The organism is Paenibacillus phytohabitans, from assembly GCF_013141775.1.
In the GTDB taxonomy this organism is placed as follows: domain Bacteria; phylum Bacillota; class Bacilli; order Paenibacillales; family Paenibacillaceae; genus Paenibacillus_AQ; species Paenibacillus_AQ phytohabitans.
The window spans coordinates 1-57671 of the sequence record NZ_WHOB01000068.1; the positions used below are offsets into that span (position 1 = coordinate 1).

46 protein-coding genes (1 of these 46 running past the window's edge) are annotated in these 57671 nt (G+C 53.4%); 10 read left to right on the forward strand and 36 right to left on the reverse strand.

Annotated elements, in window-relative coordinates; all coding sequences use genetic code 11:
• Positions 1–449 precede the first annotated feature (449 nt).
• Positions 450–905: a DinB family protein gene (locus GC101_RS22655; protein WP_171719123.1), complete on the forward strand. Its 456-nt coding sequence runs from the start codon at positions 450–452 to the stop codon at positions 903–905.
• A 279-nt stretch (positions 906–1184) separates the two neighbouring features.
• Here the strand turns inward: GC101_RS22655 and pgmB are convergent, their stop codons facing one another.
• From pgmB to GC101_RS22680, 5 genes are all read right to left on the reverse strand, one after another.
• A complete protein-coding gene (pgmB, locus tag GC101_RS22660; protein ID WP_343049810.1) occupies positions 1185–4307 on the reverse strand; it encodes a beta-phosphoglucomutase in 3123 nt (1040 codons plus the stop codon).
• A 26-nt stretch (positions 4308–4333) separates the two neighbouring features.
• On the reverse strand, positions 4334–5425 hold the full coding sequence (locus GC101_RS22665) for a carbohydrate ABC transporter permease (protein ID WP_039304866.1): 1092 nt from the start codon (positions 5423–5425) through the stop codon (positions 4334–4336).
• On the reverse strand, positions 5425–6540 hold the full coding sequence (locus GC101_RS22670) for a carbohydrate ABC transporter permease (protein WP_171719124.1): 1116 nt from the start codon (positions 6538–6540) through the stop codon (positions 5425–5427). The genes GC101_RS22665 and GC101_RS22670 overlap by 1 nt, the downstream gene beginning before the upstream one ends.
• A 239-nt stretch (positions 6541–6779) precedes the next feature.
• Positions 6780–8210 carry an ABC transporter substrate-binding protein gene (locus tag GC101_RS22675; protein WP_171719125.1) on the reverse strand — a complete coding sequence of 477 codons (1431 nt, stop codon included), beginning with the start codon at positions 8208–8210 and terminating at the stop codon, positions 6780–6782.
• A 435-nt stretch (positions 8211–8645) separates the two neighbouring features.
• Positions 8646–9650 (reverse strand): LacI family DNA-binding transcriptional regulator, encoded by a 1005-nt coding sequence (locus GC101_RS22680; RefSeq protein ID WP_171719126.1) that lies wholly within the window; start codon positions 9648–9650, stop codon positions 8646–8648.
• Positions 9651–10518: 868 nt separating this feature from the next.
• Between GC101_RS22680 and GC101_RS22685 the strand changes: the two genes are divergently transcribed.
• The 5 genes from GC101_RS22685 to pepT all read left to right on the forward strand — a co-directional run bounded on the left by GC101_RS22685 (position 10519) and on the right by pepT (position 15814).
• Positions 10519–10677: a hypothetical protein gene (locus GC101_RS22685; protein WP_160311834.1), complete on the forward strand. Its 159-nt coding sequence runs from the start codon at positions 10519–10521 to the stop codon at positions 10675–10677.
• A gap of 525 nt (positions 10678–11202) precedes the next feature.
• Positions 11203–12219 carry an LLM class flavin-dependent oxidoreductase gene (locus GC101_RS22690; protein ID WP_171719127.1) on the forward strand — a complete coding sequence of 339 codons (1017 nt, stop codon included), beginning with the start codon at positions 11203–11205 and terminating at the stop codon, positions 12217–12219.
• 546 nt (positions 12220–12765) lie between these two features.
• Positions 12766–13797: a hypothetical protein gene (locus tag GC101_RS22695; RefSeq protein ID WP_171719128.1), complete on the forward strand. Its 1032-nt coding sequence runs from the start codon at positions 12766–12768 to the stop codon at positions 13795–13797.
• Between the two features lie 28 nt (positions 13798–13825).
• Complete coding sequence (locus tag GC101_RS22700; protein ID WP_171719129.1) at positions 13826–14485, forward strand: class D sortase; 660 nt, start codon at positions 13826–13828, stop codon at positions 14483–14485.
• A gap of 96 nt (positions 14486–14581) precedes the next feature.
• Positions 14582–15814, forward strand: a complete 1233-nt coding sequence (gene pepT / locus GC101_RS22705; protein ID WP_171719130.1) for a peptidase T — start codon at positions 14582–14584, stop codon at positions 15812–15814.
• Between the two features lie 45 nt (positions 15815–15859).
• On the opposite strand, the gene GC101_RS22710 is transcribed toward pepT, so the two are convergent.
• The 8 genes from GC101_RS22710 to GC101_RS22745 form a co-directional block, all read right to left on the reverse strand.
• A complete protein-coding gene (locus GC101_RS22710) occupies positions 15860–16267 on the reverse strand; it encodes a winged helix-turn-helix transcriptional regulator (RefSeq protein ID WP_246354474.1) in 408 nt (135 codons plus the stop codon).
• 216 nt (positions 16268–16483) lie between these two features.
• Entirely contained in the window at positions 16484–17617 is a 1134-nt protein-coding gene (locus tag GC101_RS22715) for an NADH-dependent flavin oxidoreductase (protein WP_425497157.1), read from the reverse strand.
• Between the two features lie 45 nt (positions 17618–17662).
• Entirely contained in the window at positions 17663–18046 is a 384-nt protein-coding gene (locus tag GC101_RS22720; protein WP_042140377.1) for a winged helix-turn-helix transcriptional regulator, read from the reverse strand.
• Positions 18047–18202: 156 nt separating this feature from the next.
• Entirely contained in the window at positions 18203–19597 is a 1395-nt protein-coding gene (locus tag GC101_RS22725; protein ID WP_171719133.1) for an ABC transporter substrate-binding protein, read from the reverse strand.
• A gap of 91 nt (positions 19598–19688) precedes the next feature.
• Entirely contained in the window at positions 19689–21350 is a 1662-nt protein-coding gene (locus GC101_RS22730; RefSeq protein ID WP_171719134.1) for a response regulator, read from the reverse strand.
• Positions 21325–23088 carry a cache domain-containing sensor histidine kinase gene (locus GC101_RS22735; protein ID WP_171719135.1) on the reverse strand — a complete coding sequence of 588 codons (1764 nt, stop codon included), beginning with the start codon at positions 23086–23088 and terminating at the stop codon, positions 21325–21327. Before GC101_RS22735 ends, GC101_RS22730 begins: the two co-directional genes overlap by 26 nt.
• 60 nt (positions 23089–23148) lie before the next feature.
• Entirely contained in the window at positions 23149–24012 is an 864-nt protein-coding gene (locus tag GC101_RS22740) for a carbohydrate ABC transporter permease (protein WP_171719222.1), read from the reverse strand.
• Between the two features lie 45 nt (positions 24013–24057).
• A complete protein-coding gene (locus GC101_RS22745; protein WP_042140380.1) occupies positions 24058–24954 on the reverse strand; it encodes a carbohydrate ABC transporter permease in 897 nt (298 codons plus the stop codon).
• A 293-nt stretch (positions 24955–25247) separates the two neighbouring features.
• Here GC101_RS22745 and GC101_RS22750 point away from each other — a divergent pair, with 293 nt between their 5' ends.
• Positions 25248–27809, forward strand: a complete 2562-nt coding sequence (locus GC101_RS22750; RefSeq protein WP_246354476.1) for a heparinase II/III domain-containing protein — start codon at positions 25248–25250, stop codon at positions 27807–27809.
• Between the two features lie 265 nt (positions 27810–28074).
• Positions 28075–28395, forward strand: a complete 321-nt coding sequence (locus GC101_RS22755; protein WP_039304833.1) for a cupin domain-containing protein — start codon at positions 28075–28077, stop codon at positions 28393–28395.
• A 167-nt stretch (positions 28396–28562) separates the two neighbouring features.
• Here the strand turns inward: GC101_RS22755 and hxlB are convergent, their stop codons facing one another.
• The gene (gene hxlB, locus GC101_RS22760) at positions 28563–29120 is read right to left on the reverse strand and encodes a 6-phospho-3-hexuloisomerase (protein WP_171719137.1); all 558 of its coding nucleotides are present in this window, start codon (positions 29118–29120) and stop codon (positions 28563–28565) included.
• Between the two features lie 6 nt (positions 29121–29126).
• Complete coding sequence (hxlA, locus tag GC101_RS22765; RefSeq protein ID WP_042140384.1) at positions 29127–29759, reverse strand: 3-hexulose-6-phosphate synthase; 633 nt, start codon at positions 29757–29759, stop codon at positions 29127–29129.
• Positions 29760–30047: 288 nt separating this feature from the next.
• On the opposite strand from hxlA, the gene GC101_RS22770 reads away from it, so the two are divergent.
• Complete coding sequence (locus GC101_RS22770) at positions 30048–31427, forward strand: MATE family efflux transporter (RefSeq protein ID WP_076243606.1); 1380 nt, start codon at positions 30048–30050, stop codon at positions 31425–31427.
• 141 nt (positions 31428–31568) lie between these two features.
• Here the strand turns inward: GC101_RS22770 and GC101_RS22775 are convergent, their stop codons facing one another.
• The 11 genes from GC101_RS22775 to GC101_RS22825 all read right to left on the reverse strand — a co-directional run bounded on the left by GC101_RS22775 (position 31569) and on the right by GC101_RS22825 (position 43164).
• Entirely contained in the window at positions 31569–32894 is a 1326-nt protein-coding gene (locus tag GC101_RS22775; RefSeq protein WP_216626720.1) for an extracellular solute-binding protein, read from the reverse strand.
• A 112-nt stretch (positions 32895–33006) separates the two neighbouring features.
• Positions 33007–33807 (reverse strand): response regulator transcription factor, encoded by an 801-nt coding sequence (locus GC101_RS22780; RefSeq protein WP_039304820.1) that lies wholly within the window; start codon positions 33805–33807, stop codon positions 33007–33009.
• Positions 33791–35566: a cache domain-containing sensor histidine kinase gene (locus GC101_RS22785; protein WP_171719138.1), complete on the reverse strand. Its 1776-nt coding sequence runs from the start codon at positions 35564–35566 to the stop codon at positions 33791–33793. The genes GC101_RS22780 and GC101_RS22785 overlap by 17 nt, the downstream gene beginning before the upstream one ends.
• Positions 35567–35721: 155 nt before the next feature.
• Positions 35722–35970 carry a hypothetical protein gene (locus tag GC101_RS22790; RefSeq protein ID WP_171719139.1) on the reverse strand — a complete coding sequence of 83 codons (249 nt, stop codon included), beginning with the start codon at positions 35968–35970 and terminating at the stop codon, positions 35722–35724.
• A gap of 207 nt (positions 35971–36177) precedes the next feature.
• Complete coding sequence (locus GC101_RS22795; protein ID WP_039304815.1) at positions 36178–36408, reverse strand: cold-shock protein; 231 nt, start codon at positions 36406–36408, stop codon at positions 36178–36180.
• 197 nt (positions 36409–36605) lie between these two features.
• The gene (locus GC101_RS22800; RefSeq protein WP_019914790.1) at positions 36606–36806 is read right to left on the reverse strand and encodes a cold-shock protein; all 201 of its coding nucleotides are present in this window, start codon (positions 36804–36806) and stop codon (positions 36606–36608) included.
• A gap of 280 nt (positions 36807–37086) precedes the next feature.
• Complete coding sequence (locus GC101_RS22805) at positions 37087–37365, reverse strand: hypothetical protein (RefSeq protein ID WP_042140389.1); 279 nt, start codon at positions 37363–37365, stop codon at positions 37087–37089.
• 69 nt (positions 37366–37434) lie between these two features.
• Entirely contained in the window at positions 37435–38547 is a 1113-nt protein-coding gene (locus GC101_RS22810; RefSeq protein ID WP_171719140.1) for an MBL fold metallo-hydrolase, read from the reverse strand.
• A gap of 24 nt (positions 38548–38571) precedes the next feature.
• Positions 38572–39291 (reverse strand): HAD family hydrolase, encoded by a 720-nt coding sequence (locus GC101_RS22815; protein WP_171719141.1) that lies wholly within the window; start codon positions 39289–39291, stop codon positions 38572–38574.
• 17 nt (positions 39292–39308) lie between these two features.
• On the reverse strand, positions 39309–40628 hold the full coding sequence (locus GC101_RS22820) for a hypothetical protein (protein ID WP_171719142.1): 1320 nt from the start codon (positions 40626–40628) through the stop codon (positions 39309–39311).
• Positions 40594–43164 carry a DUF2339 domain-containing protein gene (locus GC101_RS22825; protein WP_171719143.1) on the reverse strand — a complete coding sequence of 857 codons (2571 nt, stop codon included), beginning with the start codon at positions 43162–43164 and terminating at the stop codon, positions 40594–40596. Before GC101_RS22825 ends, GC101_RS22820 begins: the two co-directional genes overlap by 35 nt.
• 147 nt (positions 43165–43311) lie before the next feature.
• Here GC101_RS22825 and GC101_RS22830 point away from each other — a divergent pair, with 147 nt between their 5' ends.
• Entirely contained in the window at positions 43312–44349 is a 1038-nt protein-coding gene (locus GC101_RS22830; protein WP_171719144.1) for a copper amine oxidase N-terminal domain-containing protein, read from the forward strand.
• 330 nt (positions 44350–44679) lie between these two features.
• Here GC101_RS22830 and GC101_RS22835 read toward each other — a convergent pair whose 3' ends face one another.
• From GC101_RS22835 to GC101_RS22880, 10 genes are all read right to left on the reverse strand, one after another.
• Positions 44680–46254: a sensor domain-containing diguanylate cyclase gene (locus GC101_RS22835; RefSeq protein ID WP_171719145.1), complete on the reverse strand. Its 1575-nt coding sequence runs from the start codon at positions 46252–46254 to the stop codon at positions 44680–44682.
• Between the two features lie 477 nt (positions 46255–46731).
• Complete coding sequence (locus GC101_RS22840) at positions 46732–46980, reverse strand: type B 50S ribosomal protein L31 (protein WP_039304788.1); 249 nt, start codon at positions 46978–46980, stop codon at positions 46732–46734.
• A 241-nt stretch (positions 46981–47221) separates the two neighbouring features.
• Complete coding sequence (locus tag GC101_RS22845) at positions 47222–48010, reverse strand: SDR family oxidoreductase (RefSeq protein WP_171719146.1); 789 nt, start codon at positions 48008–48010, stop codon at positions 47222–47224.
• 49 nt (positions 48011–48059) lie between these two features.
• A complete protein-coding gene (locus GC101_RS22850) occupies positions 48060–48914 on the reverse strand; it encodes a diguanylate cyclase domain-containing protein (RefSeq protein ID WP_042140397.1) in 855 nt (284 codons plus the stop codon).
• The gene (locus GC101_RS22855) at positions 48904–51000 is read right to left on the reverse strand and encodes a cellulose biosynthesis cyclic di-GMP-binding regulatory protein BcsB (protein ID WP_171719147.1); all 2097 of its coding nucleotides are present in this window, start codon (positions 50998–51000) and stop codon (positions 48904–48906) included. The genes GC101_RS22850 and GC101_RS22855 overlap by 11 nt, the downstream gene beginning before the upstream one ends.
• Before the next feature lie 43 nt (positions 51001–51043).
• Positions 51044–52294: a glycosyltransferase family 2 protein gene (locus GC101_RS22860; RefSeq protein WP_076243612.1), complete on the reverse strand. Its 1251-nt coding sequence runs from the start codon at positions 52292–52294 to the stop codon at positions 51044–51046.
• Between the two features lie 37 nt (positions 52295–52331).
• Entirely contained in the window at positions 52332–53882 is a 1551-nt protein-coding gene (locus GC101_RS22865) for a hypothetical protein (protein ID WP_171719148.1), read from the reverse strand.
• Positions 53879–55426, reverse strand: coding sequence for a glycan biosynthesis hexose transferase WsfD (gene wsfD, locus GC101_RS22870; RefSeq protein WP_171719149.1), 1548 nt, complete (start codon positions 55424–55426; stop codon positions 53879–53881). Before wsfD ends, GC101_RS22865 begins: the two co-directional genes overlap by 4 nt.
• Before the next feature lie 24 nt (positions 55427–55450).
• Positions 55451–56608: a glycosyl hydrolase family 8 gene (locus GC101_RS22875; protein ID WP_246354466.1), complete on the reverse strand. Its 1158-nt coding sequence runs from the start codon at positions 56606–56608 to the stop codon at positions 55451–55453.
• Between the two features lie 184 nt (positions 56609–56792).
• Positions 56793–57671, reverse strand: partial view of a potassium channel family protein gene (locus GC101_RS22880; protein ID WP_171719150.1) — the 3' portion only. The gene runs 138 nt beyond the window's last position; 879 of the gene's 1017 nt are visible here — the last part of the coding sequence; its start codon lies off the right edge, out of view — the gene reads right to left on this strand; its stop codon occupies positions 56793–56795.

Sequence of the window (57671 nt, forward strand, 5' to 3'; positions counted from 1 at the left end):
GTTGTGGCTGTGGTAACTACAACTTTAGGGGGAACCGATTTGTTTGTGAAGGGTTATTTTTCCATATCTACTCATGTCAGGTTTGGTGCAAGTGTACTGCACTTTCGGCGGGATTAGAGGGATTTATCCCTTTCTTTTCCCCTTTCCGCCCACTTTCGGCGGGGATTAGAGGGATTTATCCCCTTCATTTCCCCATTCCACCCGCTTCCGGCGGGATTAGTGGGATTTATCCCTTTCTTTTACTCCTTCCGCTGACATCCGGCGGGATTAGTGGGATTTATCCCTTTCTTTTACTCTTTCCGCCCACTTCCGGCGGGTTCAGAGAAATACAGCAATAGTTTCTCAATAGTTTCTATATAGTCTCTATATAGTCTCTATATTTGAATTCAGGGATAGACTCCTGATCCTATCCTATTCACACTTTATAATTGAGAGGCAGGGATGGTTCGATGCTAACGCCTACGATTGCTGAGCTGCAGCTGCTGCTGGCGGCAGTACCCGCTGCGTATAACCGTTTCACTCCAGAGGAAGCCGCCGCACCGCGTCCGGGAGGCAAATGGTCCTGTTTGCAACTACTTGGACATTTATGCGATTCGGCGATCAACAATCTCACCCGGTTTATCAAGGTCCAGTACGAACCGCAGCCCCTGCAGCTGGCTTATTATGACCAGAATGAATGGATGTCTGCCCAGCAGTATGCCTCGGCTCCGCATGAAGAAGTGCTGACCCTATGGATCAGCCTGAATCAGTCGGTCCTGCGCGCAGTTTCACGCCTGTCTGCTGAGCAGCTGGCACTCCTCTTCCTGCGGAATGATGGCACTACGGTCACCCTGCAATGGCTGGTTGAGGACTACGTGGATCACATGAAGCATCACTTGCGGCAAATGCTCCCGGACCAGGACTGAGATAGCCCAGCGAAAAATAACCCTAACCAGTAAGAAGTAGCTTTGCCGTCCTTTAATAAGGACGGTCCATTCCAGCGGGAAATAGAAGGAGAAGTAATCGTGTGTACCTTATACATTCTTGAATTTCAACAAAGACGCCCGTGTTCCCCCACCTACTGAGGAGAACACGGGCGTCTAATATCTCACTTAAATGCAAAGCGGAGCACTACAGCATACTACGCCCCCTTTTCTTGCCGTACTTCCATCCTTTCCACCACCGCAGCCAAGCCTATCTGCCACTTATCTCGCGCACAGCTCCAGCAGCTTCCCGGCATCCAGCGCCGAGGTAGACGGCAGCAGCAGGTCAGCCGCGCCCAGCTGCGCCGCGCTGCCAATGCCTACGGCCTTCATGCCCGCCGCCTTGATCGCGGCGACCCCTGCGGCCGCATCCTCCACGCCGATGCAGTTGCCCGGCGCGGCCCCAAGCAGCTCCGCCGCCTTGAGGAAGATCTCCGGGTCGGGCTTGCCCTTCCGGAGCGCAGCCGGGTCGGCGACCGCCTGGAACCAATGGGCTGCGCCGAGGCGCTCCAGAATCTGCGGCGCATTTAGGCTGGCCGAGGCCAGCCCTGCAGAGATCCCCCGCTCACGCAGGGAATCCAGCAGCTCAGGAATCCCCGGCAGCAGGTCAGCCGGGGTGATACGGCCGATCATCCCCTTGTAATGATCGTTCTTCTTCTCCGCCAGCCGGAGCTTCTCGGCTTCAGGCAGCAGCGCAAGTCCGCTGCCCGTAAGCATGATCTCCAGCGATTCCATCCGGCTGACCCCTTTCAGCCGTTCATTCTTCTCGCGGCTGAAGGGAATACCCAGCTCATCGGCGAGTGCCTGCCAGGCCAGATAATGATATTCAGCTGAATCGGTAATGACGCCGTCCAGATCGAAGATTACCGCCTGAAGCCGGCCCGCAAGCGAAATCTTCACCGGCTCCTGCGGAAGCAGCTGCAGCAGCTGATCCTTATGCCGGATCTTAAGACCCGTGCCGGCCAGCAGCGTATATACGGCATCCTCACGATCAACGAATATATCCAGGAGCTGCCCGCGCACGGTGATCTTGAAGCGGTAGCTCTCCCACTGCTCCGGCAGGGCCGGATCAAAGCTCAGCTGACCTTCATACAGCCGCAACCCTCCAAAACCGTTCACGATCGACATCCACGAGCCGGCCATCGCTGCCATATGCAGCCCGTCCTTGACGTTGCGGTTAATGTCATCAAGATCCATCCGCACGGTGCGGTCGAAGTAGGCATATGCCCCGGTTAAATCGCCGATCTCAGCAGACATGATGCTGTGAATACAAGGCGACAAGGAGGAGTCGTGGGTGGTAAGCGGCTCATAATAATGATAGTTGCGGATTTTATCCGCCAGGCTGAACTTGTTCCCGAGCAGGAACATAGCCATCACGAGATCCGCCTGTTTCAGCACCTGGTGGCGGTAGATTACCAGCGGATGATAATTCAGCAGCAGCGGATATTTATCAGCCGGGGTGTTCTCGAAATCCCATTTCTGCTTCGTCAGAAACGTATCATCCTGGGCATAAATGCCAAGATTATCGTCAAAAGGAATGAACATCCTTCCGGCGGCTTCCCTCCAGCCCTCAGCTTCTTCCATGGATAACCCTATGGCCCGCCGCAGGCGCTCATAGTCAGCAGGATATTCCTCCTGCAGAAGCAGGGCGGTCTCATAGGCATACATGAATTGGTCCTGAACCATGAGATTGGTGTAGGCATTGTTATTCACAATCGCCGTATATTCGTCCGGTCCAGTCACAGCATCAATGCAGAAGGCACCTCCGCGCGCGGGGTTGTAGTGACCGAGATCGGCCCAGAAGCGCGAGGTCTCAAACAGAATCTCTGCCCCTTGGGCAACCAGAAATTCCGTGTCGCCCGTTGCCAGCACGTATTGCTTCAGCCCGTAGGCAATATCGGCATTGATATGGGCCTGGGCGGTCCCGGCAGGGAAGTAGGCGGAGTTCTCCTCGCCGTCAATTGTCCGCCATGGATACAGCGCCCCCTTCTGGGACATGACCGCCGCACGCTCCCGCGCCTTGCCGAGCGTAGCATAGCGGAATTCCAGCAGTGCCCGGCTGACTTCAGGCTGGGTGAAGGTGAAGAACGGCAGCATGTACATTTCCGTATCCCAGAAATAATGGCCTTCATAGCCTTCTCCGGTTAAGCCTTTGGCTCCGATATTGGTCGCGCCGTCCCGGCCTGCCGATTGCAGCAGCTGAAAAGCATTAAAGCGAATACCCTGCTGCAGCGCCGGGTCGCCCTTGATTTCCACATCCGTATGCGCCCAGAAGGTATCCAGATATTCCTGCTGCTCCCCGGCCAGACCGGTGAATCCAAGCTCTCCGGCCATCTCCAGCACCCTGTCACTCCGGCCCTGCAGCTCCTCCTCCACGTAATCCTTGGAGGTGTGATAGGTTATATATTTGGTGAGTCTTACGGTCTCACTGCTGCGCACCGCTGCGGCATAACACACGGATATCCGCTGTCCGATCAGCTGGTGGCTCATCTCGCGGCCGGACTTTGCCTGCAGCGCATGGCTGACTGCAGTCAGCAGCGCAAACCGCGTATGCCGTGTCCGCTGCTTCATCCACAGCTTGCGGGCAGCAGCATCGTAGCCGGTATCCTCCAGCAGCAGGCTGGGCTCGGCACTGCCTGCGCCCAGCCGCGGATCATCCGTGGCCTCCGGCCGCCGGATCTCGCCGTCCACGGCAGATTCAAACTTCAGCGTGCCGGAGAAGTTCAGCGCGGTCACTGCATAGTCGATTGCGGCCAGATGCTTGTGCGCAAGCGACACCATCCGGCGGATCTCCAGCAGCACCCGGTGGCCGGCAGGAGATTCCCACTCCACCTCCCGGTGCAGAATACCGCTCTGCATATCAAGCCGGCGCTCATACCGGTGCACCTTCCCTTGGTCCAGCCGGAAATCATGTCCTTCAATACTTAGTTCGATCAGACGCGCATCAGTCACATTCAGCATCGCCTGATTCCGGGAAGGGAACCCGAAGGCCCCTTCGGGATAGACAATCGGCTCCGAATCATAGAATCCGTTCAGATAGTTCCCGGCTACGGAAGTGCCCGCCTTGCCATGGTAGCCTTCCTCGAAATTACCGCGCATACCGATATATCCGTTGCCGAGCGCGAATACGCTCTCGCTCCGCTGATTATACTCATCCTCGTAGTGTTCCTCACCGAGACTCCACTCGCGGTAAGGATATAATGCCGGCGGATGTTCATAGGGCTTCATCTTCATCTCTATATTCTCCTCCTGATTGCGAATTTCTTCTGACCGCCGCATCGGATCTCCGGGGGACAGACCTCCGCTCTTTACATTGCCGCCGGAAATGGCGGTACTCCTGTACACCCGGCACCTGCTGCTGAGCGAAGGGCTCAGCCTTTCACCGAACCTCCCATCAGACCTCTGACGAAATACTTTTGCAGCAGGAAGAAGATTGCCAGCGGCATCAGCATTGAGATAAATGCAGCCGAAGTCAGCAAATGCCAGTCATTGCCGCGTGAGCCGACCAGATCGGCGATCTTCATGGACATCACCTGCACCGACGGCTGGTTGCCGATGAAGATCAGCGATACCAGATAATCATTCCATACCCAGAGGAACTGGAAGATTCCGATGGAGGCGAGCGCAGGGACAGAGAGCGGCAGAATCAGTCTGCTGAAAATGGTAAAGTGGCTGGCGCCGTCAATGAAGGCCGATTCAAACAGATCCTTCGGCAGCTGGCTGATGAAGTTATACATGAAGTACGTAACCAGCGGCAGGCCGAAGGCCGTGTGCGCCAGCCAGATTCCGAGATAACTGCCGTTGAGCCCCAGCGACGTATAATCCTTCAGTACCGGAATTAGCGCAACCTGTATCGGAATGACCAGCATCGCGATAATGATGACGAACAGTGTTTTGCGTCCAGGGAAGCGTAACCAGGCGAAGGCGTATGCGGCAAAAGAGGCGATCAGCACCGGAATCACCGTAGCCGGTACGGCAATCGTCAGCGTATTCCAGAACGCCTGCGATAAACCGCTGCCCTTCTGCACCGTCTCACTGCCATCGGCTTCCTTAAGCTTGTATTCCTTGCCGGACAGTACATTCTTATAATTATCAAGCGTCAGGTCAGGCGTAGTCTTCCAGCCCTGCTCCTGCATATTGACCGTGCGCGCTCTGCGGTTCTCCCAGATCAGGCGGCTGTCATCCGCCTTCACGCCCGCCTTGAGCTGATCATCACTGTAGGTTTTGCCGTTCACCTCAATCGGCTGCCGCAGATCGACATCCTTGGACAGCTGCAGCGTTTCGCCGGCCTTCCATTCCTGATGGGGGAAGACCTTCCACCAGCCGGTATGCAGAATATCCGCAGCCGGACGGAAGGAGGAAGCAAAGAGCCCGAACGTCGGCAGAATCCAGATGAAGCAGATGACGCCCAGTATCAGGTTAACAACGGTTTTGCTGCTTTTTCTTTTCTTTTTGCCGACCATTAGAATCCCCCCTGCTTGCGGAACTGACGCAGATTAATAAGAATAACAGGCAATACCGCGATCAGGAGTACGATAGCCAGTGTTGAGCCGTAACCGAAGTTGCGGTACATGAAGAATTGCCGGTAGAACTGTGTCGCTACTACTTCTGTATCGTATTGACCTCCCGTCATCACCATGACGACGTCAAATATTTTCAATGTAAAGACAATAATGGTTGTGGTTACCGTCAGAATGGTCGAGGAGATAAACGGAATCATGATACCGAAAAAAATCTTCACCTCACCGGCGCCATCCACCCGTGCGGCTTCCAGAATATCGTCAGGAACACCTTTGATCGCTGCAGAGAAGATGACCATGGCAAACCCCGTCTGCATCCAGATCAGGATAATAATGAGGAAGAAATTATTCCAGGGCTGCAGCATACTCGTCCAGGCCTGCGGTTCGCCGCCGAAATAGGTTACGATCGCATTCAGCAGTCCGATCTGCTCATCGCCCGGCTGATAATAATAGACAAACTTCCAGATCACGCCTGCGGCAACAAAGGATATGGCCATCGGCATGAAAATAATCGATTTGGCGATACGTTCATAACTGCTGCGGTCGGCAAGGATGGCAATGAGCAGCCCGAAGCATACACAGGCCAGCGTCCCCACAAACACCCAGAGCAGATTGTTGCGCAGTGCGGTTGCCATCAGATGGTCGCTGAAGATTGCAGCATAGTTGCTGAGTCCGACGAACTTCTCCGAAGAAGCATTGAAGAAGCTTAAGTACAGGGTCCGCAGCGCAGGCAGGATTAGCAGCCAGCCGAGAATAATAACCGCGGGTCCGACGAATACGTAGGGCAGCACTTTCCTGCGGATACGGTCGGGATATTGCTCAACCGCCCAGGTCAGAGTGTAATAGATCAGATATACACCCAGTACGCCCCACAGCACGGCAAGCACCGCAGTTAGCAGCGGATTAAGCGTAGAATCGCGGAAAAACAAGAAGATCAGCCCGTTGATCACAATGTTAGCGAGCAGCACCCCCAGCGATAAAAGCACCGCCCGGCCGCTGATTCTCTGCTTGGCCTGCGTACCTGGGGCACTGGCCTCCGGCTTTATTTGTGCATCCATATCAGTTCCTCCTAATAAGTTTTGCGCAGCAAAACTCTCTACATAAGCATTCTTTAACAAGTGGAAACGGCTTTGCCGTCCTTATAAGGACGGTATCGTTTCAGCGAGAAATAGAAGGATAAATTATGGTGTGAAACATATAAATTCTTATATTTCAAGAAAAAGAGGGGCAGGATTCATCACTGCTGCCCTGCCCCTCTTCATCAATTGCGTCCCCCTAAGTCCCGCTCACACGCTCCTTAGTTGTTCCAGCCGGACTGGATCTGCTCCAGCGCCTGATCCAGAGTAGCCGTTCCGCTCACATAGTCAGTCATGCCCTTCCAGAACGTGCCTGCACCCACCTTGCCCGGCATCAGGTCAGAGCCGTCAAACCGCAGGGTTGAAGCATCCTGCACCAGCTGCGCCATCCGGCGGTCCGATTCGGACTGGTACCAGTCCAGCGGGGCATCATTCATTGGCGCCACTACGCCGCCGGATTGTACCCAGCTCTTGATCGATTCACCGGTAGTGAAGAATTCCATGACTGCACGTACTTCAGGACGGTCATTGAACATCGCGTAGATATCGCCTGCTACAAGAACCGGCTTGCCGTATTGCTCATCAATCGGCGGGAGGTAGAACCAGTCATAATCTACATCAACCTTGGCGGTTTCCGGGAAGAAGCTCGTAATGAAGTTCCCCATCAGGTTGAACCAGGCTTTGGGAGGATTCTCGAACATTGGTTTCGGAGCATCCCCGAAAGCCGTGGTTACGATGGATTTAGCGCCGCCGTATACATAATCCTTGTTCAGCCAGATTTTGGACATCACATCTACTGCATTCTTCACTTCAGGAGAAGTGAACGGCAGTTCTCCAGCTACCCACTTGTCATAGTTCTCAGGAGTTGTGGTACGCAGCATAATGTTCTCTACCCAGTCGGTGGCTGCCCAGCCGGTAGCCGCGCCGCTCTCAATACCGATAGCCCAGGCAGGATCACCGTCTTTGGCAATTTGCTCTGTCAGCGCCATCATCTCATCCCAAGTCTGCGGAACCGTGTATCCGGCATCATCGAATTGCTTCTTCGGATACCAGACCAGACTCTTCACATTGCTGCGGTTCCAGATCCCGGCCATAATCTTGCCGTCTTTACCGTCCATGGTGGACATATCCAGCCAGCTCTTATTGTAATTGGCTGTCAGCTTCTCCTGATCCAGCACCCCGGTCAGATCGACTACCTTTCCGGTCTTCGCAATGGAAGCCAGGAGGCCCGGCTGCGGGAAGTCAGCGATATCCGGAGCATTGCCGCCGTCGACACGGATATTAATCGTAGCTTCGAATTCCTTGGAGCCTTCATATTGAATATCAATGCCGGTTTTTTCTTCAAACTCTTTGATGCTGCTCTCAAATTTCACCTGGTCGGCGTCCACAAACGGGCCGAACATCGTTACCTTAGTCCCTTTATATTCACCTTTCATCGCTAAGTCCAGCGGGCTGCCGTCAGCTGTAGCCTCCGCATTATTTGTCGATTCCTGGTTGTTATCTGCTGCTGTTGCTGCTGGAGCTTCTGTTGCCGCCGGGGCTGCCGTCGGTGCCGCATTATTGTTATTCCCGCCGCATCCGCTGAGCATCATGGTGAAGGATAAACACAGCACCATAGCGAGTGACAGTTTACGTCCTGGAGCTTTCTTCATTGTTTCATACATCCCCTTTAATTGTTTTTAGAGACTGCATTAGGTCAGCTTAATTCCCGGAATGGCTACCGGCTGAGCACTGTATCACCTCCTTGCAAAGCTTTTCAGAGTATGATAATTTGTACAGTTTAATGTCAGAGATTCCTGAGTCAGCAACATCGATATAGCGCTTACATTTACATAATATCACATACTGAATGCGTTTCCAATACTGTAAATTCATCTTTTCCTGCGTTTTATTCTTAATTTGTGATATTCCTGCACATGTCTACCTCTGGAAACCGTATTTCTAGCGGATTTCCGTGTAAACTAACCATATTAACTTACATTAATCTGCTGAACCCCTGTGAAAAGCTTTTCAAATTTAGATAAAGAGACCGCTCTGCCCCTCCACAACCCAGGCAGCAGCGCTTCAATCCTGCCCGCAAGCAGGTTTCATTTCTCACGCGAGGATTCTCTTACAACCAGCTTATGCTCCATCTTTTCTTTCATGACAGCCACAGAGCCGGTCGTTAATAACTCATGCAGCTTCTCCGCAGCCCGGTAACCCAGCTGATAAATCGGCTGTGCGATCGTTGTCAGCTTCGGAATGAACATGCCGGACATCCGCAGATTGTCGAAACCGATTACCGACACCTGACCCGGCACCAGAATATTGCGGTCCTTCAGATAAGAGATCGTTCCCATGGCGAACTCATCGGCTACACAGAATACAGCAGTCAGCTCCGGATAGTCACTGAACAGCTCATGCGATGCCTGATACGCCTGTTCAAAGCGGTGATTGGCGTATTTGACCTTCTCCACATTGCGTTCCAGACCGAATTCCTTGAGCGCTCTGACGAATCCGGCAACACGCGGCGGCCCGGACACCGAGTTATCATGATTGAAGCCGATCATTCCGATCTCCTGGTGACCCAGCTCAATCAGGAATTTCACCGCATCATACGCTGCCTTCTCATCATCGACCTCCACCGAAGCCACCTCATACTCATCGGAATGGGAAGAGACCAGCACGAACGGAATTCTGCAGCCTACCAGCTTCTCATAATACTCCGGGTACAGCACATCACTGGCGAACACGACTCCGTCCACCTGCTTCTCATGGAAGGTATCGATATAAGACAGCGTCCGCTCCTTGTCACGGTCTGTATTGCAGATCATCAGACTGTAGCCGAGCTTAATGCAGGCATCCTGCATCCCCCGGATCACCCCTGCGAAATACAGGTTCTCAATATCGGGAATAAGCAGGCCCAGTGTAAAAGATTTCTTGTAAATCAAACCGCGCGCAAACGCATTAGGCTGATACTTCAGCGCTTCTATGGCTTCCATCACCCGGCTGCGTTTACTCTCAACTACCGTGTCCGGCGCATTCATTACACGGGAAACCGTGCTGATGGATACACCGGCCATCTTGGCTACATCTCTGATTGTTGGCTTCATAGCTCTGACTTCCTTTTTATAAAGATAAGAGTTTATATGCTTACGCAATAAATGTTCCTTATCTTTCTCGCTGAAACGGATACCTGAGCCGATATGTACTATCGCTGCTCCGGAGGCATCGGCTTTCCTGAAGCACAGCGTAGCCGTTTCTATTTAGAAAAGCTTTTCAAAGCGATTATAGCAAGGCTCCCGTAAATTGGCAAGATCTTTGTTATGCGCTTACATTAAACTTCACATGGGAGGCTTTTCTGATGATTAATTCCCGTTATGCTGTTCACCGGTTGCGGATTATGCCTGTTTGGCTATTGGACAACGCCCATTTTTTAATCACTCCCGTCCATCTGAAAAGCTTCTCAATTCACTGCTGTCCCTTACTCCCTAACTCTGAAGAACATATGTAGCTATAGCACATTAATCGCTGTACCTATATGGAGTGAACTTATGTATATGGATCTAACTTGCTGAACAACGCCTGCTTATCTGTTGAGAGTAGCGAGTGTGGAATGCCGCACCGCAATGAGTGTTCGCTTTAGTCGCACAAAATGCAGTTAGATAAACCGCACTTAAGACAACAACCATTCAAATTACCGGTCAGTCACTGCGGAACTGGCGGAGCACGTCAATGCCTTACATGATTCTCCGGCGGCAGAGTGGAGACTTCTGCGGTAGAGTGGAGACTTCTTAGGAAGCACTTAAGCTACTTTAGCTACTTTAGCTACTTTAGCTACTTTAGACACTGCAGAACTGCAGACACTGTAGACGCTACAGACACTGCAGAACTGCAGACACTTTAGACACTGCAGACATAAATGTTGTACGTTTTACAACTTTGATTGATGGATAGCCAGGTGATCGGGCGTATTGTTGTATGAAATACAACAATAATCCTGCTGAGCCGCTTGAACAAGGTGAAATGTTGCCTTTTGTACAACAATTTTGGATTAGGACCGATAGGAGAGGAGAAATGTTGTATTTGGTGCAGGATTTTTTAATAAGTTACTGGATCTCTGCCACGGAGGCGGATTAAATCGGGAGATTCCTGTGTCAACGGTAGCCGCCTAGAAGTTCAAATAATCACAGAATAAAGGCTTAGTTAGGATTGGTTTTATGTTGGAACTTATGTTGGAGTTTATGTTGGAGTTTTATGGTGAAATCTTGAGTTCAGTCTAGACAATGCTTAGGATAAGGGGCCGTCGCAGCCAGCCTGCAGATCAAGCAATGAGCCCGGTGCTGATCCGGTACTAATCCGTTACTGATCCGGAAGAATACCGGATCAAACGATATAGATTCTTCATCTGCAATATCCTTTCATCCGTAATATCCCTTCATCCGTAATATCCCTTCATCTGCAATATCCCTCCATCCGTAATATCCCTCCATCTGCAAATCCCTCCATCCGTAATATCCCTCCATCCGTAATATCCCCTCTTCCTCCACACCGCTTACTTAAAGTGTGTAAATAATATTATTTCATGTTATAATTGGCGGGTAGATCAATCTATAGCTGCAAATACTGCTTACTGATGCTGAAGCATCTATTATAGGAGGGATTATGGTGAAGCAATTGCACGACATTCCGTTCTCCGTGCTGGATTTAGCCCCTATTCGCGAGGGCGGAACAGCGGCGGATTCATTTCATAACACACTTGATTTAGCACGTCATGCCGAAGAATGGGGATACCACCGTTACTGGCTGGCGGAGCATCATAATATGCCCGGCATTGCCAGCTCTGCCACGTCCCTTGTGATTGGACATGTAGCTGGAGGAACCAAGCGTATCCGCGTAGGCTCGGGAGGCATCATGCTCTCCAACCATGCACCGCTTGTTATCGCCGAGCAGTTCGGCACGCTGGAGTCCTTATATCCCGGACGCATCGATCTTGGCCTCGGCCGGGCCCCCGGCTCCGACCAGGCGGCTGCCAGAGCGCTGCGCCGTGGTCTTGGCAGCGACGGCAGCGAATTCCCCGAGCAGCTCAGCGAGCTCCGGGCTTATTTCGACGCTAACGGGGCGGGCGGCCGCCCGCTAGGTGTACGCGCCGTTCCCGGCGAAGGACTGAATATTCCGATCTGGCTGCTTGGCTCCAGCGGCTTCAGTGCCCAGCTTGCGGGCCAGCTCGGTCTGCCGTTTGCTTTTGCCAGCCACTTTGCACCGGATTACCTGCTGCCGGCACTGCATTTGTACCGCAGCAGCTTCAAGCCTTCCGCTGTGCTCGATAAGCCCCATGTCATGATCGGACTGGGAATAACCGCCGCAGATACGGTGGAGGAAGCGCGCAGACTGGCTACCTCACAGCAGCAGCAATTCCTGAATATCATCCGCGGCCGTACCGGCAAGCTCCAGCCTCCGGTGGACAGCCTGGATGGAATCTGGACACCGCAGGAGAAAGCCATGCTGCTAAGCAAACAACAATATTCCATTGCCGGCGATCCTTCGCTAATCAAAGAACGGCTGCTGGAGATTCTCGAGGAGACGGCTGCCGACGAGTGGATTATTGCATCACAGATTTATGATCACTCCGCACGCCTGCACTCTTATAAGCTGGTATCCGAGCTGCTGCAGGAGCAATAAACCGATACCGCCCATCAAATACCCGGCCCATTTAACTACACACGGAGAGATCCGTGCCTGTAGCTTAAATGGGCTATTTGTATGCAAGAAACACCGCTAGTCTCTTCATTTACAGATTAACAATGATCCGTTCTCTATAAAATACTACGTATTTAGTAATATACGGAGAAATAATGAGTGAACAGCAGTAAACTGTAGAAAACAAATTATAATGTGAATTAAACCTCCATTTATACCTCATTTAGACCGATTTCAATGTTTTTATTTATCTTTAAATTTGATTATACTGTAGTTATTCGTTATAACGAACAAATGCATAATTGCATTCTTCGGGTTCGTTCTATCGGGTACTATCGACCTGTTTCGTAGTGGTTCTATATAAAACCACTTTATTCGACATAACATGCGTAATAAGCATGAATTGCGGCGAATCATGGCTGGAAACTGCAGAATTAGGCGGTTATAGGCTAGGAAATACGGGTTGTAAGCGGACGAGTGAACTAGAAATAGAGTAAAGATGACTTCCCAGAAGAGAGGGGCGGGAATGTGAAAAAGAGCTATCGCGCGTCCTTGCTAGGCGCTTATATTCTAGTTGTTCTGGCTGGTGTCGTATGGCATGCCGGAGGGGCCAGCGCCGAGGACACGATTAAGCTGACCGTGAATTCGCATACGACCAGCACTGCGACCATGAACAACATGCAGCCGGGAGATACTATGGCTTCAGACTATACGGTGATCAACGACGGAAATGACCCGTTTGATTATTCTGTAGACTTCAAATTCCTCTCCGGGGACGCAGAATTGTACAAAATCCTGCAAATGACCCTGCAAAAAGAGGGAGTAATCATCTATACAGGGGTAATGAGCGAGGCAGAAGGCCGGGTGACTATCGGCTCGCTTGAGGGCGCTGCGCAAGAGGCCATCCAGATGGATGTGTTATTCCCGCCTGAAGCCGGCAATGAATTTCAGGGGAAGACGGTGAGCGTAGCCTTTGAATTCACCGCCACGGCAGATCCTGCGCCGACAGCTGAGCCAACAGCAACGCCGATACCGACTGCTACACCAGACCCTACAGCTGAGCCTACGGCAACGCCAGTACCGACTGCGACACCAGACCCTACAGTTGGGCCTACGGGAGAACCGACTGCTACGGCAACGCCGGAATCCACAATCGGACCAGGCAGCACACCAACAGCAACACCGGCTCCGACGGATCTGCCATCCAGCAGCACGGCACCTGCCCTAACGCCATCTCCTTCACCAACCGCTGCGGCAACACCGGCAGTTGATGAGGTAGCTGTAAGTGAAGCACCGGTACCGCTGGGCGGCGGGGATAACAATGGAGGCAGCGGCCCGTCTGCTACACCAGACGCCGGAGCTGTCACCGCCGGCAGTACACCAGCGCCTTCACCGGATAACGGGGTAACCCTTACCGATGACGAGCTTCCGCTCGCCGGACCGGATGAGGACGGCAAGCTGCCGGATACTGCTGAACCTTGGTACAATCTGATTCTGGCCAGCATGGCCGTAGCCATCATTAGCTTGATCGCCATCCGCAAGCTGGGATCGAAGAAATAATATTACACAGAAGGCTGGAGGAGAGAGTATGAAGAAGCATTCCGGTATATCCTTAGCCGTGAAGCTGATCTTCATACTCTCTTTATGCGTTATGCTGTATTCGGCTGTACAGATCTTCAAAGCGCCTGCAGAAGCCAGGGAAGCCCTGCAAACCTGGGAGAAAAAGAGGGAGGAAGCCCAGCTCCCCGTGGCAACAGAGGAAGAAACTCCGCTGCCTGACGGTATGATCAGCACCCCAGCAGAACAAGGCGGCGTCAACCCCGCATATACGGAGGGGGAGGTGATTGGAGAGATCTATTTTCCAAAGCTGGACAAACGCGTGGCTATTCTGGAGGGGACGGGACGGACAGCCCTAAAAAAAGGGGCAGGGCATGACGAAGGGAGTGCAGCCATAGGCTCCCCCGGCAACAGCGTACTGGCAGGACATCGCGACACAGTGTTCCGGAGCCTTGGGGATCTGGAGGTGTCCGATATCATTGAACTCGAAACGGCGGAGGGGAAGTTCACCTATGAGATCACAGGGAGCAGGATTGTAGACGCAGAAGCACGGGGAGCGATTAAGCCAAGCGAAGAAGCTGTCCTTACCCTGATCACCTGTTATCCCTTCTCCTACGTTGGTTCAGCTCCTGACCGCTATCTGCTCTCGGCCAGGCTGATTGCAAGCAAGCCGCTGGTACGGCAGCCGTAAGCAGACATTTCTCTCTTCGGAAGTCCGCACGGGGATGAGACCTCTGGCGGATCGTGATAATATAGACATACGAAGATGAAGAGGAGATGACCTGAATTGAAACAAGAGCTGATCAAGCGTTTTATTTCTTATGCTGAAATGGATACCCAATCGAATGAGGACAGCGAGACCTGCCCTTCCACACCCGGCCAAATGGTGCTTGCCCATAAGCTGGTAGAGGAGCTGCAGGAGATCGGGATGACGGAAGTCACAGTGGACGAGCACGGGTATGTTATGGCTTCACTGCCGGCGAACACGGACAAGGATGTTCCGGTAATCGGCTTCCTGGCCCATTTGGATACGGCGACTGATTTCACCGGCACGGATGTGAAGCCGCAGATTGTCGAGAACTATGACGGGAACGATATTGTGCTAAATGAGGCGCTTAACATTGTTCTGACTACGAAGAGCTTCCCGGAGCTGAGCGGCTACAAGGGGCATACCCTGATTACCACCGACGGCACTACCCTGCTGGGGGCAGATAACAAGGCTGGTATTGCGGAGATCGTTACGGCGATGGTGTATCTGCTCGCGCATCCGGAGATCAAACACGGTAAGATCAGAGTTGCTTTTACCCCGGATGAAGAAATCGGACGCGGCCCGCATAAGTTCGACGTTGCAGCATTCGGCGCTTCCTATGCCTATACCGTTGATGGCGGCCCGCTCGGAGAGCTGGAGTATGAGAGCTTCAATGCCGCTGCCGCCAAAATCAGCTTCCATGGGGTCAACGTACATCCCGGTACGGCCAAGGGTAAGATGATCCACTCTTCCAAAATCGCCATGGCCTTCCATCTCCGGCTTCCTGCCGGTGAAGCGCCTGAATTCACGGATGGATATGAAGGCTTTTACCACCTGATCTCCATGCAGGGTAACGCTGAGCACAGCAAGCTGCAGTATATCATCCGTGACTTTGACCGCGAGAATTTCGAGAACCGCAAAGCCCATATCGCCGCCATTGTGGATGAATTCAAATCTACTTACGGAGCAGACAATGTAGTGCTGGAGATGAATGACCAGTATTATAATATGCGTGAAAAAATCGAGCCGGTGCGCCACATCGTTGATATCGCCCGGGAAGCGATGGAGGGTCTGGGAATAGCGCCGGTGATCCGCCCGATCCGCGGAGGGACTGACGGCTCACAGCTGTCCTACATGGGCCTGCCGACACCGAATATCTTCACCGGCGGCGAGAATTTCCACGGCAAATTCGAATACGCCTCTGTAGACGTAATGCTGAAGGCTGTTCAGGTTATCGTAGAGATTGCCCGTCTGGCTGAGCAAAAAGCTTAACGCCTCCTGCATAGCACAAATACCCCCGGATAAAGCGCATCCCGCTTATCCGGGGGTATTTGTGCTGCGCGGAGCTGCTTCCACGGAGTCTTCTCCGGCCCGGCCCCCGGCAGGCTGCAGCTCAGGTTCATTCTGGGCCAGCACTTCCCTGTATCCTTCGCCCCAATGTTTGATACTAAGCAGGCCGGATTCCAGGCCCCGGGCCCATTCGGTCAGAGAATACTCTACCTTCTGGGGCACCTGCGGGTACACCTCACGATGAACCAGACCGTCACGCTCCAGCTCCCGCAGCTGCATGGCCAGCATCCGCTGGGTAATTCCCGGACATAATCTGCGCAGTTCATTGAACCGCTTTGTACCGCTGATTAGATGGTAGAGCAGGACTCCTTTCCATTTACCGCCGATGACCTCAAGCGTCCGCTGAAAAGAATCCATTTCTTCATCATGCCTCATCTCTTCCGCATCGCCGGAACTATCGTTTCTCCCCTGTACATTCATATCTGCAAACTCCTCATTGTAGGATGTTCCGTTAATTAATACGATTGTATCATATATAGATTTCCACGTTTATGCCAATATGGCAAAAAACCTCTGGAAGCCTTAAATATAGGCACCCAGAGGTCATCAATAGTTACAGACACAGGACAGACACCCTCCTGCTGCCTGCTATTACTGCTTCACCGGCAGCCAGCCCGGCGTATGAATCAGTGCATTCCAGAGCGGGTCCGGGATTACAAGCTCAGCTTGGGCGGCAGGGTCCAGCTCAGTCTTAATCTCAGCTGCACGCCCTTCGGCAACCTTCTGAACCCAGTCCGGATCAATTAGGAGCGGACGGCCCAGAGCGACCAGGCTGATCCCGCTGTCCAGACCCTTCAGGGCATCAGCAGCGGTATAGAGCGAGCCTACTCCAATTACCGGAGCCTTGCCTCCGACGCGGTCTACAATCTGCTCGATCCGCGGACGGCTGTCCTCGGTACCCCGGCGCGGCAGCGACCACAGCTCCATCAGGGAAGCATGCAGATAATCAAGCCCTTCCCCTGTCAGTGCATCGATTAGCGCAAAGGTATCGGCCATCGTAATTCCCGGTGTTTCCGGCTCTTCAGGCGAGAAGCGGTACCCCACAAGGAATTCCCCTTGTGCATGCTGCTTCACCGCATCCTTGACACTGCGCAGAACAGCCAGCGGGAAGGCCAGGCGCTTCTGTAGATCGCCGCCCCAGCGGTCTTCGCGCCGGTTCGAATGCGGGGAGAAAAACTGCTGCAGCAGATAGCCGTTGGCACCGTGAATTTCCACACCATCGAATCCGGCCTCGATCGCCCGGCGTGTAGCTTCTCCGAAATCAGCAATAATTCCGGTAATTTCTTCATCCGTCAGTGCGCGCGGAACCGGTCCTTGCCCGCCGCCCGGAAGCTCCGAAGGCACATCACTTGCGCTGACCGTCTGTCCGTCCGGCAGCTGTGCCGGAGGGCATTGGCGCCCGCCGTGGAAGATCTGCAGAACCGCCTTCGCCCCTTCACCCTTAATAGCCTCAGCCAGCCCGCGCAGGCTCGGAATCAGCCCGTCGTGGTCAGCACCGAATTCTCCAGGGAAGCCCTTCCCGCCGCGTGATACATATACACAGGCGGTAATGACCATTCCTGCCCCTTTGGAGCGGCGGATGTAATAATCAAGCTCCGGCCCTGAGACGGTTCCATCCTCATTCGAGGAGAAATTGGTCATCGGCGCCATCACCACACGGTTCTTCAGTTCAATGCCGTTCGCGAACTTAAACGTCTCCAGCAGCGGGCTATATTCTGTCTTCAGCAGCATAATTATCAATCTCCTCCATTAGTCTAATCTATATGAATTTCATTTCATCGATCTGTCGCGGTCAGGGTCATCTTTCCAAATGACGTTCTCCCCGTAATTCTTGCCCCAGTCATACATCATGCGCAGCACAGGCATCAGCGTATGCCCATACTCCGTCATAGAGTATTCTACTCTCGGCGGGACCTCAGCATACACCCGCCTGAATACCAGCTGATCTTCCTCCAGCTCACGCAGCTGATTGGTCAGCATTTTCTGGGTAATATGCGGAATCAGCTTCTTCAATTCACTGAAACGCTTGGTTCCTTCCAGACCCAGGTGCCACAATATGATAAGCTTCCATTTGCCGCCGATGACAGCAAGCGTAAGCTCCTTCTCGCAGTTGATTTCCTTCAGATTGATACGGTCTTTAATCTCAGTCGCCAATATAAGTCCCTCCTTTCGTTCTTTAATATCATACTACAATACACCCGGGGGCTGCACATCGCCAGCAGACGCCCTGGGGCAGACCCATATAACGTAACAGACCGCAGGCCTATGGCCTGCGGTCTGTATGCTGCATGTGGTATTATTCTTCCCTTGTTATTCCTTGACCAGGCTTCCCTGCAGGCTGGCTGCACTGAAGTCCGGCTGGGCTTCAATCGTAGTGTCGCCTGCAGCTTTGGCTTTGTCCAGGGCGGCGTTATAACGTGTGTTCAGATCCTGAAGATCCTTGTCCAAATCTCCGCCGGTAAAGATATATCTGTTGAACACATCCATCTTCTTCGTTCCTTCCAGACGTCCTTCGGTAGCTGTGAACGGAGTTGCCGGATAGATTCCGTCATACTTGGTTGGCAGGAAGTCCTCGATTCCCGGGATATCCGGAGCTTTCGCTGCGGCAGCAACAGAAGGAATAACAGAAACCCCGTATCCGCCTTCCTGGTAAGCGATCTGCACCTCATCGCTGTACATCCACTCGATAAACTTCCAGGCGGCCTCTTTCTGCCCGGAGTCTTTGCTCATCGCCAGATAGCTGCCGGAGATGACCTGGCTGGCGCCGTTCTGCTGGCCGTCCACGGTCGGCGGCAGTGCTGCCGCCCAGCGGATTTCCGTCGGGAATTGAGTTTTGTACACACTAGGCTCAACAGAATGGTTGAAATACATCCCGATTTTACCTTGAGCGAACTGTGCCCGCAGCGGATCAATATCGAGCGATTCCGAACCCGGCATCATGCTGCCGTCCATTACGATCTGCCGCAGGGCTTCAAGCGTCTCCTTGTACATGCCGAAGTCGAACTTAGCGGTCTGGAAATTGAAGCCTTCCGTTCCTTCTGTCTTACTGAGGGTTGTGATCGGATGGGCAATGCGTTCAAACCCGCTTCCGCTCTTGAAATTACCGGCGAAGCCGTAAGCACCGCTGTCTTTCCCCGCCTCCGTAATCTTCTTGGCGTCCTCCACCATTTCGGCAAGTGTAGCTGGCGGCTCGGTAATCCCGGCCTTCTCGAACAGATCCACGTTATAGATCAGGCGCCAGAACTGGCCAATATTCGGCAGGGTGTAGATTTTGCCGTCAACCATATTCTTCTCATTAATGAGCACGCTCTCGAACCGGCTCTTCATTTCCGGCGTGATATAGCTGTCGAACGATTCCAGATAGCCTTTTTTGACCCAGGCCGGTACATTGCCTGTATCCACGCGCAGAATATCCGGCGCCTGTTTGCTGGAGAAGGCGATATCCACCGACTGGGCGTAGTTGTCAGCCATCACTTTGAATTCAATATCCACATTAGGGTTAAGCCCCTCATACTCACTGATCTTCTGCTCAATGAAATCAGAATCATGACGGTCGATGGACCAGTAGACCAGCTTGGTTTGCTCAGCGGAGGTATCCCCGCCCTCTGCCTTTGTATTATTTGAAGCGGTTGACGAAGAGCATGCAGCCAGCGATCCTGCCAGCAGCAGCGAAGCTCCAGCCAGCATCCATTGATTTCTTTTCATCTTGAAACCCTCCCTTTTCTTTGTGTAATCGCATTCATTTCATATGAAAAGTATAGAATGACTGCGCGTTTGTAAGTGAAGGAGAAAACAACTATTCAGGGGAGACGAAATCACTGTTTCCGCGCTGCACCTCCGAAGTGTATTTGGAGCGGAAGTCAGTCGGCGTCATGCCGGTATATTTCTTGAACAGTTCAGTGAAATAAGGACGGTCCTCGTAGCCCAGCGAGATGGCGATATCCTGAACCTGCATGCCCTCGAGCACCCTCTCCTTGGCCTTCTCCATTCTGCGGCTGATAATGTACTGGGCGAGTGTCATCCCCATTTCCTTCTTGAACAGATTGGAGAAATAGCTGGGGCTCAGATGAACCTCCCTCGCACAATCGGCAACCGCAAGGTTGCGGTGCAGGTTCTCGTTGATGTAGGCGATGGCACGCTCTACCAGCACACGCGCTTCACTGAACTGGCGGATTTGCACATAAGAGCAGCCCTGGCGGCAGAATTCCCGGATCTGACCCCGCAGCTCCTCGAATGAGGCGGAGGTATTCATATCGGCCAGCTTCTTCTCCAGCAGCTTGACCTCAGCGTCTGATGCTTTGTCAGAGAACACACGGTGGACCGAATGGGCCAGCTCCAGGCACATCGTCTTGACGATCGCCGGATCGGGCAGCACGGGAGCACTTAGCCACTCATTCCAAATATTGTCCAGCTGCTCTTCCGCCTTAGCCAGATTAGCCGAACGCAGGCAATAGAGCAGTTCTTTCTCCTTGTCAAAAGAGTATCTAGGCAGCGCGGCATCCCTCTCCGGCGATTCCACATAGCGGTATACACTGTTCCCGCCGGTCAGGAACGTATTGGTCAGCGCAGACAGCGCCTGGGCATAGGATACCGACAGCTGACCGGCCTCCTCCACTTCCCCGCCGAGTCCGATTGACACGGTCTGGTACGTATGCCGGCAGACATTCTCCCGGCATTGCTCGGCCAGCTGCTCCGCATCAAGCTCCACCGGGGGATTCATCACGATAATGAACTGATTAACATGCTCGCGGAACACGAGACCCTGCGTGTACCCGCCAATCGTCTCCTCCAGAATGTTCTGCACCGCGAATCGGATCAGCTCAACCTCAGAGACCGCCAGCGCGGCCGTACGCTCGGCAAAAAAGTCGATCTCCGCCACCATTACACAAAAGTCGCGGCTGTTCATTGTAATCGCATAGAAATCCCACTGCTGGCTGCGGTGCTGCTGCCTGCTGCCGTAACGGATCAGGAGACGCATATACTCCTGACGCAGATAAGGCATACTCTCCCGCAGCTTCTGCTCCATCCCCCGCATCTGTTCAGCCTGCGAGCGTTCACGCTCCAGCACCTCTTTAGCCTTCAGGACGGATTCAAGCACCTGCGGCTTGGTAAAGGGCTTGACGATCAGGTCAAAGGCCCCGAGCTTCACCGCCTCCTGGGCATAAGAGAAATCGGAATAACCCGTCAGGAAGATCAGCTTGATCCCCGGCTGCTCCGCCAGAATCAGCCTCATCATCTCCAGTCCGCCTACGAACGGCATCCGGATATCCGTCAGTACAATATCCGGACGGTGTTTGCGGATTTGCAGCAGCCCTTCTTCCCCGTTGGCCGCCGTTGCAGCGACGACGATCCCGTGCTCCTCCCAGGGAATCCGCTGGGACAAGCCGCGGACCACAGCCGGAATATCATCTACAATGCATATTTTTACAGGTTCAGCGTGGCTCAGGATAAACTCCACCTTCCATTGGAATTGAGAGAACCGCTTCAGTCTCTATGTGTGGACGGCTGCGGAAGGTTAAAGAGGCTTCCTTGCCGTAATATAACTGCAGACGGCTGCAGATATTGGTCAGGGCATATCCCCCGCTGCCGGCCGGCTCTTTCAGCCGGGCATTCAGCTGCTCCGCATCCATGCCCGAGCCGTTGTCAGCCGTCCGGATCACGAGATGCTGCGCCTCTATGGATACAGAGATCGTAATCATGCCTTCGCCCCGATGCTCTTTCAGCCCGTGCAGAATGGAATTCTCCACAAGGGGTTGAATAATAATTTTCAGGACAGGCAGCTCCAGCAGCTCCGCCCCCGCAGTTATCGTATATTCGAACATTCCCTCATAACACTGCTGCTGAAGGTTCAGATACTGGCGGACATGCTCCAGCTCCTTGCCCAGCGTTGTAATCTCCTGCCCGTTGTTCAGCCCCAGCTGGAACAGCGCGGACAGGGAAATCACCATCTGCTTCACATCTTCATATTCATCCATTTCACATTTCCATAAGATTGTATTGAGCGTGTTATATAAAAAATGGGGTTCAATCTGCGCCTGCAGCGCTTTGATCTCCGCCTTCCGTTTTTCTTTTTCCGTATCTTTGACCTCAAGAATCAGCCCGCTGATCCGGTCCAGCATCTGGTTGAATTTGCGGCCCGCTTCCCCGATCTCATCCTGGAACGGACTCTCGAAGCGGGCATCCAGATCCTCATGCTCCACCCGCGACATCGTCTTCTGCAGCTTCAGCAGCGGCCCGAGCAGCAGTGCCGAGAGGTATCTCGCCAGCAGCAGCGCGATAACAATACACACGGCCATGATCATCAGCACCAGCCACTGAATGCTGCGAACAGGCTGAAGCAGCTCCTCCTTCGACTGGTAGCTGACCAGCCGCCAGTCCCCTGCATACCGCGAGTCTGCGTAGCTGACCAGCATCGTCCCGCCCCCCGCAGCATATTCGAAGTTACCGCTGTCCGCTTGAAGCAGCTTGTTCGTAAATACCGCTGAGCGGGACCAGTCCGGCCGCTCCTTGTCTCCGAAGACACTGGCTCCGTCCTTGTTGATCAACAGAAATTTGGCACTGCCCAGGCTCGCGCCTCCGCTGACGGCATCCTCCAGAATGTCCTCCTTCACATTAACGGTCAGGAAGACATCCGGCACATAGCTCTCCGTCAGCGGCTGCAGCAGCAGGGAGATTACATGATGATTGCCCGCGAACAGCTCGTCCTCATGGCTCTCCACCCAATTCGATTCGGGATTATCCTTGATCCGCTGATACAGCAAAGACTCCATAAATGGAGTCGCTGTTCTGCGCAGATTGCCGGCGGAGTAGAAATCCCCGTCCGGTGTACTGACCAGGATCGATTCAATGGAGTTCTCTGTCAGCTCCGCCTGGGTGAAGGGGCCCTGCAATAAGGAGAAGTTCGCAAAGAACCGGTCGGTATTATCCGCTTGTATATCCCGCATCGTCTGCTTATACGCTTCACTCAGCATCATGGTGGAGGACGCCACAATGATCTGCTTCAGCTTCTGGTCCAGCACGTTAACGGACTGGTTCAGCACATTGCGGTTCAGGTCGATGGAGTTGCGTTCCATAGCCCGCGAAGCAATTGAATAGGCCCACAGGCCGGTGACCGAGATACAAAAGACGGTCAGCCCGGTGAATGTCAGCCATATTCTTTTCTTCAGCGAGGTCCGGTACAGCCAGGCCTTCAGCATGATTACACATCCTTCGTTAAGACTGGCTGCCGGTGGACCGCCGCGTTAGCCTTAGCCCGCTTAGCCCTTCACGGAGCCCGCTGTCATCTGCATGAATGATTTGTTGGCAAAAATGTAGACAATAATCATCGGCAGCATCGACAGGCATGCGCCGGCAAGCATTAATTGGGGCTGTGCCGCATCGCCAACACCGTATTTCAGATTGGCGAGACCCACGGTAAGTGTCTGCAGGGAAGGCTGCGTCATCGTAAATACCAGCGGCAGAATGTATTCATTCCAGGCGCCGCGGAAGGTCCAGAGCGCCGTAACGCCAAGCGCCGGTGTCAGGAGCGGCAAGATAACACGAAAGTATACGCTATAGAAGTTGCAGCCGTCAATAAACGCCGCCTCATCCAGTTCCTTCGGAATTGCCCGCACAAAACCGATCAGCATGAAGAATGCAGTGGCATGGCCGCTGATCAGGATGATGATGACGCCCCAGAGCGATTTTTGCAGATTCAGTGAGACCATGAGATCAAACTGGGGACGCAGCACGACAGCACCGATAGAGATGAACAGGGTGCAGGACTGAATGACCACATACAGGCGTTTCCCGTAGAAATCCACCCTTGCTACCGCATAGGCAGCCATCGTTCCTATCAATAAAGTCCCTAACGTCGTAAAGGTGCTTATAAATACGCTGTTCCAGGTAAACCTTGCGAAATTAGCGGATGTCCAGGCCTGCGCATAGTTATCGAAGATCCATTCCTTCGGCAGCAGAGTAGTTCCTGTAGTCAGCTCCAGGTTAGATTTAAGCGATCCGAAGAACGCCAATATGATGGGGAATAACGCAAACGCTGCTACGATCAGCAGGAAAATCCACAAGAGTACCCGGGACAGCAGCGCCTTGTTCTTTAAGGAACGGCTGGTCTGCGCCGAAGCCATTTTCGTTTCCGCATGCATTGTGCTCACTGTTCATTCTCCTCTCTTTTAGTAGATATCATTCAGTTTCTTGGAGACATAGAAGTAAATCAGGGTAATGATACCGACGATAACCGCCGTAGCAAATCCGACCGCGCTGCCGTAACCGAACTGCTGGATGCTTGATCCTCCGCTGGATACCGGGAAGAACAATTTATAGAGATAGAGATACATAACTTCCGTCTTGCCGTAAGGACCGCCCTCCGTAAGCACCATGATACTCTCGTAGCCCTTCAGGGATACGGTAATCGCCAGCATGATGATCATCTGCAGCACAGGTCCGAGCATCGGGACGGTAATACTCCACATTTTGCGCAGCGGCCCGGCACCGTCCAGGGAAGCGGCTTCATACAGATCCTCCGGAATATTCTGCAGCCCCGCGATAAAGAGCAGCATATAGTTGCCGACTGCGCCCCAGATCGCGATAATAATTGCCGTGACCAGGGCATGCTTGGCGCCCAGCCAGTCTATGGGAGCGGATACAATTCCGGCACCCATCAGCAGCTGATTCACCATTCCGTTGTAGGAGTTGAAAATAACGTAGAACACAATCGCCATTACCGAAGCACTGATTACGGTAGGCAGGAAATAAATGGCCCGCAGCAGCTGGCGCCCCTTCAGGGCGCGGTTGAGCACTACAGCCAGCACAAAGGACAGCGGGATCGTAATGATCAGCTTGCCGCCTGCATAAACGAAGGTGTTCACCACTGACTGCCAGAAATCCTTATCCCGGAACAACCGCTCGAAGTTATCGAGGCCGATGAAGAGCGGTGTACCAAAACCCTGATAATCATAGAACATGTACTTCAATGCCCAAAAGACGGGATACACTCCAAAAATCAGCGTCAGAATCAAACTGGGTGCTACAAAGGTCCAGGCGTTTATTTGCCGTTTCGTTCCATTCATTGATTGTTCCTCCTGTCTATTCGGCTCGCGTTTCTTTCCTTAATCATAAATCCCGCTGTGCAGACACAGTTAGGGAGAAAGCAACTGCGCTAAGGGGGAGAAATTCACTTTTTCATGAAATCCGGCTTCAAAGCCGGGAGCCCTGCCTTGAAGGGTGATTTCAGTTGCTTTGTCCCCTCTCCTCCCTCCGTTTACCCATCCCGGGTCCCGTCCCCGGGCAGCTATACTTATGGTAGAAATTAAGTAAGTTTAATTAATGAACTCGCATTCACGGGGAGGCCGCAAATTTGCCTATGCATTCATCTAATTATGGCACCGCCGGTGCCGGCCCCTTCGGCGGCTATGACCAGGAGCAGCAGAAGGGGCTCCGCGCCAGAATAGAGCAGTATCCGGCGATCTCGCAGGAATATGTAAGACAGCAGCAGCTGTCCGCACAATTCGCCGCACGTGAAGAAGCGGTTCCGCTTAGCCGGCTCGGTGTATTCCGGGTGGAGCCGTTCGTCTTCAAGGTGCCCGCCCAGGCCGCTTACCTGCAGCTGTCGGTACAGGTCCGGGGACAGGGCGTTGCCCGGATCGGCGGTGTACGACTGACGCATTCCCAGCTCGGCCTGCCGGTGACGCTGATTAATGGAAGCTTCCGCCAGTCGCTGAAAGGCTGGACGCAGGAGCCGGGAAGCGGCAGCAGAGTGGCGCTTGAACGGCTGGCCGGGGGCGGAAGCGGACTGCAGCCTTCCGGCGTCACTCCGGCTGGAGGTGCACAGGAGGAGGATGTGCTCTGTGTACGCATCAGCAATGAAGCGGAGGAAGGCATTACCGTGCTGCGTTACGAAGAACGCCTGCCGGTAACCGCAGGCCATTATTACGGCATCCAGACGGAGCTCAGCCTGGAAGCTCCGCTTGGCAGCGGCGGCGTATGCACTGGAGTTACGTTCCTGGACGAAGACGGACAGCCGCTCGGACCGGAGCAGTCCGGAGCGCTTTTCAACCGGCCCACGCTGACCAACTGGGCTTATCTGCTGGAGGCTGCCGGTGCTGACGCCAACCTGTATAGGGTGAGCGGTGAAGATCATTATGCCGCCCGGGCGGGGCGCAAGCTGCAGTACATGCTGGCCGATATGCGGCAGGGTATGGATATCTTCCGCCGGGACGGCTGGCATGATGATGATACTTATGGCGCTGTGCATATCGGACGCGGTCTGGCCGCCGTCTCGGTCATCTATGACCAGATTGCCGGAAGCGGAGTGTTAACTGCCGGGGAAATAGAGGCGCTGCTCTCCGATCTACGCTATATTGCGGCGATGATGATGGACACCGCCTACTACCGGTTCGATCTGGAGACCTTCCCTGATGAGAAGGGCGGCAAACGCAGCAACTGGAATGCGGACCGGGCGACCGGGCTTGGTGTCTATGCGCTGCTCTTCCCGCAGGAGCCTGAGAGTGCTGGCTATCTGAAGCATGCCTGCTCCGTAATTGACTGGCAGCTGACAGAGGTAGTGGATCAGGAGGGGGCTTGGCCGGAGAATGTACGTTATCACGGCGCCGTGCTGCACCGGTATTTCCTGTTCTTCGTGCTGCTGAAGCGGCTGCAGGGAGCGGATTACTTCAGGCACCCCAAGGTAAAAGCAATGTACCGCTTCCTGATTGGCATCGTCACCGCAGAGGACATCATCCAGGGCGGTCATGACGCCGGACCTGTTCTGCTGACTCCTGCCGTCGGCGATGCCAATGTACAGGAGAAATGGTTCCGTCTGCTCGGCTACGCAGCTCCATTCTATGCAGAGGAAGATCCGCAGCTGTCGGCGGAAATGGTCTGGACCTGGAAGCACGGCGGCGCACCGGTCCAGGATACCGGAGCTTTCCCGCTACCGCTGATCGCACTTGTATATCCGCAGCCGGATCTGCCGGAGCAGCAGCCCGCCCTCCGCTCTGTGCATTATCCCGGCATCGGATACGTCATCTTCCGCAGCGGGGAGCAGAACCTGCGGAACTATGCCATCTACGAGGCTTCGCCGCTGACCTATCACGCCCATCATGACGAAGGCCATTTCTCCATCTGGGCAGACGGGGTTCCGCTGACGCTTGATGCCGGAACCGGCGGTTATTACAACGGGGACCGGCACTGGTATGTATCAGGCGCGGCGCATAATATCGTCCAATTTGCTGATGGTTCAGGCGGCTATGCTGACGGTCCGCTGCAAAGCGTCTGCCGGGAGGTTATCTTCTCAGAAGAGCTGGATTATGTCAGAAGCCTGATCCCGGATACACGTGCCGGTGAGTATGAGCGGAATTTCCTGTATATCAAGGCAGGCTTTGACGCTTATCTGGTCTGGGACCGGATTGAGGACGGAGCAGACAGCGTGTGGAATCTGCATACACTGAGTACAGAGGCTGAGATCACGGGGCAGGAGATTGAGGTTGCAGCGTTAGGCGGCATGAGGCTGAGTGCGCATATTGCAGAGCCGGCCAGTCCGGTCATCACTGCCGGAGAAGGTGCTGTAGGCGGAGCCTATCCGCTGGCGGCGCAGCAGCATTTCCGGGTGCACGGCAAGGCGGGCGAAGACTATGTGGTGCTGCTGCATCCGCGCACAGCAGCAGCTCCCCCGCTGCGGCTGGAGCCGCTGCTGTGCGAAGACGCCGGCGGAGGTGTGCGGGTATATAAGATTTCCCGCGCAGACGGTGCATGGTGCGTTGCCGCCATCAACGGCTCAGGGCAAAGCCGCCGCGTCCGTATTCCCGGCGGCGTCCCGCTCCGGGTACTCGGCACGGAAGGTGCGGAAGCAGAGCGCGGCGGCCACGCGGCGGACGATACCCTGATTCTTAAGCCGGGAACGATTCAGATTGCCGTTCCGCAATAAGGAATTTCCCGATTCATCTGCTATTCACGGCAGAGCTCCAGTACCTTCTATAAAATCCTGCACGGAATACAAAATTTTCCTGATAATATCTGCCCAAATCCAAAATTGTTGTATAAAAGGCAGCATTTCGTCCCGTTCACGCGGCTTGGCAGATTTATTCTTGCAGTTTCTACAACAATTCTCCCGAACACCCGGCTATCAAGGAAGCATTATTGCACAACGTACAACATTTATGCCTATAACACTTACAAGGAGGAAATAAAGTATGAGTAATCTAGGAGTATGGGAACCGGCTGAGCCGGGCGTCAAACGCTGCATTCTGAATGCGGCAGCCAGTCTGATGATGATGGAGGTTCATTTCGAGGAAGGCGCCGAGGGCTACGAGCACAGCCATGTGCATGAGCAGATGAGCTACTGTCTGCGCGGCAGCTTCGTCTTCCGCATCGACGGCAAGGAATACGCCTTGTCCGCAGGCCAGAGCATAGCGATTCCGCCTAACGCCAAGCATGGAGTGACTGCGCTTGAAGCCAATTCGGCGCTGCTCGATGTGTTCACACCGATCCGCGAGGATCTGCTTAAGCGTTAAGCTGATATAGGTAGCCGGGCAGGCACATCCCGCCTGGCACCTGCCATAATAGACAGTGCCGCTGCCCATTCCGGCAGCAGCATCAACATCAGCAGTGCCATCGCCCGGCACCCTTACAATGCAGACAGCCTGCCCGGAAGTTCCGGACAGGCTGTCTTTACGTTACGTTATTCCAGATTCGCATGTTTGCCGAACATCCTGCCCGTGGTCTGCCCCGTCTGCTCCATCATCCGCAGGATAACCGCATCGTAGAATACCAGCAGCGTCTGCTCGAACAAGGAAGCCATTGGCTGGATCGTAGCATAGCTCCCGTCTGCCTGATCCTTGGGCGAACCCGGCAGCTTGACGATATAATCAGCGAGACGCCCCAGTGACGAATCAGGGCTGATGGTCACGAGCACTACAGCTGCGCCGATCGCCTTGGCTTTCTCCGCCATGGATACCAGCCCCTTGGTCTCGCCGGAGCCGGAGCCCAGCACAAGCACATCGCCGGGGCCGATCCCCGGGGTTACCGTCTCCCCGACGACAAACGCAGCCTGACCAGCTTGCATGAGCCGCATCGCGAACGCCCGGCCCATCAGGCCGGAGCGGCCGGCACCGGCTACAAAGATCTGCCCGGAGCGCAGCAGCAGCTCAGCCATGGCTTCGCCTTCTGCGGCGTTCAGTCCGGAGACCGAGCCCTGCAGCTCCTTCACAATTTCCTGTGCGTAATCCAGCGTATCCATAGCTGCTTAAGCCTGGCTTACAAGGCGCTTCATTTCCGCCGCAGCCGCTCTCTGATCCGCTTCACCGGTAATCCCGCCGCCCACGATTACCAGATCAGGATTCGCAGCAATCACTTCAGGCAGCGTGCCCAGTTTAATTCCGCCGGCAATCGCTGTTTTCGCTTTTGTAACCACACTCTTAATCGCTCTCAGATCCTCGAAGGAATTCTTGCCTTCTGCCTGATGATCATATCCCGAGTGTACACAGACATAATCAACGCCAAGTGCGTCCACTTCAGCGGCTCTGGCCTTCAGATCCTTCACGTTAATCAGATCAACCAGGATTTCTGCACCGGTCTTCTTGGCCTCTTCCACCGCGCCGCGGATCGTTGAATCATCGGACACGCCAAGCACGGTAACGATTCCCGCTCCCGCTTCTACAGCTTTCATCACTTCATAGCCGCCGGCATCCATGATTTTGAGATCGGCCAGGACCGTGAGTGCCGGAAAAGCGTCCTTGATCGCTTTTACCGCATGCAAACCTTCATTAATGACAACCGGTGTTCCAATCTCCACAATATCTATAAATTCGGCCACTTCCGCAACAATAGCCTTGGCTCCCGCAATATCCACCAGATCGAGTGCTAGCTGTAATTTCATAGGTTTAGAATCTCCTCGTCGTTAATATATTTTAGTAAGTGATGTACTAAGTTTAGGTATATACTGCCGATAAGGGAAGTAGGCACTTTATTGTGATGTAGTTACCTGAAGGATACTATTGGGCGGGGGCCGGGCTGTCTGGTGCGTCTTTTTGAAAACGAAGGTTGAATTTATTCAGAATTTTCTTAAATTTACTGCATTTTCACAAAAGCTGTGCTACCATACATTAGATTTACAAATTCTCCGGCGGCAATCCTATTTCAACAACAAGAAGGTGTACAGTTTATTATGGAAGCAAGCAAACCCAAAGAGTTCAATTTAATTAAGCTGACCTGGCCGATTTTCCTCGAGCTGTTCCTGTTTATGCTCATGGGGAGTGTAGATACATTCATGATCAGCTCCGTGTCGGATGATGCAGTCTCCGGTGTCGGGGCAGCCAATCAGATTATCGCCATAGCCATTCTTGTGCTCAGTGTCATCGGGAACGGCGCGGCCATTGTCGTGTCGCAGTATCTCGGTTCCAGGCAGCCCAAAGAAGCAGCCAAGGTAACCGGCAACGCCATAACGCTCAATCTTGCGGTCGGGATTATTCTGAGTACAATTCTGCTGCTGTTCGGAGGAACGCTGCTGACGGCACTGAATGTGACAGGTGAAATTCTCGTCTATGCCAAATCGTATATGCATATTGTCGGGGGCGGAATCTTCCTTCAGGCACTGCTGAACGCCCTGGCCACCACCATCCGGACGCACGGGTTCACGAAACAGACCATGGTAGTCTCTCTGCTAATGAACGTGATCCACGTCGGGGGCAATTACCTGCTGATCTTCGGACATTTCGGACTGCCGGCACTCGGTGTCGAAGGCGCAGCCATCTCAACAGTTGCCAGCCGCCTGATCTGTCTGGTCCTGTTCTTCCTGCTGCTCTACCGGATCATGGATGTGCGGGTTAAATGGACCTATTACACTCATCTCTCCAAAAAATATGTGCTGCAGATTCTCAAAATCGGCATCCCGTCCGCTTTTGAATCGGTGATCTATCAGTGCTGCCAGCTGGTCTTCACTTTATACATCACTTATCTGGGTGCTGAAGCCATGGCTACCCGCCAATACGCGCTGAACATCTCCAGCTACATCTTCCTCTTCAGCGTAGCCGTATCCATGGGCACCTCGATCATTGTCGGCCATCTCGTGGGTGCTAGGAGGCCCAAGGAAGCTTATTCGCGGGTGTTCTCCAGTGTAAAGTGGGCGCTGCTGGTCACCGTAATTATGGACGCGGTTGTCATTCTGTTCCGCGTGCCGCTGATGGGCCTGTTCACGGATAATCAAACGATTATAACTATGGGCGCACAAGTGATCCTGCTCAGCTTCTTCCTCGAGACCGGACGCACCTGCAACCTGGTCATTATCAACTCGCTGCGCGCTTCAGGCGATGCCAAGTTCCCGGTCTACATGGGCCTGATCTCCATGGTCTGCATGAGCTTGCCGCTGGGCTATTTCCTGGTGTTCACGCTTGATCTCGGTCTGGCCGGAGTCTGGCTGGCCACTGCATTCGATGAATGGGTCCGGGCGGTCATTATGTACTTCCGCTGGAAGAGCAGAGCCTGGGAGAAACACGGCCTGATCCAGCATGAACCTGCAGAACCGCTGAGCGCTGCGCCGGCGCATTAATCTGCGGCAACAAACAGGCGGTTCACCCTGATCTCTGCGATTGGGGCGGGCCGCCTTTTGAATCCGCCTCCGCAAATAAGGGATGCCCCGGCCGTGTAATCCGGCTAATTGGCATCCCTTTGTCATAAGGCTGTACGCTTATCAGGTTCCTTTGGCTACTGCTTCTTTATGCTTGGCGGCGAACTGCTCTGGTGTAATCGCTTTGCCGAACAGCGCCTGAATCATATCCAGATGGACCTGGGCGGCGTTCGGCTTCATCTGGATATCAGCAAACAGGGTGATGCTGCTCGCATGGTTTAATTCATTCAGCAGTTCGACATACAGCTGCGGCAGCTCTTCATTCGTGGTATCCACTTTGGTCGCCGGAATTACACCTGCAGTGGTTACAGAGGCCTCTCCCCATTTGTATACGAAATATTCGACAAATGCTTTCGCTTCTTCCTTAACCTTGGAAGCCTCGGCTACGAACAGTCCGACACCCGGACCGCCAACCCAGCTGTTGATATTGCCCTTTCCGCCTTCCACCGTCGGGAATTTGAAGAACCCTACCTTATCTTTGAAGTCTTGCGGGATCTCCGGATTCGTCGTGAAGTTAGGAAGCTCCCAGGTACCCGTCAGATACATTGCCGCCTTCTCATTCAAGAATTCCGATTTGCCCTCATCATTAGATAGCCCGTTGAAACCGCTGTTGAAGGTGTTCATATCCACCAGCGTCTGCACTTCAGCCGCAGCCCGGACCAGGCCGGGATCATCGAAGTAGCTTGTCCCTTTCGTTGCGCGCTTCAGTGTATCGCTGCCCGCGATACGGTCAGCAAGGTACATATACCATAGCGAGCCGGTCCAGCGGTCCTTGTTACCGAGGGCAACAGGAGCCACGCCATGCTGGGATAACGTTCTTACCACTTGCTTGAACTCCTCGTATGTAGCAGGTACCTGGAGATTATATTTTGCAAAAATATCCTTATTATAGTATATCGGGGAAATGTTCAGCTCAATCGGCAGTGCGTACGTCTTATTATCGACCACATAGGCTTCGGTAGTGCCTGTTACGAATTTACCCTTTAACCGCGTACCATTCAGGATGTCATCCAGCGGAGCGAATAATCCGCCCTTCACATAAGGCTCCATGAAGCCTGCTGCCCAGGTGATTCCTACATCCGGAAGGTCATTCGAGGCAGAAAGCACCTTCAGCTTATTCTTGTACTGTTCATTCTCCAGCACACCCTGCTGGATTATAATATTAGGATTCTCTTTCTCGTACTCCCCGATGATCTGGCTAACCAGCTTATTCTGCTGGGCGGAGAGGCCGGCCGGCCATAGGTGCATCATATGAATCGTTATTTTTGGGGCCGAAGCATTGGTGGCTGCCGCCGCACTATTATTATCCTGTGTAAAGCTGCAGCCGGTCAGAACAAGGGCCAATGTAAGTGTCAGGAACAGTCCCCTGGTTATGTTATTCCTCAACATTGCTATAGCCTCCCATTTCACATTACGCGGCCTGATGTAATCGCTATCAATCAAATTCTAGCATCGTACCCGGAGGGATATAAGACTACACTTATTGGCTAAAATTCCACATTTAATGGATTTCCTGCGATCCGCCCTTCATTTTATGCCTATACCGGCTTGGGCTTAACTGTTCCAGCGACTTAAACACCTTAATGAAGTACTTATCCGTCCGATAGCCTACCCGCTCCCCGATCTCCCCTATAGACAGTGAGGTCTGCAGCAGTAATTCCTTAGCCCGCTGAATTCGCAGACGCGCCAGATATTCGCTGAAGGATACTCCGGCCTGCTCCTTGAACAATACGCTGAAGTAGCTGGCATTCAGATGGATGAGGCCCGCTACCTCTGCCATTGTCAGCTGTTCATGCAGGTGCTGCTCCACATAGGCGATCGCTTCTTTGACCGGCTGCCCCATGCGCGCCTGATCCGGGTCAATCTCCATCAGCTTATGATCCACCAGCTTCTCCAGCTTCACGTGGCGCTGCTGCTCTTCCTCCCGCTTCAGCGCATCCTCAACCACGGACAGCAGCTCGGACTTGTCCAGCGGCTTAAGCAGGTAGTTGACCGCCCCCAGCCGCATAGCCTGCTGCACATAATCGAATTCGGCATAGCCGGATATGACAATAATAACGGGCTTCCAGGCTGACTCCTGCAGGGAACGGATCAGATCCAGTCCGCTAACTTCAGGCATGCGCACATCTGTAATCAGCAGATGAACCCGCTCCTGCCGCAGCCGCTCGCGCGCCTCAACCCCGTTGTCGCAGGTCTCCACGGCATACCGGCCGGCCGCCCATACTTCCAGCGTCTGCTTGATGCCCTGCCGTGTTCTCGGTTCATCATCCACGATCAGAATCGTCCTATTGCTCAGGCTCATAGGTATATCCTCCATTGCTTGGAATTTCAAAAGTAATAACGGTCCCTTCGGATAACCTGCTCTCTATCATCAGACCCTCCGACTTGTTGCCCTCTTCCCCGTAATACAGCTTGAGCCGCCGCTGTACATTCACCAGGCCGACCCCGTTGCCTTTGGCGGAGATCGACGGGCCGCCCTCCAGTGTATTGCGCAGCGCCCGCAGAGTATCCTCCTCCATGCCGGGCCCATTGTCGGATACCTTCACCGAGGTCCAGCCGTCACGGGGCGATGGGGTGATCGTAACCTCCACACTGCCGCTGCCGACACGGCTCTCCACTCCATGAAGAATGGCATTCTCCACAATCGGCTGAATCAGCAGCTTGGGTACCGGAACAGCCGCCTCGCGCGGGTCCAGCACAATATCCCAGGACAGGCGCTCGCCCATCCGCATCTCCATGATCTTCAGATAACGCCTGATCTGTTCAACCTCTTCACTAAGCGCAACCCACTCGTCTTTATTATTGGGACTGCCAATAATATAGCGGAACAGCCTGGACATTACTACGACCAATCCGGCCAATTCCTCCTCCCCCTTTTCCTCAAGCGACCAGTTAAAGGCTTCCAGGGTGTTGAACAGAAAATGAGGGTTGATCTGCGCCTGCAACGCTTTGAGCTCGGTCCGGCTCTGTAATACTTCCTTCTCGTAGACGACCCGGATCAAATCATTCATATTGGCCACCATGCCGTTATAGGTATAATTCAGCTCCCGCAGCTCCATCGTAGAGACCTTCTGCGAGTTGGGCGTCAGCACGCCTAAGCGCGATTTGCGCATAGCCCGGATCAGATGAATAATCGGCCTCGTGATCATCGTTGACAATAGAAACGACATGATCAGGAAAAGCAGGGCTCCCAGCCCCCCTGACAGCAGCAGAACCGTCCGCAGCACAGATAACCCCTTGGTGACATAGCTGACAGGGGTCAGCACAAGCAGTGTCCAGCCGGTCTTGTCCGAGCGCAGCTTAACCTGTACATACTCCTTGCCGTGAAAGCTGACCGTCTGGTCCACACTTTCCAGCAGCGGCAGCAGGTCCGCCTCCGGTGTTCCGCTGCTGCCCAGGAGCCGGCCTTCATCATTCACCAGCAGCACAGACTCGCCTCCTTCACTGCCGGAGATCGGATCATCCAGCTGGAAGTAGCTTCGCTGGATGCGCGCCATCAGATACCCTCCCCGCGAGAACCAGCGGTCCATGAGGCTAACCTGGCGGATGGCCAGCAGGCTCTGGCTGTCATGCGGATCGACGCCGATCCAGACCAGCCGCCCTTTCTGGATATTAGCCTCGCTGATATACGGCTCGTTGATTCTCGTCCCCAGACTGCCGTCCTTAATCGGGAAGAGCAGCCGGTAATCGGCGGTATACAGCTCAAGAGATCCTACGCTCGGCATATACGCCTGATAGCTGGAGATAATCTGCAGCAGCGACTGCCGCTGATTGAATGACACTTCATTGCCGTTCAGCTCCTCCAGAAGCAGCTGCTGCACCGTAGGGTGGTTAGCCACCTGCTCCATCAGGCTGTCAATCTGGCCAATCAGCGCATTCAGCCGTCCGTTCGCCTGAACCGCCGTCTGCTGGATATGCCGCTCAGCATTATTTTTGAGCAGAATAGATACCCGGTCATATACAAACGCCCCTGAAACCAGAAGAATGATTAGCATAACCAGCACAAAGCCGATGAATATTTGATTGCGCAGCGTGTTGAGTTCTTTGAATCTCTGGAACATCGGAATTCCTTCTTTCCTTGGCAGCGTTTCCAACTCTATTCTCCAAAAGTCCCGGGGTTTGTCAAGAGAAATTAGTTGCCCGGCACAGGGCAGCAAAGAGCCCTTAAGCAGTGCTCCTTGTTCCAGGAGCTGTTTAAGGGCTGCAGCAGAAGGGACTAGATGAACATTAGCGGATTGATCCACTCCCGGTCCAGGGCTATCCACAGTAAGGCCAGCAGGACGGCGCAGATGCTGTACATCAGTATCTTCCGGCGGGTTGGCTCCAGGTAAATATCCAGAATAAAGATTATAATTGCTATAGCAGGTACGGCAACAAGCAAAACCGGATTGCGATATTTAATATTTACTGTATTCAAGATAACCATAATCAGAAGAAGAAGCCTAAGATATTTGTTCATAGCCATACCACAACCTCCTTGCCGTTGAGACCATTTTCCAATTATGTATTCCTTATCCTCATCTCTAATATCCCTTGATTCCCCGCTATTGTCAACCCCGGACACCCATCCGCTGCCAGGACAAAAAAAATAGCCCGTTCCCCACAGGGAACTGACTGCTATGGTGTCACTGCTATAATCTGATTCTGTACAGAGCGTTCAGGAATTGGCAGATTACCGGATGGTAATGCCTTTCTTGATCGCCTTCATGTCAAAATTCGTATTCACAAGCATAGGCAGTATCTTCATGCTTCTGGTCATCGGCGAGTTGCATTGCCAGCAGGTAGGGACATATTGGAAGGCGAAGTTGTCGCGCATCCACCCGGAGCAATCTTCCTTAGTGCAGGACCAAATGGCTGTGTCTTCTTGGGGAAGATCCTCCAGCGCTTTTTTACGAAAATACATAAGTACCCCTCCTAATAGCTTTGTTAGCATATACTTCCTGAACCGGTTCTTACAAAGCCCGCTTCGGAAGCATACCCTTCGAATAAAGACATATTTCCAGCCCAACCGGACTGTTATGGCAGGATGGTAGCTTGTTCTGGCCTGTTCAAAAAAAAAGCTGCCCTCAACTTGTGTTAAGGGCAGTCTATTTTTTAATACTACAGTTTTACAACGTTTTCGGCTTGTGGTCCACGAGCGCCTTGAGTTACATTGAACTCAACGCGTTGGCCTTCGTCCAAAGATTTGAAGCCGTCGCCAGTGATTGCGGAGAAGTGTACGAATACGTCGCTTCCGCCTTCAACCTCGATAAAACCGAAACCTTTGTCTGCGTTGAACCATTTTACTGTACCTGTTTGCATGATATTACCTCCAAGTTTTATTTAACACATGTCCTTTTATTCCTACGTATTGTACGAACAAATAAAAATTCACACATTGGAAAAGGATTCATACGCACAAATGATAACCTTTTACAATATGTGAATTAAGGGTTAAATTTATGATTGACTTCATTGTAGCACACTAATTCTCTAAAAGCAAAGGATTACTTAAAATTACTTAAAAATAAGTGAAATTATATCGTACCCGGCGCACGGCGCTCCATGAACAACCGCACCGCGCGCCCGGCAGCTGCAGGGTTTAGTCGATATATCCGGCCAGTCCCTTGTCCATCAGATAGTCCATCTCCGCATCGAGAATAGTCTCTACGGTCAGCTCGTCCAGCTTAACATCGCGCTGCGCAGTAACATAATCGACCAGATCATCATTATCGATATCAATCTCGCCCTTGGCATTGGCCTTGGCTTTGTTGATGAAGGCCTGTTCGTGCTTCAGCACCAGCCGGATCACGGCCGCATCCACCTTCGTCTGTGCAGACAATACTTCCACCAGTTCCTGCTCATTCACTTCATTACTCATCTTCGTTAGTCAGCTCCTTGGCATTTATGCACAATGATTGTACCACAAGTCCCCTCAGGCCGCGCAGCCTCATCTCCACCAGGGAAGAGCAGGATACTCCGCAGCTCCGGCCACTACAGTCTCTCCTATTCTTGGTGTAGCCAGCCGTACCCCTTTAGCTGCAGCCGCAGCTGCAATGCGCTCCACCGGATCGGTCCAGTCATGCATCGACAGGGTGAAGGCCCCCCAATGAACCGGAATAAGCAGACCTCCCCGCACATCTATATGTGCTTCAACCGTCTGTTCCGGCAGCATATGGATATCGGCCCAGCGCGGATCGTATTGGCCGCATTCCATCAGCGTGAGATCGAATGGGCCATACTTGCGTCCAATCTCGGCAAAATGCGGCCCGTAGCCGCTGTCCCCGCTGAAGAAGAGCTTCGTATCCGCTCCTTGGATTATCCATGAACACCACAGTGTGGTGTTGCGGTCCAGCAGACTCCGGCCGGAGAAATGCCGGGCCGGCGCGCTGGTAAAGGTCAGGCCTGCATACGCAAGCTCATCTCCCCAGTCATGCTCGCGGATCTTCTCTGCGCTTACCCCCCAGCGGCGCAGATGGGCGCCGACACCAAGCGGCACAATGAACAGGCCTACCTTATCCTTAAGCTTGCGGATGGTGCCGTAGTCCAGATGATCATAATGATCATGGGATAACACAACCGCATCAATCTGCGGAAGCTGGGAAATCTCCAGCGGCAGCTGCTTGCTGTAACGGCGGCCGCCGATGAACGGGAACGGGGACGGGGCATTCCCCAGCATAGGATCCAGGAACAGTGTGACCCCGTCCATCTCCAGCAATACCGCAGAGTGGCCGAACCAGGTAACGCGGGTGCCCGGGCCTTGCCCGATGGATGCAGGTTGCAGCGGCAGCGGCTGCAGGGGCTCGGCCGGCCTGGACCGGGGATTGCCTCTAATGAAATCCTTCAGAATGGACAGGCCGCCACCGCCAGCTCTCTCGCCGATGAGTTCAGCCGTCTGCGGATAAGCAAATTTGCCCTTGCTATAATTAAGCGAGCGGCTGTTCAGCGCCTTTTCCTGCTTCCCTGCCCTCCGTCCAAACGCCGGATAGAGGGTCATAAGCAGATACGCCGCTGCAACAAGTATCACCAGAGAAGCTGCAATATCAATAACAATCAGAGTCATGCGGTAAGCCTTCTTTCTGCGAGTTCATTTCTGCAGGCTCCAGCCCGGAATTTTGCGTATATCCCCATCCCAGATCTGCACCGTGCTCTTCACCGGAACGTTATCCGGAGAGGAGGCTGTATGAATATAACACGAATCAATGCCGATTGTTTCCGCTCCGGCAATATCCGTACGCGGATCATTGCCGATCATAATCGCCGAACTTAGATCGGCACCATAGGTATCCGCCAAGTAGCGGTAAAAAAGCGGGTCCGGCTTGCTTACTCCGGCTTCGGAGGAAATGGCTATCCCATGGAATAAATGCAGAATGTTCAGCATGGTTAATTCTGCCTCAATGAAGGTCTTCTGGCCATTAGAGAGCAGATAGACCTTCTTGCCGCGTGACCGCAAGGTCCGGAGAATCTCCGGGACTCCGTCATAGAGCGCGATATGGTTCATGGATAAGGTCCGCAGCCAGCGGACAGTCTCATGCAGCCAGGCCTGCCCGGGATTCCCCCCTAAGTCGCGGGCCACGGCACGGAAGACCTCTTCCATGACGAAATCGGGAAACTGGCATTTCTGTGCAGCGGCTTGAAGCTGCCGGTCACGCTCGGCAAGGAAACGGGACTGCAGCTCCGCCCCTGCCGTGCGCAGCCCGTGATAGCTGAAATGAAGCGCCAGCCGCTCCCATACCTCCGGATGCTCTTCATCTGTCTCAATATCAATTAAGGTTCCGTATAGGTCAAAAATATAAGTCTGGTACATAGATCCGGCATCCCTTCCTATTTAGTCCGGCCCAGCTTACGGGCCACGATGAGAATAAGCAGCAGGGAGACCACGATAATAATAAGGTTGAATCCCCATTCACTCTGGAACCATCCGCTTTGTGCCGGAGATTCTGAAGGTGCCTCGGGTATCATATTCTCTGCACCAAGCGTAGCTGTAACCCGCTTGTCCCCGGCAATCTGGTCTTTGAAATTAATAATATCATACTGCGGAGCATGTGCCAGGGCATTGCCGTAGATCAGCGAATACGGTCCCTGCTCCTGCTCTCCTCCCGCAAAGACAAGGCGGTCCACCAGATATTCTATTTTCAGGCCGGTAATTGATATCGGGGTATCATCCAGATTATAGATTATAATCCGCAGGGCACCGGAAGAGGAGGCCTGAAGCGGCTGGATGTCCGTCCGCGAAATCCGGGAATCCTTGAAATCGAGCCGGTACAGCTCCCCGCTGCCCGCCACCGGCAGCCTTATACCGTCACTGTCATACAGCTCATACCGCCGCGAGAAATTCCCGGTGCTGCCGAGTGTCAGCCTGGCAATCTTCAGCCGGTCCTTGTTGCTGATGACGATCTCGGTGCGGTTCTCCACCTGGCTGATCTCATACTGCGGCGTCTTCTGCCGCATGAATCCGGCCATCTTCACCTCCCGGCTGCTGTCCACCAGGGTCAGGCCGGGGAAATTCAGCCCCTCCGGATTACTCTTTACCACGAGCCGGTAAAAGCTGAACTTGTAGCTGCCCTCCAGCTCAATGCTGTCCGCACTTAACCCGTTCGTAGCGTACAAATCCCCTGTGGCCAGCGGCTCCCAGGCATTCCCGTCATAACCTCCCCACACCTCCACATGCTTCAGGAAGGACTCATCTGGAAGCTCAAACACCAGCTTGTTCCCCTGAATATCCACATGCTCGGCAAGCGGTGTAATCCGGTAATCCAGCAGGGTGTCCGTCCCTTGGTCCGCGCGGCGGATCAGAATCGATGAATAGGCGGTGCTGCGCTCCTCCACCGTTCCCTCTCCGCTCTCCAGGTAATAAGGAACCGGCTCGCCGGTGCTGCCGGTAATACGCAGATCGCGCAAATCCTCCGCTGCCGAGCCATACACGCCTTCGTCCAGATATACCTCATAATAAGGGGCCGGCTCAGGAATTCCGATGGCCCGCGAGAACTTCCACTGCCCGCTGTCAGCCTTCTCCGCCAAGCCAGCCGATGCCGATGCCGTACCCTGCGCCGGATATGCGGAGGTGAACAGCAGCAAGCCTCCCAGCACCACGAGCAGCACTGCCGCCCTAGCTCTCCGGCTGGTCTTTCTCTGCGAGCGCATAGGCTTCCTCCATTCTGGCCGATATCCGCTGATAGAGATACGAAATCCCCAGCAGGCAGAGTCCGAAGCTGAAATAAGCGATGATCTTGCTGCCGGTGTTCAGCAGGGTCAGATCATAGAGCAGCAGCTTGCCGGTTGCCAGCAGTGACAGGCCCAGCCCGAAACGGCGGATATACAGATACCGCTTGCGGAAGCCGTACATAATGAACAGCACCGAGAGCAGCAGGTAGACCAGACTGAAAGCCAGTCCGCCATCATGCAGCCGGATCTGCACCCCAAGGAATGCAGTAAGCATCACCAGCAGATAGATACCCATAGCCACCGGAACCAGCTCCATATTCTTGTAATCGCGCAGGAGCGTTGTCCGCAGCAGTCTTCCGCCGCTGAACCACACGAACAAATTGAAGAGAATAAGCAGACCCAGCACCAGAAGATCTGCCCCGGAGCTTCCGGATAATCCGGCTGGCAGGCTAGGCATGCCGAGCGTGATGCCGATGCAGATAGCATAAGTGATCCCGTACATCAGCGTGACCATGTAACCGACCACCGTATCATACAGCACCTTAACCTTCGGCAGCACATAGGCAAGGCCAGCCGTTAGCAAGGCAGCCAGCAGCAGCTTGTAGAATGTACTGTGTGCCATATCTTCCGGAACTGCACGGTCGAACAGCCGCAAGGCTTCATACACCAGATATACATAGAAATTCAGGATCGCAGCATATTTGAACCAGACTACCCCCTGCACCTCGGCAGGTGAGCTGCGGAGCAGAAGCTCCTCCCGGGAATGACGGACCGCATAGAACAAGGCTACCGTAACCATCCCCGCAGTAATAAAGGTATATTTCAGCTCAAAATACGGATTGCTGTAGATGACCACAGGGCTCAGCTCGGATATCCGCAGCAGCCCGTCGATGCCGAAGAACGTCCCCAGGCAGAGCAGGAGAATCCCCCAGCCCGAGCGTTCCACTGCCTTGAAGCGGTACAGCTGGCCGTAGACCGTCAGAAGCACTCCCTCAATCAGCCAGCCGATGGACCACCAGGCCGTTCCTAACTGGAACGGGATCATCAGTACGGCAAAGGTCAAAGAGGTGGCGTAGAAGAGCAGTCTGCTCTCCCGTTCCTGCGGCATCCGCTTCTCCAGCAGAACGCCAAGCCCCAGGTACATCAGACAGAAGAACAAGGCAAGCGCGCCTTTGAACTCGCCCAGACCTGCATCCAGGAAAAGAATATACAAGGTTGCGCAGCTGATGACCGTATTGCAGCCCAGCAGGCAGAAATCCAGCCAGGCGAGCTTCGACTTGTATTTGAACGGGTACCAGAGTGTGATGCCCAGATACATGACAAAGGTCAATATAGCGCAGAGCATGCCCGCTGCACTGCTGTCCGACAGATTAATCAGCAGCAGCATGGAGGGTATATTAAACAGGAAGCTGATGTAATTGACAATAACCCAGCGCTTGCGCAGGGAGACCAGCAGAATGAGCAGGTTCAGCACGAACAGATAGCCCATAGCCGCGTACACTGCGCTGCCTTCCAGCCCGAACGCCCCTATATAAGAGAACAGCGGCAGATAACCGCCGACAAGCCCCATGGAACAGATCGTCCGCGACTCATAGCGCAGCGATAACAGCACAGCGGATAGAGTGACCAGTACGGATAGACCGATCCCGGCCCATAAACCGATAATCTCCAATAAAAAATAGCTGTAAAAGATTGAGCCGTAGAGTACGGATACCCCGCCTCCGATCAGACCCAGGGCAAAGGCTCCCCTGCCTTTGCGGAACAGCCACTCGCCGCCGCCCAGCATGATAGCGCCAAGCAGAAAGAAGGCGCTGCCCTTCATATAGTCATTGAACCAGGTGGAATAACTGTATCTGAACCCGGCCCCCACTGCCAGAATCAGCAGCAGAATCCCCAGGCGGTTGATCCAGTTCAGACCGATCTTCATTTCAATCCGGTTCTGCTTGCGGCGGCGCAGCAGCGTTTCCTCACTGACCCCCTCAGCGGCAAAGACATCCATACGGCTGTCAAGCGCCCCTGTCAGTGACTGCTCCACCTCACGCTGCCGCTTTCTGCGCAGGAGAATACTCTCATTCAGCCTCCCTTGCACTTCTCCCAGCATGGCGGCTATCTGCGCCTGGTCTTGCCCCAGCTCAGCTTTGGCACGTCTGAACGTGACATCAATACGCTGCCTGGTCTCCAGCTCGAAGGAAGTCAGCCTGTCGAGGTAGGCATTATTCTGCGAGCCAAAGTAGGTCTGCAGCTTCTGCCGCGATACCCGCAGAATGCCCAGCTTCTCATCCAGAATCTGCTCCGTCAGTGCCGTCCGCAGCTCGGAGTTATCCTGCCGCAATATTGAAGCCTGAATTTTCAGTTCCCTGAGAATCAGCTTGTTCTCTTCATTCTCCTTCTTCAGCGCTTCATTCTCATGAACCAGATCGCTGCTCTCATATTCCTCAATCAAAGCCTGGTATTCTTTCAAAAGCCCGTCCTGCTGCTGCTGTACAGCCCTCAGCCGATCTCTGAAATCCTCCATAGCGCCCCCCAGTGCCTGCTATCAGCAATTGTTAATATTTTCATTTTACTATATCTGCCCAGGTAATCCAGTGCAACATAATGAGTCCAACCGGCGTTAGAGAAATAACACATACTTACCTACTAACATAACCAAAGGAGCTGTCCCATGAAAACTTCTCTCAGAACAAGCGCAGCGCTCCTGACGCTGTCGCTGGCCCTCACTACCGGAGTGGTCTCCGCTGCCCCTGCAGCAACCAGTTCAACCCAGACCAAGGCTGCCCAGAACAAAGCCGGCGCCTCACTAAGCACGTACGCCATTGCCATTAACGGTACAGCCATCACCGAGACCGGCTTTCAGCCTTCCGGCACCAAGGAGCCGCTGATTCCGCTGCGTACCGTCGCTGAGGCACTGGGCTTCAAGATTACCTGGAACACGGCAACCAAAGCTGTCGACTTGAATAAAGGAAATATATACACAACTGTGAAGAGCGGCGAAGACCGCTATGTGATCAACAAAATGTACACCTCACTCGGAACGGCTCCGCTGACTAAGGCAGACAAAATGTATGTCCCCGCATCCTTCGTAAGTGAGGTACTGCATCAGACCGTAAGTGTGGAGGGGAAGAATATCGTGATCACTTCAGCCGCAGAGCATGTCCTTGAGACCGGCGTCATCACCGCCATCCGGAATTCCGGCGGCACTTCCTCCATTCAAATCAAGGGTACCGGAACCGCAGGGCTCGTACTGAATGTCAGCGGAGATACAGTATATGAGAAGACCGACGGCACCAAGCTGGCCTTAGCCTATCTTCAGATCGGTATGACCATAGAGGCCGAGCACGCAGTGTTCTCCACCCGCAGCCTGCCTCCGCAGACGCCCGCTTACCGGATAACTGTCCAGGATACCAAGGCTCAGGCTGATATGCTGGGTACGGAAGGCACTCTTGAAGAGATCATCAAGGCCGAAGACGGCTCACTCAGCCTCCGCATCAAAGGCAGCGCCCTCAGCGATCTGTCGCAAAGCGAGATCGTGCTTCGCCTGACGGAGGATACTCTGCTGGTGAACGCGAGCGGAGAAGCTGTAGAACAATCTGCTCTGGTGCAGGGCGCTACGGTTATGGGCTTCTACTCCCCTGTAATGACCCGGAGTCTGCCGCCAATCGGAACCGCGCTCAAAGTCGTCGTGGAGACCGTTCAACCTTAACTTAGCCACCGCACCTGTAAAACTAAGTGGATTTATGACATCTATTGCTCTCGACGCAGCATCTTTTTGGATAACAAGTGGATTTATGGCACCTAATTCACCCCAAATGTCCACCTTAAGCTGATTAGGGCAGAATAAAATGTTCTTTTTCCAACTAAACCACCCAAATCAGACATTTCACATGAAATAGATGTCATTTATCCATCTGCTGCTTAACTGTATGGCAGAGGAACAGGCCTCTCGTGAGTGCGATCCATCGCAGTGACTAATCACAACAACAGAGCATCCCTCCAGCCTACGGAGAGATGCTCTGTTTGTATTTATCCCGGACTAACCCTTGGCCGCCTGCCGCACAGCGGGCTGACGGCCAAGGGTGACTCTGTTCTTGCCCCTGGCCTTGGACTGATACAGGGCTTCGTCCGCCTCGCGGTATAAGTCCTCGAAGGTCACATCGCTGCGCTCAGTGAAGGCAATGCCTATGCTGACAGTCAGCTGGATGCTGTGCCCCCCGTCCAGCAGGACGATGTGCTCGCCCAGGTCTGCTCGGAAACTCTCCGCTTCTCTCAAGGCCTCAGCCTCGCTGCCGGCAAAGAAGCAGACCGCGAACTCCTCGCCCCCCACCCGGCCGGAAATCCCGTTATGCTGGTACACCTTCATAATCTTCCGGGACAAATCTACCAGCGCCTGATCACCGGCCAGATGTCCGTATGTATCATTAATTAACTTGAAATCATCGATATCGAACAGCAGCAGCGCCATTCCCGCCCCGTGCTGCGCAGAGTAGTTCTGCACCAGCCGCATGAAATGCCTGCGGTTGTACAGGCCGGTCAGATCATCAACAGTAGCCTGATGCAGCAGCTCGCGTTCATACCTCTTCTTCTCACTGAGATCACTGAAGACCATCAGCATGCCTGTATTCTCTGTGCGGGTCCGCTCCGTGGCAATAAGTGCGACGCCGAAACAGGCACCGTCCTTGCCGGAAGGCTCGATCTCGAACTGGCCTTCCAACCGCTTGGCATAATGGTCCGAAATTTGCCCGTACTGCTTCAGCAGCAGATGTATGCTTCGGCCCCTCCAGGTGTCCGCCTTCTCTTCCAGCAGCCCGGAGAGCATCGCATCCGCAGCTTCATTGACATCAATGATATGGTCATAGCGGTCCGTCAGTACAATGCCGTCTTTCATATTCTCGAAGATTTTATTCTTGGCAAGCGGATATAAGGAGAGCCGCGGATCACGGAACAAGGAGAGGTACGCCACGATGATGGGCGGAAGATAGGTAAATGCTGTGAACCCGGTAATCGTAATTTTGAGCAGCGGAAGCAGAAAGACCGTCAGTACCGGAATTACCAGTCCGAGCAGCAGCATCAGATTACGGCGGAAATAATATGCAGGAGCATTCAGGAGGGAGATCGCCAGTAAATAGACTGCATACAACCCGAACAGCTGGTCATATGCAATAAGGATCATGCTTAACACTGTAGGCTTCACTGCAATTCCGGTAACACCTGCCACTGTTGCGAGCCCAACCTCACTGCGCATCAGATGATGATAGGAATCGGTAAAGATCAGCACAACATCGAGCACGACCGGAATACAAAAGAAAATAAGCCTCTTGGCCAAACCCTCAGAGGAACGGGAGACATACTCTTTAATAACGGCATAGGTAAAGATAGCACTCAAAAAAAGCGGGCCCTGCTGCAAGTTCTTCCACCATAGCTTGGCTTGATAGGATTCCGACAGAATCTCTCCGGCCGTAGCCGCGAATATCAGGCTGACCAGCAGCATCAATATCCATAAATAGCATCTTCCCGGTGTGTGGCGGTGCTTGAAAGAACCGATGCCCATGTAGAGACTTAGAACGCTGCCCATTACTAAATAATAAGGATAACCCTGCATCCACGGCATGTCATATTTCTCCTATTTTTGAGATAACTTTGCCTTATTATATCCTACTCTTTCGTACAAATGAATCTTTCTTCCAAAAAATACTATCTGTACCCAAGGTATAGGCGTCCGTCCGCCGTTCCATGGAGATGCCTGAACATACACGAAGACCCTACGGGCAGCCCGTAGAGTCTTCAAAAGGTGAGAAGCGAATTTATAGTTATGCAGGATTCCAGTTGCTAGGGTGCTAAACCGGAGTAGAATCGGCGTAATCTCGATCTTCTCCGTCTTTTCAAGTAGTACATGGGTTAATCAACTACCTTTCGGAAAACACGCAGGCATGCCCTTCCAAACGTCTAATTGATACCTTCCACTTCCCACCTAAGCATTAATACCCGCTACGCAGGCCGCTCAAACAAGCGTACATAAACAAAACAAAGAGGATACTCCTTCACCATCTGCATGGATGCGGGAATATCCTCTATAGTAGGAATACCATTATTTCTTCTGTGCCAACCGTTGTTTGAACTTGTCAACACGGCCGCCAGTTTCGGTATCTCTTTGTTTACCTGTGTAGAACGGGTGGGATGCGGAGCTGGAGTCTACACGGATCACTGGATAAGTGTTGCCGTCTTCCCATTCCATCGTTTCACCGGAAGACTTGGTGGACGAGCTCAGGAATTTGTAGCCTACGCTTGCATCGAAGAAGATAACCTGGTTGAACTTAGGGTGTATGCCTTCTTTCATTGTAATAACCTCCTTTCCGTACTAATACAACTTCTATGGTATTATGAAGCCATCTCTTGGTCTATTTAATAATTCCGGTTAGACGAAGGGAGATGCGTAAATCTTCCGATTTTTACACGCCATACTATCATACGTGAAAGCGGGCCTGGAGTCAACCTTTTGAGCCGGAAAAAAGGGGGCTTGTCACCCTGCAATCAGGCACCGCGAACCGGGCCGCCCTACAACCGGCTTAGGGTGAACGTTAGAGCGATTTCACCATTCCGCCGTCGATAAGCAGGGATTGGCCGGTAATATAAGTATTGGCAAAAGAACCGAGAAATACTGCCGCTTTACCGAACTCCTCCGGCGTTCCCGTTCTGCCGAGCGGAATCCCCTTCAGCGCCTCCGCCTGGACCTGCTCAAGCGAAGTCCCCACCGCTTCCGCCCGTTTGCCGTCAAGCTGGAGAATCCGGTCTGTACCGATGCGTCCGGGTGCCAGACTGTTGATCAGAATGCCTTCGGGCGCAAGCTCCGTGGCCAGGCTCTTGTTCAGCGCGTTCACCCCTGCGCGGAACACATTCGAGAGAAGCAGCCCCTGGATCGGCTGCTTGATCGAGACCGAGCTGATGCTGACAATCCGCCCTCCGCCAGCGCTGCGCATATGCGGCAGCGCTTCGCGGATCAGGCGGACCGTGCTCATCAGCGTAAGCTCGAAGCCGCCGCTCCAGTCCGCGTCGGCCATATCCCCGAAGCTGCCGCCCGGAGGCCCGCCGGCGTTCGTGACAAGCACATCGAGGCCGCCTCCATATTCGGCGGCCGTCCGGACCGCCCGTTCAATATCCTCCGGGCGGGTCACATCCATCTCCGCCACGGCAACCTCTTGCCCCGTGGCCTCCAGAATCGCCTGCCGCGCCGCTTCCAGCTGCGGCAGGCTCCGGCTCGCGATCGTCACGCGCGCGCCTTCACGCGCATATTCCAGTGCGGTTGCCAGCCCCAGCCCTTTGCTGGCGGCGGCTACGAGCACTGACTTTCCTCCAAGACCCAAATCCATAATGATATCCTCCTGTCAGATTGGATTGAAGCAAGAACCCTAATCTGCATTATACATCGTATTCAAGCTGATTTTTGGCTTGAACAATGAAATCCAGCGGATTCTCAATTTTGTCCGCCTCATACTCCACTGCCCCAATCTTCAGCCCCAGGTTCACTTTATACTTGCCGGAGAATTCGGTATCATTCAATTCCTGCAGCCGGAGCTTGATCCGCTCAATGACAATTTTGGCCCCTTCACGGTCTGTGAAGAGCAGGAGCCCCCAGGTGGCGTCCTCCTTGTCCAGCAGATACAGCGCGTCATTGGTGCGGATACTGGACTGGCTGAGCTGGGAGACATCATAGATCGCTTCGGACAGCTGCTCTTCCGGAATCAGACGGCGGATCTCATTCCAGTATTTCACCTTGACAACAAGCAGTGTAAGCGGAATGTGATACCGTGTCGATATCCCGGTGAACAGGCTGGCATCCTTCTGAAAAGAGATACTGTTGCGCAGATCCGTATTCTCATCCACCGTGGCGAGATTGGCCGTCCGCTTCTGCAGGCGCTCATTCTCGGCCTGCAGCTCACGGCTGCTGGACGTGAACACCCAGAGGACGACTGTAATCAGCGGAGTCATAATCAGCCAGAAGTACGTATTAACGCCAATCGATGCCCCTTCGGACACCGTTTGATAGACCACGAAGAAGCCGTAGCCGAAGATAAACGCCAGATTCAGCGTCAGTCCCGCAGTTACTGTGGTGAAATACGTGACCAGCGCCAGCAGGAAGGCCACATTCAGAATAATGATGTTCTGTATATAGTGATCCGGAGAGCCGGCAATGAATACGGTGCAGGCAAACATCAGGACCAGGAAGGCCAGAAACCCGAGATCGGAGATTAGGCTGCTGCGGTTACGTCTCACGCTTATCACCACGTTTCTTCATATGTTTGCGGAGCAGGAGCAGCAGCGATACAATGACCAGCGTGATCATAAGGACAGCCGCAACCACAAAGCCCAGCACATCTGAACGCTCAATAATCTGCGCCACTGTTGATTCTTTGGCCTCGCCTGAGAGGGTTTTGAAGCGGTACGCGTTAACCTGGCCGTCTTTGTCTGCAACCACACCGTCCCCGTAGACCTTCCAGCGGTCTTTCTCGCTGGCAATCAGCTTCGAGACCAGGTAGTAGCTCTCGGAGCTGACCGCTGTAACCGCAAGCAGGCCCCGTCCGCTCTCGTAGGGAGAGTCCAGCAGCTGCAGCGTACCGATGCCGGCTCCGTACTGCTCCTCGATCGCTATTTTCTCATTGGACAGCAGGGTCGAGCCGTCTTTGTTGTATTTGAAGAAAAGCTTGTCGTTGTTGTCGCGGATCACCTTGTTGTTCTTATAAGTACCGATGGCAATGATATTGTTGTCCTTCAGATTATCCGCAGCTACATCATCGCTGTAATAATGGATATCCCCGGTGTTGCCTCCGGCGTATTGGCCAAGCATGTTGAAGATGTTGCCCAGACTCTGATAGGCATAGTCATCCATCTCCTGCGGCAGAACGACTGCCACACGGTTGAAGATGCCGTCGCGCAGGAACGGGTACGGATAGTTGCTCAGCAGCAGCTCTGTGCGGTCCTTCGTGTTCAGGCGCATCATCGATTCCTTGCTTACATAGGCCCAGGGCATCTGCTCCGTATTAGGGGTACAGATGGCATTCGCCATCTCCAGATCAAACGCCACCGTGACCGAGAAATTGCCGGAGATGTTCAGGCTCTGCGGCACATCCAGAGTCAGCACATCACCGTTAGCCAGCTCCTTCGTCAGCTTCTTGCTGCCGACCGGCGTATTATTGATGCTCACCGTCACCAGTGAACGCTCAAAATCCAGATTCCCCGCATAGCGGAAATCGAGGCTGATTTTGCCGTCATCCGCAATCGAGCGGTTGGACGGCAGCGAAACGAAATAAGTCTGCTCCTGATGATTCGGTCCGGTCAGCTTATCCCCGGTCTCCGTGAATGTAACATTCGAGCTGATGGGGGGCGCGGGGTCTGCTACATCGGTAGCATCATCCACAAGCTTCAGGTCTTCGCGGATCTGGCTCAGCAGCTCCCCGCTGGCCATGAAGCGTCCGGCCTTGATCAGCAGGCTCTCATCTCTGGAGGTAACCACCAGCACCGGTGAGGAATCCTTGTTCACCAGCTGGATCACGGCATGGGTGCTGAGATCAGCTGTAGTGCTCACCAGATTCTTCAAGGTGGCCGGAAGTTGGTCATACATCGCTACAAGCACCACTGCACGCTTGTCCTTCAGGGTATCCTCACGGTAGGGCAGCAGCGGAATCGTCTTATCGTTCAGCGTATTGCCTTTGGCGAAGCCCGACAGGGCGTAAGTTGCGCTCTCCAGTTCCGAGCCGGTGGCATTCTCCGGCACGGCGAGCAGGCTTTGTCCTCTTTTCACCGTATCCATTCCCGAGAATCTGGCACTGAAATCTGCAATCCCGCCCGTAATCGCCTTCGGCGCGTACTTCACGGATATATTGGAGGTATTGAACAGATGGAGCCAGCTGTCCTGTGTATTGTCTACACTGCAGAGCTGATAATCCTCCGTATCGGTCTTCAGATTCCCATGGATACTCAGCGTGTTGCTGCCTTCCTTAAGGAAGCCCTTGGGCGCCGGAACGCTCAGGCTCTGCTCCCCGTTATTCTCAGCGGACGGTCTGAAGGAGTAGAACGGAATGCCGTTAAGCGACAGTGTCACACTTGACTGCTGGTCCGCATTAATCTGTGACACCTGAAAATGCAGCCTGATGTTCACCGCATCGACGTTCCAGTAATCCATGACTGTGAAATACTGCTGCTGGGAGCTTGTGCCCGTTAGAGAGATCTCGCTGCCCGTAAATGAAGTCTCGTAAGTCATCGTGGCGTCACCGGGAAGCACTGCCGCTGCCAGTGCCGCAGGAATTTGAACCAGGAAAAGGGAGAGGCAAATCAGCCCTATCATTATCTGTTTTTTCATCATGTTCCTTATCTCCTGTATCGCTTATTTCTTCTCCTCCGGCGCATCAGTAGCGCTCGGTTTTGTACCATTTGGCTTCCCGTTTGAAAATGACGTCTTTGAGATAGTTATACAGTCCGTAAGCGGCAACCACCATCCACAGCTGGCAGTACGAAACATACATCAGCAGAATGATCCACAGGTTCGACAGGCTCATCTCGCCTTTCTCCGTAGTCAGCGTAACGAAGATTCCGACCACGAACAGAACAATGGCGAGCAGCCACAGGAAGCTGCTGAGTCCGGCAATGGTCGTATGGACATACCCCATCGCATGGAGGACGAGCAGAACATCAGAGGTGACCAGTGAGATCAGGAGCAGGAAATAGATCGAGACATAATACAGGATATCGAAGCGGATCTTCGCTGCCTTCCGGTCGAAGAGGAGCGGAAGGTTCTTCACAATGACATAGATATTCCCCTTCGCCCAGCGTGTCCGCTGCTTGAACCAGACCTTCACCGTCTGCGGCTCCTGCTCCCAGGTGACCGATTTCGGCTGGAACTTGATCCGGTATCCCATCATATAAATACGGAAGCTAATCTCTGTATCCTCAGCAATTGCCTTGACATCCCAGCCGCCGATACTCTCTACAATAGACCTGCGCATAATGAAATTCGTTCCCGGAATCGTACAGAGCTTAAACAGCTTCCAGCGGCCGGCCTGCGCCATCCATTGAAACGACAGGGTCTCAATATTAATAAACCGGGTCAGCAGGCTTGCATCGCGGTTGCGGGTTCTGAACTTGCCGATCACTGCTCCCAGGGTGGAGTCATTCATGATCTCAGCCACAAGATAGCGCAAAGCGGTGCGTTCCGGTGTATTGTCGGCATCGTAGATAGCAATGAGTTCTCCCCTGCTGCGGGTGAAGCCGATATTCAGCGCATTGGATTTGCCTTTGCCGCCGGTAACTGCATCCGTATTAATGATGATCAGATTACGCTGCGGGTTCCTCCGCTGGATATCGCCCAGCAGCTCCGCGCTGTTATCCGAGGAATTATCGTTAATGACGATGATCTCATACCGGTCATGCGGGTAATCCAGCGCCAGCAGGGATTCCACCGTTTTGCTGATGACCACGCCCTCGTTATGCGCAGGGACCATAATCGTCACCATCGGATACTCACCCCTGATCTCCGGCACTGCCTTATTTTCAGTTTCAATATAGTACAGGTAGCCCGCTATAATCAGCGCTACATTCACCAGCAGCAGTGACCAGATGCAGATCACCGCAATGACCATCAGCACGTCTGAGACCGTCATATTATTCTCCTAATGTTGTTTGATTTTTCCGGATTCCTTATTTCAAATATTTCCTCCGGTACAGCCTGTAACCGATCGTAAGCAGACCCCCGAACAAGAGCAGTGCAATCAGGATTACGATAATAAAAAACTGGTTCTGCACGCTGAACAGCTTGTTGAAGCTTGTAGCCTGCTTCTCCTGGTACTGGTAATCGGCTGCGATTGTCCGCGGGGTATAGTCAACATTCAGATTGTTGCCGTTAATATAAATTACCCCATCCGCTGATTCGACGGTGTTGATATCTGTAACTACCTTATGGGCCTCCCGTTTATAGTCGGCGAACGTATACCACTCTTCCCCCAGATTCTGCATCAGACTGTCCAGTGCAGCCTCATCCTCAGGCAAGTCGACAGTAACTGCCGCATTCAGCGGAAGCTCCGGCATCGCCTTGCCGGTCCTGCTGATCCCTTGCAGGAATTCCAGCGGCAGACTGTACACGGTGGACGGGAAGGTCACCGAGGTGTCCGTCTGTTCCATATATCTGGCTTCTTCATCCGCGTAGAGTACCGCCGAGTCGAAGAAGCCCATACCCGCCGTAGAATATTCCTTGTCATACGTCCAGTAGCCTTCTGCAGCCATACCCAGCGGGGCTACACCGCCCTCTGCCAGCACATTGATGAAGCTGTTCATCTTGTCATGCAGCGACCGGTCACTAAGGCTAATCGGCGGTCTGACCGCCGGAGCATTGACTACAATGCTGCCGTTGCGGGACTGCACCGTTCTCAGGGCTTCCAGATACCGCTTCATCGCCGGAAAATCGGTATTGCCGAATACCGGCCGTACACTGGCGATGAATGGAATTCCGCTCTGATACAGCCTGTCTGCCGTTTGCTCAAGCAGCTCGAGATCGGAGAAGGGATAAATCTCCTTAAGCACCAGATACGTACGGGGCCGGGCGGAGGATTTCAGCCAATCCTTCAATACATAAGCCGCGGCCATGCTGCTTAAATCCCCCTGCTTCAGATAAGGCATATAAGTAAATTCGCCGCGGCTTACCGCGTAGGGAATTTGCACCCCGCCATCTTCAAAAGACCACCCGCCGTACGTACGGCCGCCCTGTGAAGCAGTGATATAAGGCATTTCTTCCACTTCCAGCGGAATGCCGGTGAACCCGCCGATGGAGAGGCTTGCGCTGGCTCCATGCCAGATGTCTGTCTTCAGCTGCAGGGCCTGCTGCACGCGGTCCGGCGGCTGGTATCCGACATACATCACAGACCCTTGATAGCCCGCTGCGTCCTGCAGATAAGCGCTGTTCGCAATCTTCAGCTCCGCACTGTTAATGACGGTGATCATTCCGGAGTAGGCAGTCAGGCTGCCTTGCTCATAATCGGATATATTCTTAAGCGTAACCTGTGTACTGTAGGCAGCAAGCAGCCGCTGCAGCTCTGCCACATTCCCTTCCTTCCCCGTGCCTTTCGCCAGACTGTCATAGAGCAGCAGAATATGCTGCGCAGCGGCAGGTGACGCGGCGGCGGAAGCAGCCGGGGCAGGCAGCAGGAGATTCCCTGCCAGGAGCAGCAGCAGAACGATAATTCCTCCGCGTTTCAAATGCTCACCCCATTATTCAGGGCAGCGTATTCTGGGGCCGGCACGGAAGGCGGTGCAGCCGGCATGGATTTCCTGGATGAGATTCCGCGGCCAATGACGCTCGATATGACCTGGAAAGTGATCAGGTCAAAGGCTAAGGTAAACAGGAATTCATGCTTCGCAATATCGGCATCGCCTGCTCCGATAATGGAGACTACAATGCCGGACAATCCGACTAGCATTGTAGCCAGAATCACGAACAGCCGCTGCATTCCCCGGTAGTCCCGCGCCCGGACCGCTGCCACGAAGGAAGGCATATAGACACCAGTAATCACTGCCATCCAGAGGAGGATGAAGGCAAAGGTGCGTGGAGCCAGCTTCTCCTTCAGCGTACTGTACACGTTGAAGAAATGACTCTGTGCCCGGAACTCCTTGCCAGCAGATTTCTCATAATTCCCCATCGCCGCCGGCTTGATCGTATAGGCGCTTTCGGCAGCCGTGTCGAGAATCAAGCCCAGCTGGTCCGGATGCGTAACATAATATTTCAGAATCGAGACAAAACCGTATTGGCTGTAGAAATCCTTTTCCAGCAGATCCGATTTCACATCCACGGTCCCGTATTGGTCATAATAGGTATTCTCTTTGAGGATTGCGTACTGTTCATTAATCCCGAAGGATTGAAGCGCGGTCTCCGGATTCTCTGATTCCATCAGCACTCCGCGGGTCATGGCATGATACTGGTTAATATTCACGAATTCTTTGGAGATATTAAGATAGGTGGCAATACCGGCGAACATCATCAGGGCGGCGGACAGGAGCGTGACCCAGCGGAACAATTTATCCCGGCGGATCCAGACAAGTGAGATAGAGAGCAGGGAAATCACCATGCCCACAGGAGCATTTTGCTGCTTGGAGGTCGTTAGGATCAGCGTGCTGACCAGAAGTACCGCCAGCATGGCGTAATCGTTGTATCGTTTGCGGTACAGCAGCAGCCATGAAGCGAACACCAGAATCATCGTGACCATTACCAGGCTTTCGCCGAAGAACGAATTGAAGTAGGCGGTATACCCCGTGTCCCCGAAGATAAAAACTGCCAGAACCGCAACAATCATCCCCCGCTTCCGGGACATCTTGAACGTAACGGCTTCAATGAGCAGGTAGACAGCAGCCACATACAGGAGCGTATAGATCGCGGCCTGAAACCGGATATCGAACACTTCCTTGCTGAATAACAGCTTATTAAAGAGCAGCGCCAGCTTGATAAACAGGGACTGGGAGGAGACCAGCATCGAGCTGTTCTCGTTATAGTATTGGTAGATTCCAAACTGCTTGATGAAATACCCGAAATACTGGCTGTCATAATCCGGGAGGTTGAAGTACAGTCCATTGCTATATATAATCCGGAAAAAGTCACCGTTGTCTGCCATTCCCACATAGGGAGCAGTAAAGAGCGCGATGACTGTTACGAGCAATACGCCAAAAGCTGCGGCAAACGCCGGGGTAATCCGAAGGCTGGCAAGGGTTATGCCGGGCCGGATTGATGTTTTCACTGGGTTGTCTATCATACGGATTCACCTTCGTTACTATTGTTATTGGTTGGAATAGGAATAAGCGAGGAGCGCCATCAGGTTGTCAAAAGAATACGCCTGCCCGGCAGCCTCATCACCGAACCCGCCATACAGCGGACTTGCAGCATTCACGGCTCTGAATTCATTCATCCGTTCAATACTGGACGCATAGAGAGACGGATCGCCCAGCACAGCGCCGATCATGGCCGTGAGCGCATAAATCGCCGTAGAACGGATATCATTCGTCCGCTGGCCCTCACGCGTATACTGCCCGTACAGTGTGCCCGCCGCAACCTGCTCTTTGATATAGCGGATGCTCGCCGGCTTCTGCCGGTTGCTCTCGGCCAAATGAAGAATGGTCAGCAGCGACTCTACCGTATTGATATGTTCAGAGCTGTACTGGCCAGTCTTGTAATCGAACCTTGTCTCATAGAACGGGAAGGAGTCAGACAAATATCCGTCTTCCAGAATCCCGCCCATATTATTCAGCAATATTCCGCTTAATTCGCTAGATATCGACAATTTTCGCAACACACTCAGATCAATATAACACAAAGTTACGAACCCGTTGGCGGTTTTGAAAATATTGTCATAAAAATCATACATGTATCCATCTTTTACATTATTATCATAGAATCTCCGGCTGTATTTATCCGCTTCCGCTGTGTACTCCGGACGGCTAAACGCCTCCCCGGCTTCATAGAGCGCACCAATCAGCCGCAGGTCGTCTACCGCTGCGTTCACAGTGTATTGCTTCTGCTGCTTGGGACTGAACCGGTAGCTGAAGCCGCTCTCCATATCGAAGGTATCGCGGGCCAGCGTCCACTGCTGGTCAAACCTCTCCTGATCGCCGTTAAGCACGGCCGCCCTCATCAGAAGTGAGGCCGATTCGCTCAGAACCTCATGGCCTGTAGCCATCTCCGCCGCTTCACCGGTTTCCTGCAAATTCGTATATACCCCATAGGGTCCCGTGAGCTGCGTATCTATGAATTTCAGTAATTGCTGTTCTTCGTCCGCTGTGTCGAGCAGCGGCTCTTCCGGCACGTTCGTTCCCGCAGGAGTAACTGCCGGAGAAGAAGTAGCCGCGGAAGGTACGGGCCGGGCCTGATTACTGCTGCATGAGGTGATTAGAAGCAGCGATATACCCAGTGCAGCAGCCTTGCTGAGTGTACTCCCCAATTCATCACATCCTTAAAAGACAAGTCTTGATATTGGTCATAATAATATAACGGTAATTTATGTCACATTGTTTACTGTTTTGGCGAACATTATGTGTCTAATTTATAGATTATGCCATTTCTGCAAAAAAAGCAGAGCTGCCCGGATCGGAATGACCCGGGCAGCTCTGCTTATGGTATTTAGTTCAGCTTCTTGTGATCCTGCGGTAAGTCTCCTCATCAGCAACAATATAAAGTCTGGCATCATCCGGGATCGGCTGCCCCAGCTTACGGTTAATGCCAAGGTCACCGCGGTCGGACAGCAGGGTAGCCCCCTGCCGCAGCAGATCCTGAAAGGCATCTCCATAGGTATTCCACGCACGGCTGCGCGGAATCTCATAGATATCATCACCATGCTGGCGGCTGAGCAGCTGGGTGATCACTTCAGAATTGCCTTCCTGCAGGGCGGATCTTACCGCGAGTCTGGAGATGGCATCATGGGAGAGCACGAACTCGTTCACCTGAACATGCTTGAAGTTCTGGATGTTCTTCTCCTGCATGATTTCTACGGTGGTATGTACTTGCGGGGCGATCCGCTCAATGCTGGAGGCGATCAGCAGCGTCTTGCCGTCGCTCAGCGAGGCCTCGTCTATACGGGTATCGCCGAACACGATCGCCGCTCTGGCGCTCCCGATGTTCGCCTTCAGCAGGATATCATCACTGGAGGCATCCCCGTTAATGAAGTGGACCTGCTCCAGCTGTTCCAGCGGATGACGGCCGTTCTCATCGATAATTACGATCTTGCAGTTCGCGTCATAACACAGAATTTCATCCACAGCCGCCTGTGTTTTGCGGTTCCAGTTAATCAGTACGACATGATTATGCCCGTGAAAGCTCAAGGTTCCGGCTCCTCTCCTGCGCTGCATCTCTCCCATGGCATCGATAATCTTACCGATAACCAAACTGAGCAGACCGATGCCAAAGATATATAAGAATATCGTAAATACCTTGCCGGTGACTGTAGTAGCGAAATAATCACCGTAGCCTACGGTTGCCATGGTGGTCATCACCCAATAAAAGGCGTT

Coding starts and splice junctions, on each gene's coding strand:
- GC101_RS22690 (WP_171719127.1), top strand. CDS start 11,203: ATGGTGAAGCAATTGCACGACATTCCGTTCTCCGTGCTGGATTTAGCC.
- GC101_RS22775 (WP_216626720.1), bottom strand. CDS start 32,894: ATGTTGAGGAATAACATAACCAGGGGACTGTTCCTGACACTTACATTG.
- GC101_RS22790 (WP_171719139.1), bottom strand. CDS start 35,970: ATGGCTATGAACAAATATCTTAGGCTTCTTCTTCTGATTATGGTTATC.
- GC101_RS22745 (WP_042140380.1), bottom strand. CDS start 24,954: ATGAATGGAACGAAACGGCAAATAAACGCCTGGACCTTTGTAGCACCC.
- GC101_RS22770 (WP_076243606.1), top strand. CDS start 30,048: ATGGAAGCAAGCAAACCCAAAGAGTTCAATTTAATTAAGCTGACCTGG.
- GC101_RS22675 (WP_171719125.1), bottom strand. CDS start 8,210: ATGAAGAAAGCTCCAGGACGTAAACTGTCACTCGCTATGGTGCTGTGT.
- hxlA (WP_042140384.1), bottom strand. CDS start 29,759: ATGAAATTACAGCTAGCACTCGATCTGGTGGATATTGCGGGAGCCAAG.
- GC101_RS22725 (WP_171719133.1), bottom strand. CDS start 19,597: ATGAAAAGAAATCAATGGATGCTGGCTGGAGCTTCGCTGCTGCTGGCA.
- GC101_RS22795 (WP_039304815.1), bottom strand. CDS start 36,408: ATGTATTTTCGTAAAAAAGCGCTGGAGGATCTTCCCCAAGAAGACACA.
- GC101_RS22735 (WP_171719135.1), bottom strand. CDS start 23,088: ATGCTGAAGGCCTGGCTGTACCGGACCTCGCTGAAGAAAAGAATATGG.
- GC101_RS22855 (WP_171719147.1), bottom strand. CDS start 51,000: ATGATGAAAAAACAGATAATGATAGGGCTGATTTGCCTCTCCCTTTTC.
- GC101_RS22810 (WP_171719140.1), bottom strand. CDS start 38,547: ATGACTCTGATTGTTATTGATATTGCAGCTTCTCTGGTGATACTTGTT.
- GC101_RS22845 (WP_171719146.1), bottom strand. CDS start 48,010: ATGGATTTGGGTCTTGGAGGAAAGTCAGTGCTCGTAGCCGCCGCCAGC.
- wsfD (WP_171719149.1), bottom strand. CDS start 55,426: ATGATAGACAACCCAGTGAAAACATCAATCCGGCCCGGCATAACCCTT.
- GC101_RS22710 (WP_246354474.1), bottom strand. CDS start 16,267: ATGAGGCATGATGAAGAAATGGATTCTTTTCAGCGGACGCTTGAGGTC.
- GC101_RS22840 (WP_039304788.1), bottom strand. CDS start 46,980: ATGAAAGAAGGCATACACCCTAAGTTCAACCAGGTTATCTTCTTCGAT.
- GC101_RS22665 (WP_039304866.1), bottom strand. CDS start 5,425: ATGGTCGGCAAAAAGAAAAGAAAAAGCAGCAAAACCGTTGTTAACCTG.
- GC101_RS22805 (WP_042140389.1), bottom strand. CDS start 37,365: ATGAGTAATGAAGTGAATGAGCAGGAACTGGTGGAAGTATTGTCTGCA.
- GC101_RS22750 (WP_246354476.1), top strand. CDS start 25,248: ATGCATTCATCTAATTATGGCACCGCCGGTGCCGGCCCCTTCGGCGGC.
- GC101_RS22740 (WP_171719222.1), bottom strand. CDS start 24,012: ATGGCTTCGGCGCAGACCAGCCGTTCCTTAAAGAACAAGGCGCTGCTG.
- GC101_RS22815 (WP_171719141.1), bottom strand. CDS start 39,291: ATGTACCAGACTTATATTTTTGACCTATACGGAACCTTAATTGATATT.
- GC101_RS22670 (WP_171719124.1), bottom strand. CDS start 6,540: ATGGATGCACAAATAAAGCCGGAGGCCAGTGCCCCAGGTACGCAGGCC.
- hxlB (WP_171719137.1), bottom strand. CDS start 29,120: ATGGATACGCTGGATTACGCACAGGAAATTGTGAAGGAGCTGCAGGGC.
- GC101_RS22655 (WP_171719123.1), top strand. CDS start 450: ATGCTAACGCCTACGATTGCTGAGCTGCAGCTGCTGCTGGCGGCAGTA.
- GC101_RS22685 (WP_160311834.1), top strand. CDS start 10,519: ATGAAATACAACAATAATCCTGCTGAGCCGCTTGAACAAGGTGAAATG.
- GC101_RS22820 (WP_171719142.1), bottom strand. CDS start 40,628: ATGCGCTCGCAGAGAAAGACCAGCCGGAGAGCTAGGGCGGCAGTGCTG.
- GC101_RS22700 (WP_171719129.1), top strand. CDS start 13,826: ATGAAGAAGCATTCCGGTATATCCTTAGCCGTGAAGCTGATCTTCATA.
- GC101_RS22780 (WP_039304820.1), bottom strand. CDS start 33,807: ATGAGCCTGAGCAATAGGACGATTCTGATCGTGGATGATGAACCGAGA.
- GC101_RS22755 (WP_039304833.1), top strand. CDS start 28,075: ATGAGTAATCTAGGAGTATGGGAACCGGCTGAGCCGGGCGTCAAACGC.
- GC101_RS22785 (WP_171719138.1), bottom strand. CDS start 35,566: ATGTTCCAGAGATTCAAAGAACTCAACACGCTGCGCAATCAAATATTC.
- GC101_RS22825 (WP_171719143.1), bottom strand. CDS start 43,164: ATGGAGGATTTCAGAGATCGGCTGAGGGCTGTACAGCAGCAGCAGGAC.
- GC101_RS22860 (WP_076243612.1), bottom strand. CDS start 52,294: ATGACGGTCTCAGACGTGCTGATGGTCATTGCGGTGATCTGCATCTGG.
- GC101_RS22835 (WP_171719145.1), bottom strand. CDS start 46,254: ATGCCGTGGATGCAGGGTTATCCTTATTATTTAGTAATGGGCAGCGTT.
- GC101_RS22800 (WP_019914790.1), bottom strand. CDS start 36,806: ATGCAAACAGGTACAGTAAAATGGTTCAACGCAGACAAAGGTTTCGGT.
- GC101_RS22830 (WP_171719144.1), top strand. CDS start 43,312: ATGAAAACTTCTCTCAGAACAAGCGCAGCGCTCCTGACGCTGTCGCTG.
- GC101_RS22680 (WP_171719126.1), bottom strand. CDS start 9,650: ATGAAGCCAACAATCAGAGATGTAGCCAAGATGGCCGGTGTATCCATC.